We start from the raw sequence: 55,417 nt of genomic DNA on the forward strand, positions 1-55,417 counted from the left end.
CCCCGGCGACCCCGACCGCTCCCACGGCCCCGCCGGCCACCGGCGGTGTGTCGGACGGTCCGCTGTGGTCGGACGGCTCGGTCGACCGGCACAGCAACACGTTCTGGGCGCAGAGCAATGTGACGCTGAAGACGGAGGAGAGCCTGTCCGCCCTCACCGTCCGGCTGCGGATCGCGCAGACCGGCGGGGTCACCTCGGCCGGGGCGTGGCGGTCGCTGCCCGAGGAGGACTTCACGCTGACGGTCGCCGAGGACGACGGCTTCCTCGTCTACACGTGGGTGCTCAAGGAAGGCCGTACGGTCCCGGCGGGCACCTGGGTGTTCGCCGGGCAGTACGACCATGCGCGCGGCGGCCGGGACGCCGGGGACGACACCTACGCGGCGATGGCCGTCTCCGGCTCCCGGGAACTGTCGGTGGACGGTGACTTCGCGCCCCAGGACGACGACTGAGAAACATTCTTCGTGAGGGCGGCAACCTCACCTCCGGGTGGCGGCGACCAGGAAACGCAAGAACGTTCCCTCACGCAAGGAACCTTTCATGACCGCACGAACCGAGCAGCGCGTCCGTCACCGCCGCGGGGTCACCCGGCGCCGGGCGGTGATCGCCTCGGCCGCCGCGTTCGGCATCACCGGCGCGGCGATCGTCACCACGTCGATGCTGTCCACCGCGGGCGCCGCCTCGTCCTGGCCGACGGCCGCCGGCAAGAAGGCCGTCTCCTCGACGATCTCCGTCTCGGGCACCTACGACGGCGGGCTGAAGAACTTCTACGGCTCCGGCGACCTCGGCGGTGACGGCCAGGAGGAGGGTCAGGACCCGGTCTTCGAGCTGGCCGACGGCGCCGTCCTGAAGAACGTCATCATCGGCACCCCGGCCGCCGACGGCGTCCACTGCAAGGGCTCCTGCACCCTGCAGAACGTGTGGTGGACGGATGTCGGCGAGGACGCCGCCTCCTTCAAGGGCACCTCGTCCTCGGCGACGTACAAGGTGATCGGCGGCGGCGCGAAGAAGGCCGACGACAAGGTGCTCCAGTTCAACGGCGCCGGGAAGCTCACCGTGACCGGTTTCCAGGTCGAGGACTTCGGCAAGCTGGTCCGCTCCTGCGGCAACTGCTCCCAGCAGTACAAGCGCACCATCGTGCTGAGCGACATCGACGTCACCGCGCCCGGCAAGGCGCTCGCCGGCATCAACACCAACTACGGCGACACCGCCACGCTCTCGGACATCCGCATCCACGGCGACGACGACGAGGACATCGACCTCTGCGTCCGCTACACGGGCAACGACGACGGTGACGAGCCGACCAAGACCGGCTCCGGCGCGGACGGCACGTACTGCAAGTTCGACGACTCGGACATCACGTACGACTGATCCCCACCGGTCTCCCCCACCAGGCCGTCCGGACACCCCTCCGGGCGGCCTGCGAAATTTTCGGAAACTTCCGCGTCCGCCACGCCTGTTGACGCCCTGTTCGCCCCTGGTGACACTCCGAGGGCACCCCTCCCCTCACAACCCACCGGACCCCGACAGGAAACGTCATGCGTCGCCACACCGCCCGCGCGTTCCTGCCCGCCGTCCTCACCCTCCTCCTCTCCCTCCTGCTCACCCTGCTCGCCGCCCACCCAGGAGCGCCGTCCGTGAACCACCCCCGCTACGCCGGTTACCTCTTCGCCTACTTCACCGGCGAGGGCACCGCCGACGGTGAGCAGATCCGCTACGCCCTCAGCCGCGGCAACGACCCGCTGCACTGGCGGGAGCTGAACGGCGGCGAACCCGTCCTCACCTCCACCATCGGTGAGCGGGGCCTGCGCGACCCGTTCGTGATCCGCTCCCCCGAGGGCGACAGGTTCTACGCGATCGCCACCGACCTGCGGATGTACCGGAGCAGCAGCGGCAGCTGGGACGAGGTCCAGCGGCACGGCAGCACGTCGGTCATGGTCTGGGAGTCCACCGACCTGGTCCACTGGACCGATCAGCGGCTGGTGAGGGTCGCCCCGGACAACGCGGGCAATGCCTGGGCGCCGGAGGCGTACTGGGACGCGTCGCTGGACGCGTACGTCGTCTTCTGGGCGTCCAAGCTGTACGCCGACGACGACCCGGGGCACACCGGCTCGACGTACAACAAGATGATGTACGCGACCACGGTGGACTTCCGCACCTTCAGCGAGCCGAAGGTCTGGAGCGACCCCGGCCACTCGGTCATCGACTCCACGGTCGTCGCGCACGAGGGCACCTACTACCGCTACACCAAGGACGAGCGGAACCCGGCCTCCGACGCCCCCTGCTCGAAGTTCATCACCGCCGAGAAGTCGGCCGAACTGACCGGCGCCTCCTACGACTTCGTCTCCGACTGCATCGGCAGCGGCTCGATCGACCGCGGCGAGGGGCCGACGGTCTTCAAGTCGAACACCGAGGAGAAGTGGTACCTGTTCATCGACGAGTACGGCGGCCGGGGCTACGTCCCCTTCGAGACCACCGACCTCGGCTCGGGCGAGTGGACGGTGTCCGAGAACCACCAGCTCCCGGCCAGCCCCCGGCACGGCACGGTGCTGCCGGTCACGCAGGAGGAGTACGACCGCCTGCTGGCCGCCTACCCGGCCTCGCCCACGTCGCTGACGGACGTGACGGCGAAGGGGCAGAAGGGGTACGCGATCGTCACGGAGGCGTCCTCGAAGGTCGTGCTGCCCGTGGAGCCCGGCGCCGGCCTCAGACGTCTGGCGCCGAAGCTGTGGACGGCCGAGGGCGCGACGGTCAGCCCGCGCTCCGGGGCCCGCCGTGACTTCCGCGAGCCGCAGACGTACACGGTGACGGGGGCCGACGGCACCCGGCGGGTGTGGACGGTGGAGGCGGTGCCCACGCGCGGCCCGGTGCTGCCGGGGCTCACCGCCGACCCCGACGTGCACTACCTGGACGGCGAGTACTGGATCTACCCGACCACCGACGGCTTCCGGGGCTGGAGCGGCACCCGCTTCTCGGCGTACTCCTCGAAGGACCTGGTGCACTGGCGGGACCGGGGCGTGATCCTGGACCTCGGCCCGGACGTCTCCTGGGCCGACTCCTACGCCTGGGCGCCGGCGATCACCGAGCACGACGGGAAGTACTGGTTCTACTTCTGCGCCGAGCAGCAGATCGGCGTGGCGGTGGCGGACTCCCCCGCCGGGCCGTTCGAGGACGCCCTGGGCAAGCCGCTGATCGGCAGGACCGACTTCGCGGGCCAGATGATCGACCCGGCCGTCTTCACCGACACCGACGGACAGCCGTACCTGTACTGGGGCAACGGCCACGGCTATGTCGTGCCGCTCCATGACGACATGGTGTCCTTCGACCCGGAGGCGGTCCGGGACATCACCCCGGCCGGCTTCCGTGAGGGGTCGTTCGTGATCGAGCGGGACGGCACGTACTACTTCATGTGGTCCGAGGACGACACCCGCAGCGAGGACTACCACGTGGCCTACGCGACGGGACCGTCCCCGCTCGGTCCGTGGACGAAGCGGGGGACGATCCTGTCCAAGCGGCCCGAGTACGGCATCCTCGGCACCGGTCACCACTCGGTGGTGAACACCCCCGGCACCGACGACTGGTACATCGTCTACCACCGGTTCGCCCTGAACGGCCCCGGCCGCCCCGGTGGCGACGGCACCCACCGGGAGACCACCGTCGACCGGCTGGAGTTCGCCGCCGACGGTTCGATCGTCCCGGTGGTGCCGACGCTGGGGTCGGTCCGGGGCCGCTGACGTCAGTTCATCGTCGCCCCGATGGTCGTGCTGCCCGTCGTCAGGAACGTCGTGGCGGGCAGCCTGCCGCCGGCGGAGCGGGCGTTGTAGGCGGTGGTCGCGTCCGTCGACACGAAGGCCGGGGTGGTGATGCCGGAGTCCCAGTTGTTGCCGGCCGAGACGACCGACGAGCCCTTGCTGACCGGGCCGCTGCCGTTGCTCACGGCGAGGTTCTTGCCGAGCCGGGCGGCGGAGGTGGCGAAGTAGTAGCCCCACTTGGCGTTGGCGTAGGCCGTGGTGCGGTTGATGACGACGGCGCCGGTGTTGGAGTTCTCGGTGAAGCCGTTGCCCTGGTTGTCCCAGGCGGCGGAGTTGTTGACGACGTGCGCGACGACCTCCCCGTCCCCGCCCAGTTTGTAGCCGTTGCCGTCACCCGCGAACGCCGGGTCGGACCAGCGGTTCTTGCCGTTGCCGAAGGCCCAGGTGTGCTCGACGGTGACCGGGGAGGAGAACGACCAGTAGTCCAGGCCGTCGTCGGAGTTGTTGAACAGCCGCGCCCCGGTGATCAGGTTGCCGGTGCCGGAGCCGTACTTCACGGCGATGCCGTCGGCGTTCTCGCCGTGGTTGGCGGCGTCGTAGTGGCCGTAGGAGTCGAGGTTGCGGACGGTGTTGTTCACGGTGCCGTCGCCGGTCAGGGTGAAGCCGGAGTCGCCGCCGTTGATGGTCTTGATGTTGTTCCAGTCGGTGCCGGTGCAGGAGGTGCAGACGACGGCGGAGTCCGGGGAGTTCTGGAAGGTCAGGTGGGAGACGTTCCAGTGGTCGGCGGTCAGTTTGAAGATCCAGTCGCCGTCGGGGAGGTTCGAGCCGTCGATCTTCACGGTCTCCGAGCCGTACGCGGTGAGCGTGACCGGCGCCGAGGAGGTGCCGTCGGCGGTCGACTGGAGGGTGGCGGTCGGGTAGTAGGTGCCGCCGCGGACCTGGATGACGGTGCCGGCGGTGGCGTTCTTGACGGCGTTGGACAGGTCGGTCACGTTGCTGACGACCACGGTGGCGGCCTGCGCCGGGGTGGGGAGGGCGGCGACGCCGGTGCCGGCGGCGAGCGCGGCGGCGGTCAGGAGAGCGGTACGACGAGACATGACGTGCGGGTCCCTTCTCCTACGGGTGGGGTCACAGGACGGAGTCCAGCCAGGCGAAGACCTCGTCCTGCATGGGAGCGGTGAAGACGTGGCCGACGCCCGGCCAGAGGTCGGTGCGCAGCCGGTGCCCGGCGCGGCGGGAGTCCCAGACGGCGCGCAGCTTCGCGTAGGCCGCCGCCACGCCGTCGGGGGTGAACAGGGTGTCCTGCTCGCCGTCGACGAAGAACATCGGCCGGGGCGCGGCGATGCTCGCCACGTCGGGGATGTCCAGGTGCCGAGCGAGTCCGGGGTGCAGCATGTAGTACGCCGACTGCCCGCGCAGCGTGTTGTTGCCGGGGACCATCATCTCCTTCAGGCCGGTCATCCAGCAGACGCTGACGGCGGCGGCGACGTCGTCGCTGAGCGCGGCGGTCTGCCAGGCCCGGTAGGCGCCCATCGAGAAGCCGAGGGCGGCGACCCGCCGGGCGTCGACGCGGTCCAGGCCGGCCAGGAAGCCGGCGGCGCGGGCGTCCTCGCGGGCCATGAGCCCGGCGAGCGAGGAGCCGAGGTTGTAGAGGTTGGCGGCCAGGGCCTGCTGCTGTTCGTAGGTGACGGGGCCGCGGTCGCCCCAGCCGAGGGCGTCCAGGCAGAGCACCACGTAGCCGCGCCGGGCCAGTTCGTCGCCGACGAACCGGCCGCCGAGGAGCTTGTCCGCCCACGCCTGGGCGGAGGCGAGCCGGGTGCCGTCGTCCCAGGGGGCCCAGGGCCGGACGCACTTCTCCTTGCCGATGTCGAACTTGGCGCCGTGGTCGTGCAGCAGCAGTACGGCGGGGAAGGGTCCGGTGCCGTGCGGGGTGAGCAGGCTGCCGCGCACCCGGGTGTGGCGGGTGAGGGAGAGGGTCACCGACTGGCGCCGGTAGCCGTCGCCCTCGGGTCCGTCGGTGAACTCCGGGTCGTACGGGGTGCCTCGCTGGTCGTCGACGAGGAGGTGGTCCTCGACGGTCCTGCGGGCGGTGCGCCGCCACGTCCGGAAGTCGCGGAGGGGCGAGGTGCCCCAGGCGAGCGGGAAGCGCAGCTCGTCCTTGAGGGCCTGGTGGAAGTCGGGAAGGTTGCCGCCCACCAGGTCCTCCGCCCGTGCGGTGCCCGCGCCGGTCCCGGTGAACAGCGCGGCGGTGGCCGCCCCCGCCACGAAGGTGCGGCGGCCCAGGGGTTCACGGGCGGTCATGGGACCTCCCGGTGCCGGCGTGCCGCAGGACGTACCGCTCGACGGCGCGGGCGGAGGTGAGGGCCCGGTGGTCGTAGACGTCGGCCGGGTCCCAGCCCACGTCGTCGGCGAGGCCGAGGCCGCGCGCCACGGCGTTCAGGTGCGCGGGGCGTCCGTTGAACCAGGACCCGGTGTCGTGGAACACGGTGGCCCCGTAGCCGGCGACGGCGAGCGCGGGGGTGCCGTGCGGGTAGGTGAAGACGTTGCGTTCGGAGAAGACCGCCGACTCGACGCCGGCGCCGAGCGCGTACAGCGTGTCGTCCGCCCGGCCCCGGTAGACGTTGTTGACGACGTGCACCCGCCCGAAGCGGACGCGCGGGGCGCGCTGGGTGATGCCGGTGAAGAGGTTGCGGGCGAAGGTCACCTTCAGACGGCCGCGGTCCCGGTCGCCGCGGCTGTCGCCGGAGCCGATGAGCAGCGCCTTGTCGTGGTCCTCGAAGCGGCTGTCGGAGACGGTGATGAAGTCGGAGCCGTCCTCGATGTCCAGCAGCCCGTCGTGCCGCTGGACGTGTTCCCCGTGGAAGCCGGTGGGGGCCGCGCGGTCGGGGAAGCGTCCGTCGGTGAAGACACAGTGGTCGATCCAGATGTGCGTACCGGTGATGACGGTCATCGCGTCGAACCGGGCGTTCCAGTTGCCGCCGGCGCCGTCGTCCGGGGACCAGCTGGTGAAGTGGTCGACGGGCGCTTCGAGGCGGAGGTCGCGGACGACGATGTTCGTGCCGGTGTTGACGGTCAGGAAGACGCCGAGCAGCGAGGCGCCGTCCCCGGTGCCGACCAGGGTGGTGTTGCTCTCCACGGTGAGCTGGATCTGCGCCTTCTCGTTGTCCGACCCGGTCTGCCGCAGCTGCCGCTGCCGCTTGCAGTAGTCGTAGCGGGTGTCGGACCAGGCGGTGCCGTCCGCGCCGAAGCAGGACATGTACTTCGTGAGGTCGTAGCCGGGGGCGTAGTCCTGCTCGCCGAGCGAGGAGCCGTCGTCGGCCTCGTGGCCGTCGATGGTGCCGGCCACCCGGATCACCTTGGGGGCGGTCGGGTCGCCGTCGTTCGCGAGGGCTTCCTTCAGCTCGGCCCGGTCGTGCACCGTCCAGGTCCGGCCGCCCGCCCCGCCGGTGGTGCCGGGGCCGGTGGCGGCCCAGCCGGCGGGTCCGGGTACGGCGGCCGATGCGGGGGCCGAGGGCAGCAGCAGGGCCGCGCAGGCGAGCAGCGCGGCTGTCGCGGCCCTACGCACGGGGCCGCCAGTCGCCCAGGTAGGCCGCCTTGGTGTGGGCCGCGGCCTCGGCGCGGGTGAGCTGGGGCCGGTTCTCCGGGACGGTGACGGCGGCGCCGGGGCCGGTGTTGCGGTACTCCCGGAAGCGCTGGTCCTGCCAGGGGTGGGCGTCGCGCATGTCGGCGTACGGGGCGACCGCGTCGATGCCGGCGCCGAGGCGGGTCTCGCGGACGGTGAGCATCGGGCGGGCGGTGGTGTCGGAGCTGGGCACCCAGGGGCGGGCCAGCTTGTAGTAGCCGTCGGGGGCCTCGCTGCTGATGCGGCTGCCGGTCACCAGGTAGCCGCGCGGGTTGGCGCCCGCCGTGGAGGGCGCGAAGACGAAGCCGTACGGCGCCGCCGCCAGGTCGGTGCGGACCAGCGTGCGGAAGTGGCAGTGCTCGTACACCGCCGTCGCCCGGCCGAAGACGAAGTCGACGTCGCCCTCGACGTAGCAGTGGGCGTAGTACTGGCGGGCGAAGAGGGTCAGGTCACGGGTGTCGGCGTACAGGGTGTCCTGGTGTCCGAGGAAGCGGCAGTGGTGGAAGGCGGAGCGGTCGCCCTGCACCTTGATCGCGACGGCCTGGGTGCCGGTGAAGTCGGGGTTGTCGCTGCGCAGCCAGTCGTTGGCGAAGGTGATCCAGCGGGCGGTGAAGCCGTCGGCGGCGACCGTGGTGGTGGCGGAGCCGCTGGTGCCGTAGGTGCCGGAGCCGTCGGGCCTGGGGGTGCCGGCCGCGTTGTCGTAGACGATGACGGTGTCGCGGGGGTCCTCGGAGGCGCCGATCCAGGTGGCCTCGGTGCGGGTGGCGTCGACGGCGACGGTCTCACGGTAGGTGCCGGGGGCGAGGACCAGGGTCCGGCCGCTGCCGGTGGCGGCGGTGACGGCGGCCTGTACGGAGGTGAAGTCGCCGCGGCCGCGCGGGTCGACGTACAGGGTGTCCGGGGTGAGCCGGGCGGCCGGGGAGCCGTAGCGGCCGAAGGGGCGGTTGCCCGCGGTGGCGGGGGCGGCGGCGAGGCCGAGGGCGGCGCCGGCGCCGGCGGTCGCCAGGAGGAAACCTCTGCGGGACGGAAGGGATGGAAGAGACGGGCGGGACGGACGGGACGGACGGGAGGAGACGGGGCGGGACATGCGGGTGCTCCTTCAGAGGGGGATCTCCGGTGGGCCGGGGCCGCGCGAGGGTGCCCCGGCCCTGGTTCCGCGTGGGGTCAGCGCAGGCGGCCGGCGCCCGCGCCGCGGCCGACGAGGGCGGGGACGGCCTTCGCCGGGTCGACCTTGGTACGCAGCGTGGGCGTCCAGCCCGCGCCGGAGGTGAGGGTCTCGGCCGGGATCTCCGCGTTGTGCACGGCGATCAGGTCCACGGGCTTGCCGTTGACCCGGTTGTGGGCGGCGGTGACCGGCGCCTCGCTCCACTTCTTCAGCACCTTGGCGGCGCTGATCCCGTCCGGCAGTGTGAACGCGTTGTGCTCGGCGACCAGCGCGGACTCCTTGCCGACGCCGAAGCTGTAGGCGTAGTCCTCGTTCGCCACGAAGTGGTTGTCGTAGACGTCGACCTGGCCGAAGCGGACCCGGGGCGCGCGCTCGACGAGGTCCTCGAACAGGTTGTGGTGGAAGGTCGCCCTCAGGTGCCCCCGGTCGCCGGCGGCCGTGGACTCGCTGTCGCTGTTGCCGATCAGGATCGTCTTGTCGTGGTCGGTGAAGACGTTCCAGGAGGCCGTGACGTAGTCGGCGCCGCGCACGATGTCGAGCTGCCCGTCGTGCTGCTGGTACAGCATCCCGAAGTAGGCCGGGGCCGCGCTGTCGGGGTGCTCGCCGTCGGTGAACGTGTTGTGGTCCAGCCAGACGTGGGTGGAGCCGTACACCACCGTGCTGTCGTACTCGCTGTTCCAGTTGCCGGTGTCGCCGTCCGTCGGGTCCCACTGCGGGAAGCAGTCGACGGGGCTCTCGAAGGTCAGGTTGCGGACGATGACGTTGTCCACGCCCTTGATCTGGAGGCTGGCGCCCTTGATGGCGGCGTCGCGGCCGACGCCGATGATGGTGGTGTTGGCCGGGACGCTCGCCTTGACGGCCTGGCTCTGCTGGGCCGCGGAGGCCCGCCGCAGCCCTTCGGGGCTGTCGTCGGGTTCGGCGCTCAGGTCGGTGTCGTGGCCCCAGGTCGCCGGGTCGTACGCGGCCAGGTAGGCGCCGAAGTCGTACCCGGGCACGGCGAACGCGTCGCAGCCCTCGGCGACGGCGTCGATGGTGCCCTTGACCTTGACGATGCGGGGCGCGGTGCCGTCCGCCGCCAGGGCCGCCTTGAACTCGGCCCAGGTCGTCACGGTGTACACGTGCTCCGCGTCGGCGGCGGCGCCCCCGGTCGTCCCGGTGCCGTACGCGGCCCAGCCGTCGTCGGCGGGCAGCGTCTGGCGGGCGGGGTCCCGGTGCTGGGGGCGGGCCTCGGCGCCGGCGGCGGTCAGGCCCACCACCAAGGCGGTGCAGCCGGCCAGCGCGGCACCCTTGCCCATGACGTGCCCATGCCATCTCTGTGTCTGCATGTGTGCGGATCTCCTTGAGGTACGTCGGTGTCAGGCGGCAGGCCACGTGATCCAGGACGCGGGGATCTCCGCGTCCAGCCGGCGCGCGTCACGGTGTCCCAGCACCCGGGTGCGCAGCAGTTCCCGCACCACGAGCCGGGCCACCTCGATCGCGCCGGGCGGGTTGAAGTGGGTGTTGTCCTGCTCGGCGGCGGTCCAGTCGAAGTACGCCTTGGTCCCCTCCACGCCGAGCCGCTGCCACAGCTCCAGCGACAGCGCCTGGACGTCCAGCAGCGCCACGCCCTCCTCGGCGGCGAGCGCCCGCATGGCCGCCGGGTACTCCCCGTGGCTCGGCAGCGCGGTCCCCGCCGCGTCGAACCGGCGCCGCTCGACGGGGGTGGCGAGCACCGGCCGGGCACCCCGCGCCCGGGCCCCGTCGACGTACGAGCGCAGGTACTCCTGGTACGTCGTCCAGGGCTCGGTGTGACGGGTGGGGTCCTCGCTCTTCTCGTCGTTGTGCGCGAACTGGATCAGCAGGAAGTCGCCGGGCCGGATCTCCTTCAGGACCACCTCCAGCCGCCCCTCGTCGACGAAGCTCTTGGAACTGCGCCCGTTGACGGCGTGGTTGGCGACGGCGAGGCCCGCGCGCAGGAAGAAGGGGGCCGCCATCCCCCACCCGGTCTCGGGCGCGGCGTCGGCGTGCTTCTGGGCGGCGGTGGAGTCGCCGGCGATGTAGAGGGTGCGGTGACGGACGCCGGCCTGTGCGGCACCGGTGGCGGCGAAGGCCAGAGGTACGGAAGCGACGGCAGCGGCGGCGACTTGTCTGCGGCTGAGAGACACGCCGGTCAACCTTTCAGGAGGGGAAGGATATGTCCCTGGGGGCGCGGGGCTGTTCCGATATGCGGCTCCGCAGCGTGGGCGCGACCAGCCCGGGACGGCCCGCGCCCTGCGGGCGACGGACCGCCCCACGACGGGCTTCAGCCCTTCTGCTCGTTCCACTCGGCCTGCGCCTCATTGAGCTGGTCGGCCATCGTGTCCAGGAAATCCCGCGCCGACATCTTCCCCAGCAGCACCTTCTGGAAGTTCGGCTCGTTGTCGGCCTTGGAGATCGTGTTCCAGTCCGGCAGGTAGTACGGCAGCTGCACGATCGTCGTCGAACCGTCCGACAGCGCCTCGGCCGCCAGCTTCGTCGGCTCCGACTCCGAGACCCACGCGTCCTTCGCCGCGTCGGTGTTGGCCGGCACCTGCCCCGCCGACTCGTTGAACTTCGAGTTCGCCTCGTGCGAGACGGCGTACTCGATGAACTTCCAGGCCGCCTCCTTGTTCTTGCTGCTCTTGAACACGCCGAGCCCGTCGACCGGGTTGGAGACCTGCACCCGCTTGCCGCCGGGTCCGACCGGCTGCGGGATGCCGCGGAACCTGTCCTCGCCGAACGCCTTCACATGGTCCTGGTAGGAGCCCAGGTTGTGGTTGAGCATGCCGATCGTGCCCGAGTCCCACTGGGCGACCATCTTGGTGAAGTCGTTGTTGAGGTCGGCGGCCGGGGTGACCTTCTTGTAGAGCGCGGCGTACTTCTCCAGCGCCGCCACGTTCTTCGGGTCGTTGACGGTGGTCTTCTCCCCGGCGGCGTCCCAGAAGGAGGTGATTCCGGACTGCCCGTACATCGCGTCGAGGGCCTGGGCGATGGAACCGGCGCCGCCGCGGATGGTGTACCCGAACTCGTTGTCGCCGGCGTCGGTGAGCTTGTCGGCGGCCTCGAAGAAGGCGTCCCAGGAGGAGGGCTCCTCCAGCCCCGCCTTCCCGAACAGGTCGGTGCGGTAGTACAGGACACCGTTGTTGGCGGAGGTCGGCACCGAGTACAGCGAGCCGTCGCCGCCGCCGGCCGCCTTCAGCGACTCGACCATGTCCTCGTTGAGCTTGCCGTCCAGGGAGGAGTCCGCGAGCCGGTCGTCCAGCGGCTCCAGCGCGTTCTGCGCGGCGAACCCGGCGAGCATGGCCGCGCCGACCCCGCCGACGTCGGGCAGCCCGCCGCCCTGGATGGACGTGTCGACCTTCGACTGGTACTCGGTGGAGGCGATGCCGACGTACTCGACGTCGATGTCCGGGTTGGCCTTCTCGAAGTCGGCGATGACCTCCTTCCAGATGTCGGTGCGGACACCGCCGTTGTTGTCCCAGAAGACGATCTCTCCCTTGCCGCTGCCCTCGGCCCCCTCGCTGCCGCTCGTGCCGCTGCCGTCGTCCCCGCAGGCGGTGGCGGTCAGCGCGAGTACGGCCCCCAGGGCGACGACGGCCGGTGTCCGGCGCCTGCCGGTGCTGCTGCGCATGCTGATCTTCATAAGTCGGCTCTCTTCTTCTGGATCAGGCTGGATCAGGCTGGATGAAGCGGGGTGGAGCGGTGTGGAACGGTGTGGAGCGGAGCGCTGGACGTACGGACGTGCTGGTCACGTGGGGGGAGTCAGTGGGCCCCGATCCGCCGCTGCGGACCGGAGAAGCGCTCGACCAGCGCCGGGACGGCCGCCGCCGGATCGAGCCGGTAGGGGTAGAAGCCGCCCGGCTCGAAGGCGTCGCCCCGGGTGTCGTGCCGGCCGGTGGTGTTCTCGGTCACCGAGCCGCGCTGTACCAGTTCGGCGGTGGCGTCCGCCTGGTAAGGGTGCTGGACACCGTCGTAGTAGCTGTTCTCGATGACCATCCGGGTGGCGCCCCGCGCCCAGTTCCCGTAGGTCCAGACGGGGTCGCCGTCGGCCACCTGTGCCGACAGGTAGTTGTTGTAGAGGTGCGCGTAGGCGCAGTTGTCGGCGGACGGATTGCGCTGTTTGGTGCCGGCGAACCAGTTGTGGTCGATGGTGATCTCGGTCCGGACGTTCTCCGTCCAGCCGATGCCCATCGCCTTGTTGTGGTCGGTGAAGCGGTTGTAGGAGACGGTGACGTACCGGCTGTCCTCGCGGATGTCGAGCAGTCCGTCGCCCATGTGCGTGAAGTGGTTGTGGTCGATCCAGACGTGGTGGACGGAGTCCATCTGGATCGCGTCGAAGTCGCTGGTCTTGCCGTCCCAGTCGCCCTCGACGTAGGAGTCCCGGATCGTCAGGTTGCGGATCACGACGTTGTGGGTGCCGGGGTTCAGGTGCAGCTCGCCGTGGACGATCTCGCCGCTCGTGCCGACGCCGACGATCGTCTTGTCGGAGGCGACCGTGATGTCCGAACCGAACGGCTCCACGGCGATCGAGCCCGCCACCCGGATGACGTACGGCTCCTCGGCCGCCGCGTACTTCGCCAGCGCGGCCTGGTCGGTGACGGTGACGACCTCGCCGCCCGCCCCGCCCGTGGTGCCGCCGGCCAGGGAGGCGAAGCCGTGCGGCCGGTCGGAGAAGCGGTCCGTCCCCGGCGGGGCGGCCGCGGCGGCCCGGGCCTCCCCGAGCGCGCCGAGGGTCAGGGCGGCCACCAGGCCGAGGACGGCGGCCAGGGTCCCGCCCCTGCCGGGCAAGCGCTTGCTACGGAAGTGCGTCATTGCGGCTCCCCACAGGCGTACGGAGGTAGGAGTTGCGGAGTTGCGGAGTTACAGGGCGGTGATCCGGAACCCGGTGAAGTCGGCCGTGCCCGCGGCCGGCTCTCCGGTGGGGGCGACGGCGAACAGGCCGAGCAGGGCGCCGACCCAGCGCCAGGGGGTGGCGGCGAAGACCTGCCCCGAGGGGCGGAAGCCGTCCCCGGTGTCGGAGTGGAAGCGGCAGCGCGCGTGCGGGCCGGTCTCGATCCGCAGCCGGGCCCGGCCCTCGGGGGCGGGCCGCGCGTGCGCCGCGTCCCGTTCCGCCTCCGCGACCGTCTCGCCGAACCGGTGCACCAGGTGCACCGCCCCGTCCGCGCCCCGCTGGAGCCCGATCCAGCTGAACGCGTCCCCGAGCACCACCAGCCCGGCCCGCGCGCCCGGTTCGGCGCTGTCGAGGCGCAGTTCCACCTCGACCGCGCACGGGGTGCCGGGCAGCCGCTGGGTGAGCACGTTCGGCAGCCTGCGCGGGTCGTGCGCGTCGGCCGACCGGACGCAGGCCAGCCGCAGCCCGTCCCCGGTGTGCGGGACGGTCCAGCCGCCCTGGGGGTTGGCGGTCCAGGACCACTGGGGGCCGAACCGTCCGCCGGGGAAGTCGTCGTCGGTGGCCGGAGCAGCCGCCGAGGGCGGCAGCGCGGGCCGCCGGTGCTCGGTGACGGGCGCGCCGTCGTCGCCCAGCACCGGCCAGCCGTCCGGGTCCCAGCGCATCGGCTGGAGGTGCACCACCCTGCCGTACGCCCCCCGCTGCTGGAAGTGCAGGAACCAGTCCTCCCCGGCCGCCGTGCGCACCCAGCCGCCCTGGTGGGGGCCGTTGACGTCGGTGTCCTTCTGCTCCAGGACGACCCGCTCCTCGTACGGTCCGAAGAAGTCGCGGGAGCGGAAGGCGCCCTGCCAGCCGGTCTCCACCGACCCGGCGGGCGCGAGGATCCAGAACCAGCCGTCGTGCCGGTAGAGCTTGGGGCCCTCCAGGGTGAACCAGCCGGGGAGGCGGTCGGCGTCGACGATCACCTTGCCGTCGTCGAGCAGGCCGGTGCCGTCGGGGCGCATGCGGTGGCCGGTGAGGCGGTTCTTGATACCGGAGCGGGACCGGGCCCAGGCGTGCACGAGGTACGCCTCGCCGGTCTCCGCGTCCCACAGCGGGCAGGGGTCGATCAGGCCCTTGCCCTCCTTGACCAGGTGCGGGCGCGTCCACGGGCCCTGGACGTCGGGGGCGTTGACCTGGAAGATCCCCTGGTCGGGGTCGCCCCAGAAGATCCAGAAGCGGTCGTCGTGGTGCCGGAGGGACGGGGCCCAGACGCCGCAGTCGTGCCGGGGCGCGGCGAAGGTCTCCGCCGGTTCCAGCCGGTCGAGCGCGTGGCCGAGCAGGGTCCAGTCGACCAGGTTCCGGGAGTGCAGCAGCGGCAGGCCTGGGGCGCGGCCGAAGCTGGAGGCGGTCAGGTAGAAGTCGTCGCCGACACGCACGACGTCCGGGTCGGACCAGTCGGCGTTCAGGACGGGGTTGCGGTACGTACTGCTGCTGGTCACGGGCTGACCGCCTTCCGTACGAGGGCTGCGGCGCCGTCGGCGTCGAGGCGGCCGTCGGCGACGACGGTGATGATCCGGCGGACGGCCGTGTCGCCCGGGGCCACCGCCAGCCGGGTGTCGTGGGCGAGCGAGGAGCCGACGCCCGGGTACTCCTCGGTGCGGACGAACCAGGGGTCCTCGCGGGTCCGTCCGGTGGCCCCGGCGAACACCAGCGACCAGCCGGCGCCGACCAGGGCGAGCCAGTCGGCGCGGCGGCCGTGCGCGGCGGCCTCGCCCTCGGCGTCCGGGGTGAGGACGTCCGGCGCCGCGTCCTCCTTGCGGGCCCGCCAGAAGAAGCCGCCGTAGGCCGCGCCGGGGCGGCCGTTGGTGGCGGGGCTGCCGAGGGTGAGCGGGGCGGAGGTGATGTTGGTGAGCGAGAAGGTGAGGTCCAGGGCCCAGGCCCGGTCGGTGAGCGCGGTGGCGGCCACCGTACGGCGCTCGCGCAGCAGCTCGGTGCCGGCGGCGACCCAGGACAGCTCCTGCACGAACCCGTCGGAGTCGCACAGCGGGAAGCCGGTGTGCCGCTGGGCGCCGTGGTTGTCCAGCTCGGTCGGGCCCCGGCCGCGGACGAAGGTGCGCCCGCCCCAGAAGTTGTGCCCCTCGACGTCGGGAACGGCGACACCGACGCCGAGGTGGTGGGCGTGGTCGGCGGGCGCGGACTCGGTGACCGGCGTGCCGGCCAGGGTGGTGACGGGGTGCAGGTAGGGGCGTGGGGAGAGGCGGGCGGGCAGCTCGGGCCGGGTGACGTACCGGGCGACGGGGCGGCCGGCGACGCGCAGGACCGGGGCGTCGGTGCCGGTCATCGGGCGGTCACCTCCTTGGCGGCCCAGGGGGCGCCGAGTTCGGAGTAGAGGGAGAGGGTGCCGGCGGCGGACTCGACCAGGGCGTCGACGCCGGGGACCACCCGGCGGGCCTCGGCGGCGATCCGGTGCCAGGCCGTCTCGGGCAGCGGTCGGGGGTCGGGGGCCCGGCGGATCGCCTCGACGACCCGCATGAAGGCGCCGGTGCCGTCGGGGGTGACCAGCAGGCCGGTGCCGCCTTCCAGGTGGTCGAGGAGGTTCTCCAGCAGGTCGGTGCGGCCGTGCTCGTACTCCTCGGGGCCGTGGCCGGCGCGCTGGAGCAGGACGCGGTCCTGCTTGTACCAGAAGGTGATCCGGCCACGGGTGCCGTGCACCAGGACGTACGGTTCGGCGGCGCGTTCGGCGCACAGGGTGGCGGCGACGGTGACGCGCAGGCCCGTCGGGGCGGTGACGCGGACGCAGGAGGTGTCGTCGGCCTCGATGTCGTTGGCGCGGTGCAGTTCGGTCTCGACGGCGGCGACGTCCTGGTCGCGGGTGGCGCCGCCGAGGGCCAGGGCGGTGGCGACGGCGTGCGCGAGGGGGTTGGTCAGCGCCCCGTCGACCACGTCGGTGCCGTCGTCCATGCGGCGCCGTCCGGCCCAGGGCGAGCGCCGGAAGTACGCCTCGTCGCGCACCCAGGCACCGGCCCCGCCGATGCCGGTGACCTCGCCGATCGCACCGTCGGCGAGCAGTTCCCGGATGGCGGGCACCGCGTGCGAGCCCAGCGACTGGAACCCGATCTGGCAGGCGACGCCCGCCTCGGCGACCCCGTCGGCCATCCGGCGGAACTCCGCGAACGACGGTGCCGGGGGCTTCTCCAGGAGCAGGTGCACGCCCCGGCGGGCGGCGGTCAGCGCGAGGTCGGTGTGGGTGGGGATCGGCGTGCAGACGACGGCCACCCGGGCGCCGGTGGTGTCGAGCAGGGCACCGAGGTCGGCGGACTGGGCGGGGAGTTCACCGCCGTACTCCTCCTCCGTCAGCGGGGTCGGCTCGCAGAGGCCGGCCAGCCGGGCGCGGCCCGCCCGCTCCAGGCGGCGGAGGTTGGCGAGGTGCCAGCGGCCGTGTCCGCGGGCGCCGGCGAGGACGACGGGCAGGGGTGTGCTCATGAGACCCTCCCCGCGGTGCCGGCGGTCAGATCGCGCTCGCGGCCCACGCCGTAGGTGTGGTGGAGCGTGCGCAGGTCGGCCTGTCCCCGTCTCATCAGCCTTTCACCGCCCCGGCGCTGAAGCCCGTGATCAGCCACTTCTGGATGAAGGCGAAGACGATGACGACCGGGACGGCCGCGATGATGCCGCCGGCGGCGAGCGCGCCGAGGTCGACGCTGTCCGCGCTCATCAGGGAGTTGAGGCCGACCGGGATGGTCTGCTTGTCCTGGTTGTTGAGGAACATCAGGGCGAACAGGAAGTGGTTCCAGGAGTGCACGAAGGCGAAGGAACCCACCGCGATCAGACCGGGCCGCAGCAGCGGCAGGACGACGATCCGGAAGGCCCGCATCCGCCCGCAGCCGTCGACCCAGGCCGCCTCCTCCAGGGAGTACGGCACGTTCTTGATGAAGTTGCTGATGAGGATCATCGACAGCGGCAGTTGGAAGACCGTCTCGGCGATGATGACGCTGCCGAGGGAGTTGATCATCTGGAGTTCGGCGAAAATCTCGAAGAGCGGCACCAGGAGCAGCGCGCCGGGCACGAACTGGGAGCAGAGCAGGGCGAGCATGAAGCCCCGCTTGACCCTGAAGTCGAACCGGGCGAGGGCGTAGCCGCCGGCCAGGGCGACGAGCGTGGTCATCACCAGGGTGGCGACGCCGACCAGGACGCTGTTGCCGAAGTAGGTGCCGAAGTTGCGTTCCGTCCAGACCTTCTCGAAGTGGTCGAAGGTCATCGGCCAGGGCACCAGTGAGGTGGAGCCGGCCGGGCGCAGGGAGAAGAGCAGGATCCAGTAGAACGGGATGAGGGTGAAGACGAGGTAGATCCCGAGCGGGAGGTAGATCTGCCAGCGGGGGATCTGGTCCCAGGCGGGGCCCTCCTTCTTCGCCGGGCGCGGCGGGGCGGGGGCGGCCCGCTCGGCGGCGGGGGCGGCCGTGGTGGCCTCCTTGGTGATCATTTGTTCTCGCCTCCGAACTTGCTCAGCCGCAGGTAGACGATCGAGCAGAAGAGCAGGATCACGAACGCGACCGTGGTCAGCGCCGACGCGTAGCCGAAGTCATGGGCGTCGACGGAGGTGTTGGCGATGTAGAGCGGGAGGGTCGTGGTCTCGCCGGCCGGGCCGCCGCCGGTCAGGGTGTAGAGCAGGTCGACGTTGTTGAACTCCCACACCGCGCGCAGCAGCGTGGACAGGATGATCGCGTCCTTCAGGTGCGGCAGGGTGATGTGCCAGAACTGCTTGATCCGGCCGGCCCCGTCGACCTCGGCGGCCTCGTACAGGTCCTTCGAGACGGACTGGAGGTCGGCGAGGATGAGGATCGCGAAGAAGGGCACCCCGCGCCACAGGTCGGCGACGACCGCCGCCGGGAACACGGTGGAGGTGTCCGACAGCCAGCTCGTGCCGTAGGAGCCGATGCCCATGTCGGCGAGGTAACGGGTGATGCCGGTCTGGGAGTTGTAGAGCAGCACCCAGATCGCGGAGGTCAGCACGCCGGAGACGGCCCACGGGGAGAAGACCAGGGCACGGCCCAGGCCCCGGCCCACGAAGGTCTGGTTGACGATCAGGGCGAGCGCGAGTCCGAAGAGCAGTTGCAGGCCGACCTCGACGAAGACCCACTTGGCGCTGAAGACGAGGGTGTCCCAGAAGACCGGGTCGTCGGTGAAGATCGTGACGAAGTTCTCGAAGCCCGCGTAGCCGTTCCGCCACGGCTTGGTGGGGTTGTACTCCTGCAGGCTGTAGTAGAAGACGCTGATGACCGGATAGGCGATGAAGCCCAGCATCAGCAGACCCGCCGGGGCGATCAGCAGGTACGGGAGCCTGCGCGGCGTGGCGGAGGCACGGCGCCGCCTCGGTGGCGCGGGCGGTTTCGCCACGGCTGCGGCTTGGGCCATGACTGTTCTCCGTTCTGGTACGTCGTGCGTGGGGCGTGCTTGCCTGGGTCGTGCACGTGCGGGGCCGTTCACTTGCGTAGCCGGATGTGCGTGGTGCGTACAGGAAGCGCTTTCTGTCCGTACAGGGGTGTGCGGAGGTTTTTCTGTCGTCCGGGGGTCAGCCCGCGTACGGGTCCCGCACCTTGCCGGGGCGAGCCAGGAACTCGAAGTCGCAGCCGGTGTCGGCCTGGGTGATCTGTTCGTTGTAGAGCGCGCCGTAGCCGCGCTCGTACCGTGCCGGGGGCGGCGTCCACGCGGCGCGGCGCCGCTCCAGCTCCTCGTCGTCCACGTTGAGCCTCAGCGTGCGGGCGGCGACGTCCAGGGTGATCGTGTCGCCGGTGCGGACCAGGGCGAGGGGTCCGCCGATGTACGACTCGGGCGCGACGTGCAGCACGCAGGCGCCGTAGCTCGTGCCGCTCATCCGGGCGTCGGAGATCCGCACCATGTCGCGTACGCCCTGCTTGAGGAGGTGGTCGGGGATCGGCAGCATGCCGTACTCGGGCATGCCGGGGCCGCCCTTGGGGCCGGCGTTGCGCAGCACCAGCACGTCGTCGGCGGTGATGTCCAGGGCGGGGTCGTTGATGGTGCGCTGCATCGTGCGGTAGTCGTCGAAGACGACCGCGCGGCCGGTGTGCTTGAGCAGGTGCGGTTCGGCGGCGATGTGCTTGATGACCGCGCCGTCCGGACAGAGGTTGCCGCGCAGCACGGCGACGCCTCCCTCGGCCGCGACCGGGTTGTCGCGCGGGCGGATCACGTCGTCGTTGTGGACGAGGGCGCCCGCGAGCTGCTCCCGCAGGGTGTCGTGGCAGACCGTGGGCCGGTCCAGGTGGAGCAGGTCGGGGATGCGGGAGAGGAAGCCGGGCAGGCCGCCGGCGAAGTGGAAGTCCTCCATCAGGTACGTCTGTCCGCCGGGGCGGACGTTGGCCAGCACCGGGACGGTGCGGGCGACGCGGTCGAAGTCGTCGAGGGTGAGGGTGACGCCCGCGCGGCCCGCCATCGCGATCAGATGGATCACGGCGTTGGTGGAGCCGCCGAGGCCGAGCACGGTGGTGACGGCGTCCTCGAAGGCGTCCGCGGTGAGGATGTCGCTCAGCTTGCGGCCCCGGTGGACCAGTTCGACGACGCGCAGTCCGGCCGCGGCGGCCATCCGGTCGTGTCCGGAGTCGACGGCCGGGATGCTGGAGGCGCCCGGCACGGTGACGCCGAGGGCCTCGGCGGCGGCGGTCAGGGTGGACGCCGTACCCATCGTCATGCAGTGACCGGGCGAACGGGCCAGCCCGCTCTCCAGTTCCTGCATCTCGCAGTCGCCGATGAGCCCGGCCCGCTTGTCGTCCCAGTACTTCCACATGTCGGTGCCGCTGCCGAGGGTCTCGCCCCGCCAGTGCCCGGGGAGCATCGGCCCGGCCGGCACGAACACGGCCGGCAGGTCGGCGGAGGCGGCGCCCATCAGCAGCGCGGGCGTGGACTTGTCACAGCCGCCCATGAGGACGGCCCCGTCCACCGGGTAGGACCGCAGCAGCTCCTCCGTCTCCATGGCGAGCAGGTTGCGGTAGAGCATCGGGGTCGGCTTCTGGAAGGTCTCGCTGAGCGTGGAGACCGGGAATTCGAGGGGGAAGCCGCCCGCCTGCCACACGCCCCGCTTCACGGCCTGGGCGCGGTCGCGCAGGTGGACGTGGCAGGGGTTGATGTCGGACCAGGTGTTGAGGATGGCGATGACGGGCTTGCCGAGGTGCTCCTCGGGCAGGTAGCCGAGCTGGCGGGTGCGGGCGCGGTGGCTGAAGGTGCGCAGGCCCTCGGTGCCGTACCACTGGTGGCTGCGCAGCTCCTCCGGGCGCTTGCGGCCGGTCATATCGACCACCCCGCGGCGATCTCGGCGACCTCGGCGCGCTCGCTCTCGGGGAGCGGGCGGCTCGGCGGGCGGACGTCGCGGCGGCACAGGCCGAGCGAGGCGAGGGCCTCCTTGACGACGGTGACGTTGTTGGCGGAACCGTTGGCGGCGCGCAGTTCCTCGAAGCGGCGGATCTGCTCCCAGACCTTCATGGCGGCCGGGTAGTCGCCCGCCCGCAGCGCCTCGATCATGTTGCGGGAGACGGCCGGGGCGACGTTGACCAGCCCGGAGGTGAAGCCGGTGGCGCCGGCCGAGAAGTAGGAGGGGGCGTACGGTTCGGCCAGCCCCGCCACCCACACGAACCGGTCGAGCCCGGCGTCGCGGGCGAAGGCGGCGAACTTGGCCGCGTCCGGCACCGCGTACTTCACGCCGATGACGTTGGGGCAGGTGTCCGCCAGCTCGGCCAGCCGCGCCCCGGCCAGCTGCGGATTGCGGATGTAGGGCACGACGCCCAGCTCGGGGACGGCCTCGGCGACGGCGCGGTGGTAGTCGACCCAGCCGGCCTGGGAGACGTAGGGGTGGACGGGCTGGTGCACCATCACCATGGTGACGCCCAGGTCGCGGGCGTGCCGGGCGGAGGCGATGGCGGTCGGCACGTCGTGGCCGACGCCGGCCAGGATGTCCGCCCGGCCGCCGGCCTCCTCGGCGGTCAGCTCGGTGACCTGGCGGCGCTCGGCCGGGGTGAGGGCGTAGAACTCGCCGGTGTTGCCGTTGGGGGTGAGGGTGGTGATGCCGGCGTCCAGCAGGCGACGCAGCAGGGCCCGGTACGTGGCGGGGTCGACGGCGCCGTCCGCGGCGAACGGGGTCACCGGGATCGCCACCACGTCGGCCAGGGCCGCCCGCTGGGTCTCGAACGTCGTTGTCATGCCTGACCGTCCTCTTCCTGGGCCCGCCCGGCCTCGTGGTCCGCTGCCGGGAAGGCCCGCTCGACGAAGAACGCGATGTGCGCGTGGAGGGCGCGTGCGGCACCGTCCGCGTCCCCGGCCAGGGCGAGCCGCAGGATCTCCTGGTGCTCGCCCGCCTCCCGCTCCCAGGAGGGGTCGGCGGCCCAGGCGACGGCGGAGACCAGGGCCGCCTGGTCGCGGACCTCGTCGAGCATCCGGCCGAGCAGCGGGTTGCCGCAGGGCAGATACAGGGCGCGGTGGAACTCCCGGTTGGCCAGCGACCGTTCGGCGGTGTCGGTGGCCCGGTCGGCGCGGGCCAGCGCGTCCCGGGCGGCGTCCAGGGAGGCGCCGCGCCGCACGGCGCGCTTGAGCGCCTCCGGCTCCAGGAGCAGTCGCACGTCGTAGACCTCGCGTGCCATGTCCGCGTCCACCATGCGCACCGTGGCGCCCTTGTACTGGCTCATCACGACCAGTCCGGTGCCGGCCAGGGTCTTGAGCGCCTCGCGCACCGGGGTCTTGGAGACCCCGAACTGCGCGGCCAGCTCGGTCTCGACCAGGGCCTGGCCGGGGGTCAGCCGGCCGGTGAGGATGCGGCGTTTGATCTCCTGGAGCACGTACTGCGTGCGGGAGGGGATCGGCGTGGGCACAGAGGTCATGTGCGCCTCTCGGATCTCGCATATCGCGTCTCATATATGACGTACGGAGTACGACGCGTTGAAACTAGGAGGGGGACAATGTTTCGTCAATGCTTCTGACAGAAGAAGCGCGGATCGGTCCTCGGACGCTGGTGGTGCCGCCCTCACGGGCGGTCCCGGTCGGTCCGCCGAACGCCGCGGCGGCCCGCGCGGGCGGTGTTCCCGGCGCCCTCGGGCGTCAGGTGCATCTGTTCGCTTTCGCGATGCCCATCGGTGTGGTCGATGTCGGCCCGGCAGAGGAACAGGTCGGCGTCGCGGGCCGGCCCGGTGAGCGCGGCGCACGGTCCGCTGTCCCCGGAGCAGGCCAGGACCCGGCCCTCGCACTCGGCCCGCAGCCCGTACGCCTCGATGTCGTGCCGCACGGCGCGGGAGGTGAGGACCAGGCCGCCGTGGCGGACGGTGTGCCCGTCCTCAAGCGGGCGGAAGGCGAAGACGCCGTCGAGGAAACCGGTGTCGGCCCGCGGAAGAAGCCCGCGAGGCGCCCGGGCGCAGCCGGCGGGCGCGTAGACCGGGACGGGCGCCCCGGGGGCGAGCCCGCCGTACGCGAAGCCGTACACCGCGGCGAGCAGGTCGGCGCAGTGGTCCGCGTGCAGAGGGGAGACCCAGATCGCGCTGAGCCGCGTCGGGTCCGTGTGCCGTTGCAACTCGGCGAAGGTGCCGGGCCCGGCGTCCACCCACACCTCGGCCCCGCCGCCGCGCACCAGGCGACCGGAGCAGGGGCGGCCGGGCACGGGGTGGGGGGAGGCGGTGCCGAGGACGTGAGGGTGAGGGGCATGGCGTCATGCGTACGGCCGGACCGTCGGTGTACGGCCGGACCGTCGGTGTACGGCCGGACCGTCGGCCTAGGTCCCCCGGCCGTCAGCGTACGGCCGGACCGTCGGCCCACGGCCCCCCGGCCGTCAGCGTACGGCCCCAGGGCCGTCGGTGCCCGGCCCTGCGGTCAGCCTCGCCGAGAGCGCCCGCCCAACCCCCGCCGCACCGCCGCCAGATCCCCGTCGGACGCCAGCCCGGCGTGGTACAGCCGCAGTTCCGTGGCCCCCAGGCCGGCGGCGCGGGCCGCGTCGGCGGCGAGGGTGCCGGGGCTGCCGCCCATGCCGGAGACGACGGTGAGGTTGGCGGCGAGGACCGTGCCGTCGTGGGCCTGCTCGGCGAAGGGGGTGAGCAGGCCCGCACCGCCCGTGCAGGGCACGACCACCCCGTCCGCGACGGACAGGATGTGCGCGGGGTCGACCCCGGCGTTGGCGCCGCAGTGGTAGGAGACCGGGTCGGCGTGCAGCAGGACCTGGAAGCCCGAGGGAGCGGCGGCGCGGACCGCCGCGACGGCCGCCTCCTGGAGGGAACGGGCGGTGGTGTCCCGCCACGCGCGCGTGGCGCCCGCCCGCGTCTCGCCGAGCAGCTTCTCCACGCCCGCCCAGCCCCCGTCCGAGGGCGCCGTCCCCCGCCACACCGGCTCCAGCGCGTCGCGGACGGCGGCGGCCAGCTCGTCCGGGTCCAGGCCCTGGCCGCCGTACCCCGCCCGGCAGTCGGGGCAGAAGCAGAGCGACATCAGGTACTGCCCGGCGTCGCCGAGGCCGACGCCGGCGGTCTTGTCGTGGGCGTGCAGATGGGCCAGGCCGTACCAGCCGAGGGACTCCAGTTCGGTGCCGCGCGCCCCCGGCCGCACCGCCGCCTCGGCGGCCAGGTCGACGAGGTACGCGCGCGTGGCGGGCTGCGCGATGCAGGGCGCCCAGGGGTAGCGGTCGCCGTAGGCGTTGACGACGGAGGTGTGCGGATGCTCGGCGCCGAGACGGGAGTTGTGGGCCAGCACGACCCAGGTGTGCACCTCCAGTCCGGCGTCCGCGAGCGCGTCGGCGGCCTCGCCGTAGGCGTCCCCGGGCGCCCAGTCACCGGCCGGGTACGGGGTCAGCTCCCGTCCGGCCCAGCGTCCGTCGTCCGGCGGGTAGAGGACGGCGGCGTGCTCGGCGGTGACGATCCGGTGGCGCGGGTGCCGGGGGGTCAGGGCGCGGGTGGAGTGGTAGGCGGCGGCGAGCGTCACCTGTTCCACGCCGAGTCCCGCGATCGTCTCCGGCGCGCGGGGGTCGCCGTCGACGTCCCAGGGGTAGACGAATGCCGATGCCTTCACCGTGCCTCCTCCAGGAGCGCGTGGCCGCGCTCGATCACCTCGGCGAGCCGCTTGACATGGTCCCCGGCCGGCTCGTGCAGCGGGGGCCGCACCTCGCCCACGTCCAGGCCGCGCAACCGTACCCCGGCCTTCACCAGCGCGACGGCGTACCCGCGCCCCTGGGCGCGCAGTTCGGTGAAGGGCCGGTAGAAGCCGTCCAGCAGGCGGTGCGCCGTGGCGTCGTCGCCGGTGCGCAGCGCCCGGTGGAAGGCGAGGGCGATCTCGGGGACGAAGCAGAACACGGCGGAGGAGTACAGCGTGACGCCGAGGCCGCGGTAGGCGAGCTGGGTCTGCTCGGCGGTCGGCAGCCCGTTGAAGTAGAGGAAGTCACCGGGCACCTCGGTGCGCACGGCGCTGACGGTCCGCTGCATCAGGTCGAGGTCGCCGAGGCCGTCCTTGAGGCCGACGATCCCCTCCGTGCGGGCCAGTTCGACGACCGTGCGGGGGGTGAACACGGCGTTGTCGCGCTGGTAGACGATCACGGGCAGGGACGTGGCGGCGGCCACCTCCCGGTAGTGCCGCAGCAGCCCCTCCTGACCGGCGAGCACCAGGTACGGCGGCATGGCGAGCAGCCCGTCGGCGCCGGCCTCCTCGGCGAGGCGCGCGTAGCGGACGGCGAGGGCGGTGCCGTAGCCGGCGCCCGCCAGGACCGGGACGCGGCCCGCCGTCTCCTCGACGGCCGCCCGGACGCAGTCCTGGAACTCCTCGGGCGTGAGCGCGTGGAACTCCCCGGTGCCGCAGCAGGCGAACACGGCGGCGGCGCCCGCCTCCACGCCCTGGCGCACATGGGCGCGGTAGACGGCGAGGTCGACCTCGCCGCCGGGGCCGTACGCCGTGACCGGAAAGAACAACGGGCCCCGGGGGGCGGTGAGCCGAGCGGCGAGCGGGGCTGACGTCACAGGTTCTCCCGTTTGCATGCGTGTCCGGTGTTTATATTTCTGAACATGCTCACGCTAAGACGCCCCTGGAGGGCGGTCAAGCTTCCGCGCTCTTGACGCGCGACGACGCACATCCCTAGCGTGTCCACGTTTGTGAATGACGTACTCAGATGTGCACCACGACATGTCCACACCCGGACATGTGCACTCAGACATGTGCACTCAGACATGTGCACTCAGACATGTGCACCCAGACATGTGCACCCAGACGCGTACTCGTGCAGTCAAGGAGACCCGAGGATGCCCGCTCCCCGCACCGTTCTGCTCACCGGCGCCGCCGGCGGCCTCGGCACCCTGATGCGGGAACTGCTCCCCGCCCACGGCTACGACCTGCGCCTGTTCGACCTGCGTCCGATCGAGGGCGCGCCGGAGGCCATCGTCGCCGACCTCGCCGACAAGGACGCCGTGCGCGAGGCGGTCCGCGGCGTCGACGCGATCGTCCACCTGGCCGGCATCTCCCTGGAAGCGTCCTTCGACAAGATTCTGAAGGCCAACATCGAGGGCACGTACAACGTCTACGAGGCCGCCCGCGAGGAGGGCGTCGGCCGCGTCGTCTTCGCCTCCTCCAACCACGCCGTCGGCTGGACCCCGCGCCCCCGGGGCGACGACCCCCTCATCCCCATCGACGTCCGGCGCCGCCCCGACACCTTCTACGGCCTGTCCAAGTCCTTCGGCGAGGACCTCGCCCAGCTCTACTGGGACAAGCACGGCATCGAGACCGTCTCCGTCCGCATCGGCTCCTGCTTCCCCGAGCCGACCAGCGTCCGGATGCTCTCGGTGTGGATGAGCCCCGCCGACGGCGCCCGGCTCTTCCACGCCGCGCTGACCGCCGAGGGCGTCGGCCACACGGTCGTCTACGGCTCCTCCGCCAACACCCGCCTGTGGTGGGACCTCACCACCGCGCGCGCCCTCGGCTACGAACCGCAGGACGACTCCGAGCCGTACGCGGCCAAGCTCATCGCCGAACAGGGCGAACTGGACCCGGACAACCCGGCCCACGCCCGCCTCGGCGGCCACTTCGTCACGGACCCGCCGATCTGGCCGTACTGACCGAAACACACAGCGGCACCGAGGAGGACGGGCACCGAACGGGCCCGTCCTCCTCCCCGTTCGGGCATCCGTGCTGCCCGAACAGACGTCCCGGCTCGCCGCATCCCTGGTCCACGACGCTCCCCCGTCCACCGAAACGGGCCCAAGCGGGCAGTATCGGCTCCGCAACAGACCTGGTCAGCGCCGCGCACCCGCTGTAGAACTCTTCACCAGGGCCTTACCGGGCCCGAACGGGCAACGGCGCGCGTGAGGCAGGTGTGACATGGGCACGAGATCGGCGGAAGAGCGCCAGCGGGAGATCGTGCGGGCCGCCCGTGCCTCCGGCTCGGTCGACGTCACCGTCCTCGCGGCCGAACTCGGCGTGGCCAAGGAGACCGTACGCCGGGATCTGCGCGCCCTGGAGGACCACGGCCTGGTCCGCCGCACCCACGGCGGCGCCTACCCCGTGGAGAGCGCCGGGTTCGAGACGACCCTCGCCGTGCGCGCCACCAGCCACGTCCCCGAGAAGCGCCGGGTCGCCGCAGCGGCGGCCGAACTGCTCGGGGACGCCGAGACGGTCTTCGTCGACGAGGGCTTCACCCCCCAGCTCATCGCCGAGGCGCTGCCCGCGGACCGGCCGCTGACCGTGGTCACCGCTTCCCTGCCGGTGGCCGGCGCGCTCGCCGGGCGCGGCGACACCTCCGTGCTGCTGCTCGGCGGCCGGGTCCGCCCGGGCACGCTGGCCACCGTCGACCACTGGACCACCAAGATGCTGGCCGGGTTCGTCCTCGACCTGGCTTTCATCGGGGCCAACGGCATCTCCCGCGAACACGGCCTGACCACGCCCGATCCGGCGGTCAGCGAGGTCAAGGCACAGGCCGTGCGGGCCGCGCGGCGCACGGTGTTCGCGGGGGTGCACACCAAGTTCGGGGCGGTCAGCTTCTGCCGGTTCGCCGAGGTCGGCGCCCTGGAGGCGATCGTCACCAGCACCCAGCTGCCCGCCTCCGAGGCCCACCGCTACTCGCTGCTGGGCCCCCAGGTCATCCGAGTCTGACCCCGTCCCCTTCCTCCCCCTCGCGGGACGGGGTCATCCCTTGCCGCCCCTTGCCTCTCCTTACCTCCCCCTATGTTCAGGAGCGATCCATGCGAACCCAGAGCCGACGGAGGCCGCGAGCCACGCTCGCCACGGCCGCCGCAGGGACGCTGCTCGCCCCGCTGCTCTCCGGCTGCTGGGTCGGGGCGGGCGGGGCGGGGTCCGGCGGCGACGCCATCAACGTCCTGATGGTCAACAACCACCAGATGGTCGAGCTGCAGAAGCTCACCGCCGACCACTTCACCGAGGAGACCGGCATCAAGGTGAACTTCACCGTGCTGCCGGAGAACGACGTCCGCGACAAGATCAGCCAGGACTTCGCCAACCAGGCGGGCCAGTACGACGTCGCCACCCTCTCCAACTACGAGATCCCCATCTACGCCAAGAACGAGTGGCTGCACGAGATGGACTCCTACGCCGCCAAGGACTCCGCCTACGACGAGCAGGACGTCCTCAAGCCGATGCGCGAGTCCCTCACCGGCGAGGACGGCAAGCTCTACGGCCAGCCCTTCTACGGCGAGTCCTCCTTCCTGATGTACCGCAAGGACGTCTTCGAGAAGGAGGGCCTGACCATGCCCGCGCACCCCACCTGGCAGCAGGTCGCCGACCTCGCCGCGAAGGTCGACGGAGCCCAGTCCGGCATGAAGGGCATCTGCCTGCGCGGCCTGCCCGGCTGGGGCGAGGTGATGGCACCGCTCACCACGGTCGTGAACACCTTCGGCGGCACCTGGTTCGACCAGGACTGGAAGGCCCGCCTCGACTCCCCCGAGTTCGAGAAGGCGGTGAAGTTCTACGTCGACCTGGTCCGCGAGCACGGCGAGTCCGGCGCCCCGCAGGCCGGTTTCGCCGAGTGCCTGAACAACATGACCCAGGGCAAGGTCGCCATGTGGTACGACGCCACCTCCGCCGCCGGTTCCCTGGAGGCGGCCGGCTCCCCCGTCAAGGGCAAGCTGGGCTACGCCCCCGCCCCGGTCGAGAAGACCGAGTCCTCCGGCTGGCTCTACACCTGGGCCTGGGGCATCCAGCAGGCCTCCCGCAACCCCGACAAGGCGTGGAAGTTCGTCTCCTGGGCGTCCAGCAAGGAGTACGAGCAGCTCGTCGGCGACGAGATCGGCTGGTCCAACGTCCCGGCCGGCAAGCGCGCCTCCACCTACGAGAACCCGGCCTACCGCGCGGAGGCCGGCGCCTTCCAGGAGATGACCCGGGAGGCGATCGAGGCGGCCCGGCCCAAGGACCCGGGGGTGCAGCCGCGTCCGGCGCCCGGCATCCAGTTCGTCGGCATCCCGGAGTTCACCGACCTCGGCACCAAGGTCTCCCAGGAGATCAGCGCGGCCATCGCCGGACGCCAGTCCGTCGAGGCGGCCCTGAAGAAGTCACAAGCGCTCGCCGAAGAGATCGCCGAGGAGTACGAGGGACGATGACCGCCACGACGACGGCCCCCGTGGCCGCACCCGACGTCAGCACCCGGCTGCGGCAGCCCTCCGCGCGGCTGCGCGCCTGGGCCACCCGGGCCCCGCTGCTCCCGGCCCTGATCTTCATGATCGCGGTCACCCAGCTGCCCTTCGTGGCGACGCTGGTGATCTCCTTCTTCGACTGGAACGCGCTCTACCCCGACGCCCGCCACTTCACCGGCTTCTCCAACTACGGCGACGTCCTCACCGACCCCGACCTGCGCAAGTCGGTCTGGACGACGATCCTGCTGACGGTCGCGGTGGTCCTGGCCAGTCTGGTCCTCGGCCTGGTCCTCGCACTGCTCCTGGACCGGAGGTTCAAGGGCCGCGGCGTGGTCCGCACCCTGCTGATCGCCCCGTTCCTGGTGGTCCCGGTCGCGGCGGCCCTGCTGTGGAAGCACGTCCTCTACAACCCCGAGTACGGCTTGCTGAACGGGCTGTTGCACTACGTCGGCGGCCCCCAGCCCGACTGGATCTCCAACACCCCGCTGCTCGCGGTGGAGCTGTCCCTGGTGTGGCAGTGGACGCCGTTCATGATGCTGATCCTGCTGGCCGGGCTGCAGAGCCGGGACCAGCAGCAGATCGAGGCGGCCCGGGTGGACGGCGCCGGCGACTGGCAGATCTTCGTCCACCTCACCCTGCCGCACCTGCGCCGCTACCTCGAACTCGGCGCCCTGCTCGGCTCGATCTACATCGTGCAGAACTTCGACGCGGTCTTCACGATCACCTCCGGCGGCCTGGGCACCGCCAACCTGCCGTACACCGTCTACCAGAGCTTCTACCAGGCCCACGAGAACGGCCTCGCCTCGGCCGCCGGCGTCCTGGTCGTCATCGGCTCGATCATCATCGCGACCTTCGCCCTGCGCGTGGTGTCGTCCCTGTTCCGCGAGGAGGTGGGCCGCGCATGAGCGCCGTGACCACGACTGCAGGAGCCAGCCGTCGCAAGCGCGGGGCCGGCCTGGGCCTGGTGGCCTGGCTGCTCGGCATCGTCTTCTTCCTCCCCATCGCGTGGATGGCGCTGACCTCCTTCCACTCGGAGGAGGACGCCGCCACCAACCCGCCGTCCTTCGCGGCCGCCCTGACGCTGGACGGCTACCGCGAGTTCTTCGGCGCGGGCGGCGGCGCCAGCCCCTGGCCGGCGCTGGCCAACTCGGCCGTCGCGTCGGTCGCCTCGACCCTGTTCGTCCTCGTCCTCGCCCTCCCGGCGGCGTACGCGCTGTCCATCCGCCCGGTGAAGAAGTGGACGGACGTCCTGTTCTTCTTCCTGTCGACGAAGATGCTGCCGGTGGTGGCCGGTCTCCTCCCGATCTACCTCTTCGCCAAGAACACCGGCATGCTGGACAACATCTGGCTGCTGGTCATCCTCTACACCTCGATGAACCTGCCGATCGCGGTGTGGATGATGCAGTCCTTCCTCGCCGAGGTCCCGGTCGCGATCATCGAGGCGGCCCGGGTGGACGGCGCGAAGCTGCCGACGATCCTGGCGCGGGTGGTCGCCCCGATCGCCCTGCCCGGCATCGCCGCGACCTCCCTCATCTGCTTCATCTTCAGCTGGAACGAACTGCTCTTCGCCCGGGTGCTGACGGGTGTGGTCGCCGAGACCGCCCCCGTCTTCCTGACCGGCTTCATCACCAGCCAGGGCCTGTTCCTGGCCAAGGTGTGCGCCGCGTCGCTCGTCATCTCCCTGCCGGTGCTCGCCGCGGGGTTCGCCGCCCAGGACAAGCTGGTCCAGGGCCTGTCGTTGGGAGCCGTGAAATGAAGGCCGCCGTCATCGAGTCCGTGGGCCGCGCCGTCGTCGCCGAGATCCCGGACCCGACGCCAGGACCGCGCGAGGTCGTCGTCCAGGTCGCCGCGTGCGGACTGTGCGGCACCGACCTGCACATCCTCCAGGGCGAGTTCGCGCCCAAGCTGCCGATCACACCGGGGCACGAGTTCGCCGGCGAGGTGGTCGGGGTGGGCACGCGGGTCACCGAGGTCTCGGTCGGCGACCGGGTCGCGGTGGACCCCTCCCTGTACTGCTACGAGTGCCGCTACTGCCGCAACGGCCACAACAACCTCTGCGAGCGCTGGGCGGCCATCGGCGTGACGACGGCGGGCGGCGCGGCCCAGTACGCCGTGGCCCCCGTGGCGAACTGCGTGAAGCTCCCCGAGCACGTCCGCACCCAGGACGCGGCCCTGATCGAGCCCCTGTCCTGCGCGGTCCGCGGCTACGACGTCCTCCAGTCCCGCCTCGGCGCCCACGTCCTGATCTACGGCTCCGGGACGATGGGCCTGATGATGCTGGAGCTGGCCAAGCGGACCGGCGCGGCCAGCGTCGACATGGTCGACCTCAACCCGGCCCGCCTGGAGACCGCCAAGGGCCTGGGCGTCTCGGGCGCCGCCGCCACCCCCGACGAACTGGACCGCCCCCAGGGCTGGGACCTGGTCATCGACGCGACCGGCAACGCGGCGGCGATCCAGGACGGCCTGGACCGGGTGGCGAAGGCCGGTACGTTCCTCCAGTTCGGGGTCGCCGACTACGCGACCCGTGTGCAGATCGACCCGTACCGCATCTACAACCAGGAGATCACCATCACCGGCTCGATGGCGGTCCTGCACAGCTACGAGCGGGCGGCGGAACTGTTCGCGAACGGCGTCCTGGACCCGGACGTCTTCATCAGCGACCGCATCCCGCTGGAGCGCTACCCCGAGGCGCTGGAGCAGTTCGCGGCGGGGGTGGGACGGAAGATCGTGGTGGTGCCGTAGCTCACCTCGTGAACGCCGGAGGGGCCTGGTTCCAGCCCTCCGGCGTGTGCGGACGAGACCGTTCAGGCCGAAGCGGGTATCCGGGGGCGGCAGCCCCCGGGGACGGGAAGGGCAGGGGCGGCGGGGGCGAAAATCCATGGTCGGCCGATCAGCCCACGGTAAGGGAACGGCAAAACGTCCCCGCTCGTTCACCCGGCATGACAGCTATGACCCCCGGCTCGAACATCCCCCTGTCCGCCGCCCGCGTGACGGTGGACGTCGCCGCGCCCGTGCGCCTCGACGTATCGGGCCTGCTGCTCACCGCCGACGGCAAGGTGCGCTCCGACGACGACTTCATCTTCTACAACCAGCCCACCGGGCCGGGCGTGACCTACCGCTCCGGCGGCGGCACCGCCCCGGACGCGATCACGATCGACACCACCGCCATCCCCCCGGGCATCGAGAAGATCGTCGTCACCGCCAGCCCGGACGCCGCGGGCCAGACCTTCCAGGGCATCGAGCCCACGGCCACCATCCGCAGCGCCGATGACAGCGCCGTCCTGGCCACCTTCACGCCCCCGCGGCTCGGCAGCGAGACGGCCCTGGTGATCGTCGAGGTCTACCTGCGGGGCGGCGCCTGGAAGGCCCGCGCGGTCGGCCAGGGCTACGCCAACGGCCTGGCCGGCATCGCCACCGACTTCGGCGTCTCGGTGGAGGAGCCGGCCGCGCCCGCCGCCCAGCCGGTCACGCCGCCCCCGGCCCCGGCCGCCGTACAGCCCCCGCCGGCCGCCACCCCCGCCGCCCCGCCGGCGCCGCCCGCCGCGCCCGCGGCCCCCGCTCCCGGGGCCGGGAAGATCAACCTGGACAAGGGCCGCGTCAGCCTCCAGAAGAACCAGACCGTCTCCCTGGTCAAGGGCGGCCGCCCGGTCCTCTCCCAGGTCAAGATGGGCCTCGGCTGGGAGCCGGCGTACCGCGGCAAGGACATCGACCTGGACGCCTCGGTCATCGCCTACGGCCCGCAGCGCAACCACATCGACAGCTGCTACTTCGGCAAGCTGTCCATCGTGGGCGGCGCCATCAAGCACTCCGGTGACAACCTCACCGGCGAGGGCGGCGGCGACGACGAGGTGATCGTCGTCGACCTCGGCCGGCTCCCGCAGGAGGTCACCGGCCTGGTCTTCACGGTCAACTCCTTCTCCGGGCAGAAGTTCACCGAGGTCGCCAAGGCGTACTGCCGCCTGCTGGACGCCGCGACCGGCGAGGAGCTGGTCCGCTTCGACCTCACCACCGCCGAGCCGCAGACCGGCGTGATGATGGCCAAGCTGATCCGGCAGTTCTCCGGGGAGTGGGACATGACGGCGATGGGCGAGTTCGTCAAGTCCCGCACGGTCCGCGGGATGGTCAAGCCCGCCGCCAAGGCGCTGTGACCGCGGACGGCCCGGGCCCGGCAGGGGACCCGGGCCGTCCCGCTCAGCGCCGCTTCTGCCGCTTCCAGGGCCCGGTGATCGCGAGCATGACGCCGGGTGTCTGGATGTTCGCGTAGAGGGTGCGTCCGTCGGGCGAGAAGGTGACACCGGTCATCTCGCTGTACTCGGGCTCCTCCGCGGTCCCGATGTTCAGCTCGTTGCGGGCGATGGGGTACGTCCGTCCGCTGTCGGTGGCGCCGAACAGGTGCTGCACGCCGTCGCCGTCCTCGGCGATGACCAGACCGCCGTACGGGGAGACGGTGATGTTGTCCGGGCCGTCGAAGGCGCCCTCCGCCTCCGGGTCGGGGTTGACGCCGAGCAGCACCTTCAGAGTGAGGGTGCGGCGCTTGGGATCGTAGAACCAGACCTGGCCGTCGTGCGGCTTGCCGGGGCTCTCGTCGCGGGCGAAGGACGAGACGACGTAGGCGCCGCCGTCCGCCCACCACATGCCCTCCAGCTTGCGGGCGCGGGTGACCTGGCCGTCGGTGAACTGCTTGCGCACGGAGACGGTCGTCGCGTCACGGTCGGGGACCTCGACCCAGTCGACGCCGTACACGGTGCCGGTCCTCGTCGCGCGGGAGAGGTCGTCGACGAACTTGCCGCCGGAGTCGAAGCACTTGAACGCCTCCAGCCGCCCGGCGTCGTCGGCGAGGGTGCGGAGCTTGCCCCGCCCGTGCCGGAAGCCCTCCGGCGGGGTCCAGCGGTAGAACAGGCCGTTGGGACCGGAGGCGTCCTCGGTGAGGTAGGCGTGGCCGCGCTTGGGGTCGATGACGACGGCCTCGTGGGCGTACCGGCCCAGCGCCTTGACCGGCTTCGGGTCGCGGTTGGCGCGGCGGTCGGCGGGGTCGACCTCGAAGACGTAGCCGTGGTCCTTGGTCATGCCGTTGGACCCGGCCTTGTCCTCGGTCTCCTCGCAGGTCAGCCAGGTGTTCCAGGAGGTGGCGCCGCCCGCGCAGTTGGTGGCGGTGCCGGCGATGCCGACCCACTCGGCGACCTCGCCGCCGGGGCGGACCTCGACGACGGTGCAGCCGCCGGAGGCCGCCGGGTCGTAGACGAGGCCCTCGGTGAGCGGGACGGGGTGCGGCCAGTTGGCGCGGGGGCCGCCCAGTTCGTGGTTGTTGACCAGCAGGGTGGTGCCGCGCGGACCGTCGAAGGTGGCGGTGCCGTCGTGGTTGGAGGGGGTGTACTCGCCCGACTCCAGCTTGGTCCGGCCGCTGTAGGTGATGACCCGGTAGGAGAAGCCGGCGGGCAGCGCGAGGATGCCGTCCGGGTCGGGGAGCAGCGGCCCGTAGCCGACCCCGCCGTGCCCGTGCTCGTCGTCCGTGCCCTCGGTCTCCGTGGACGCCAGGGCGTTCGGGGCGGTGGCGAGGGCGCCGACGCTGCCCGCCAGCGCGACCCCGGCGCCGGTGAGCGCGGAGCGGGTGGCGAAGTCCCTGCGGGTGAGCGACATGGTGTGTCTCCTGTGACGGTGGGCGTGCCAGGAAGGGGGGTGGCGCTGCGCGGTGCGGCGCCACCGTCCCGCTCACCCCTTAACGGAGGCTGAACTCCGTACGACACCCCGTTCCCCGCTTGTGTGAATCCGCCCGGCGGCGCGTCACGAGGCCACCGCCGGCCGTCATCCCCGGACGGTCGCGCGGCGCCGGCCCCGTCCTCCCCCGGGCGGTCGCCGGCCGTCCTCCCCCGAGCGGTCACCGGCCGTCCTCCCCCGGGCGGTCACCGGCCGTCGTCAGCCGAGCGGTCGCCGGCCGTCGTCAGCCGTGCTGCGACCGTGCCTTGAACGCCGCCTTGCGGGCCTCCTTGGCGATCTTCTTGTCGGGGTGCAGCCGTCCCATCGCCTCCAGCACGTCGGCGGTGGCGGGGTGGTCGACCCGCCAGGCGGTGGCGAAGAAGCCGCTGTGCTGCGCGGCCAGCCCCTCCACCAGGGCGCGCAGTTCCTCGGAGTTGCCCTCGGCGGCGAGCTGCGCGGCCACCGTGTCGACGGTCAGCCAGAAGACCATGGACTCCGGCGGCGGCGGAACGTCGCGGGCCCCGTGCTCGGCCAGCCACACCCGGGCCAGCCCGCCCAGCTCCGCGTCGTCGAGGACCTCGCGCAGCGCGGGCTCGGCGTCGGCGCCGACCAGGGCCAGCGCCTGCTGGCAGCGCAGCCGGCGCAGCGGCGCCCCGGCGTCCGCGCCGCGCGCCGCCGCCAGCAGTTCCCGGGCGGCGGGCAGCGGCTCGCGGCGGGCCAGCCAGCCCTCGGTCTCGGCGTGCGCGGCGGCCGGCGGGAAGGCGGCCGTGCCGTCGAGCAGGGTGTCGGCGCCCTTGTCGGCGAGTTCACCGACGGCCGGGGCGGTGAACCCGGCCTCCAGCAGCCGGGCGCGCAGCCCGTACAGGCCGAGCGGGGTCAGCCGCACCATGCCGTAGCGGGAGACGTCGGTGTCGTCGACGGGCGCGGCGGGCTCCTCGTCGCCCTCGGCCATCAGCGCCTCGTCGACCGGCTGGTAGGTGACCAGCCCGATCGGCTCCAGCAGCCGGAACTGGTCGTCCAGCCGCATCATCGCGTCGGAGACCTGCTGCAGCACGTCGTTGGTGGGCTCGCCCATGCCGCTGGGGACGAGGACGGAGGCGGCGAGCGCGGGCAGCGGCACCGGGGTGTCGCCGGGCGCGTCCTCACCGACGGTGAGCAGGTACAGGTTGCCGAGCACCCCGTCGAGGAACTCCGCCTCGGCCTCGGGGTCCCAGTCCAGGGAGGAGAGGTCCAGCTCGCCCTCGCCCTCGGCCATCGCGTCGACCAGGGCACCGAGGTCGGGCGCGCTCGCGTCGGCGAGGACGGTCTCCAGGGCGGCGAGCCACACGCCGAGCACGTCCTGCGGGGAGCCGCCGGTGAGCAGCGCCAGTTCCTCGCCCGCCGTGACGGTGCCCTCGTCCTCGTCGACGATCTCGACCAGCCCGGCGTCCAGGGCGACCCGCCACGCCTCGCTCGCGTCCGCCGCCGCGTCGCCGCCGCTGAGCCCGAGCGCCTCGGCCGCCGCCCCGAGCTGCTCCTCGGCCAGCTCTCCCCCGGCCTCCACCCGGGTGTCCGGCCCGGCCCAGCGGGCGAGCCGGACGGCCCGGGAGAGCAGCGGGGCGGAGAGCGCGTCGCGGGCCAGCTCCGCTTCGGGGTGGAGCCGCGCGGGCGGCAGGGTGGAGCTGTCTGACATGGGCTGTTTCTCCTCGCGCGCCTCGACGGCCGTACGGCCACCTGGACGCCGTACGGCTCAGCCGCTCAGCCTAGACGGGTTTGGACCCATGCCGCCCGGTTCATCTCCCCGCCGGCTGCCGTACATGGCCGAAACCTTGACAAGGACCTTGGCCGCACAGGAGATTGACGCGCGTAGAAACAGGGGGGCACGCGTGTTCACGCGGGCAGGCACGCTCCCCTCCCGATGCTTCACGCCCCACGATTCCCACGCTTCCCACGTTTCCCGGCGTTCGATGTCACGCCCCCGGAGGGACCCCATGCCGAGCAAGTCGTCCGCGCGCCTCGCCGCGCTCACCGTCGCCGCCGTCTGCTCAGCGGCGTCCACCGTCGTCCTCGTCCCGTCCGCGCACGCGGCCCCGGTGCGCGTCCACGACGTCCAGGGCACGACGAGGCTCTCCCCGTACGCCGGCCGGCAGGTCACCGACGTGGCCGGAATCGTCACCGGCACCCGCGCCTACGGCTCCTCCAAGGGCTTCTGGATCCAGGACCCGTCCCCGGACGCCGACCCGGCCACCAGCGAAGGCATATTCGTCTTCACCAGCTCCGCCCCGAAGGTCGCCGTCGGCGACGCGGTCACCGTCTCCGGCACGGTCTCCGAGTACGTCCCCGGCGGCACCTCCTCCGGCAACCAGTCGCTGACCGAGATCACCCGTCCCACGGTCACCGTCGTCTCGTCCGGCAACACGGTCCCGGCCGCGACCCGGATCACCGCCCGCTCGGTGCCGCGCGCCTACACCCCCGAGGCCGACGGCGGCTCGGTCAACACCCTGCCGCTGCGCCCCTCCCGCTACGCCCTGGACTACTACGAGTCCCTGGAGGGCATGAACGTCCAGGTCTCCGACGCCCGCGTCACCGGTGCCACCGACCCGTACACCGAGCTGTGGGTGACGGTGAAGCCCAAGGAGAACCCGAGCGCGGGCGGCGGCACGGTCTACGGTTCCTACGACTCCCAGAACACCGGCCGGCTGCAGATCCAGTCCCTGGGCGCGGTCGCCGACTTCCCCGACGCGACCGTGGGCGACACCCTCGCGGGCACCACGGCGGGCCCGCTGGACTACAACCAGTACGGCGGCTACACCCTCGTGGCCAACCGGCTCGGGACCCTGCGCGACGGCGGCACGGAGCGCGAGACCACCCGCGCCCAGCAGCGCGACGAGCTGGCGGTGGCGACGTACAACGTCGAGAACCTCGACCCGTCCGACGACACCTTCGCCGCGCACGCGGAGGCGATCACGCACAACCTCGCCTCGCCCGACATCGTGTCCCTGGAGGAGATCCAGGACAACAACGGCGCCGTGAACGACGGCACGGTCGCCGCCGACCTGACGATGGCGAAGCTGATCGACGCGATCGTGGCGGCGGGCGGCCCGCGCTACGACTGGCGCTCGGTCGACCCGGCCGACGGTGCGGACGGCGGCGAGCCCGGCGGCAACATCCGCCAGGCGTTCCTGTTCAACCCCGAGCGGGTCTCCTTCACCGACCGCGCGGGCGGCGACGCGACGACGGCCACGGAGGTGACGAAGGTCCGCGGGAAGGCGGCGCTCACCCTCTCCCCCGGCCGCGTCGACCCGTCCGACGCCGCCTGGGAGAACAGCCGCAAGCCCCTCGCGGGCGAGTTCGTCTTCCGCGGCAGGACGGTCTTCGTCATCGCCAACCACTTCGCCTCCAAGGGCGGCGACCAGGGGCTGACCAGCCAGTACCAGCCCCCGACGCGCGGCTCCGAGACGCAGCGCCACCTCCAGGCCACGGCCGTCAACGCCTTCGTCAAGGACATCCTCGCCACCCAGAAGAACGCCGACGTCGTCACCCTCGGCGACATCAACGACTTCGAGTTCTCCACCACCACCCGGCTCCTGGAGGACGGCGGGGCCCTGTGGTCGGCGGTCAGGTCGCTGCCGCGCGACGAGCGCTACTCGTACGTCTACCAGGGCAACAGCCAGGTCCTGGACCAGATCCTGATCAGCCCGTCGATCCGGCGCGGCGGGCACTTCCGTTACGACAGCGTGCACGTCAACGCCGAGTTCCACGACCAGATCAGCGACCACGACCCGCAGGTGCTGCGGTTCCGTCCGTAGCGGTCAGCCGGGCACGAGGCCGAGGGCGTGGTCGTAGCGCCGGACCGTGCTGCTCTTCAGGCCGGGCCAGTTCTGGACCCGCTCCCACAAGGGTGTCGCCGAGCCGATGCCGTCGCCCGGTGCGGCGAGGGCATCGGCGTGTGCCTCGGCACTGGTCCACTCGGCGTAGTTGAGGACCCGGGTGCCGTCGGTGCTGAGGTGGAAGTGGGCGGAGATGCCCCCGGGGTGGGGCTCCGGCTCGCTCGCCAGCGCCTCGAAGACGGCGTCGACCCAGGCGCGCTGCCGCCGTGGGTCGGGCCCCTCGAACTCCACCTCGACGATCACGACGCAGCCCGGGACGGTCCCCGGGCCCTCCGCACGGGCGCCGCTGCGGTAGTGGCGGTACCGCCCGAGCCCCAGCCGCTCGATCCCCGGCACGGCGGTGTCGATCTCGTCGACCCGCTCCTGCCGGTGCGTCTTGACGAACGCCTCGTACGCCTGCTCGCTCGCCCACTGCGCATGGTGCAGCAGGGTCTCACCGTCATGTCCGGTGTAGACGTGGTAACTCCGCAGGCCGTCGGCGGGCCACGGGCGCCGCTCCCAGGTCCGGGCGATCGCCTCCACCGCCTGCCGCTGCCGCTCGGGCGTGCCCACCCGCCAGGTGCTGAAGAAGGGTGCCCCGGCGTCCGGACGGGTGAGATCGGGGTGGCTGTCGGTACGGCGGGTCATGCCGGCCTCCGTCGAGTGGGTGAGCGTCGCGTGCGGTCACCACTCTCCGACCTGAACCTGACTTGAGGTCAAGGAAGGCCGTCGGGGCCGCGTCAGCGGCGTACGCCGCCCCGCCGCCACAGCACCCCGACGGCGACGACCGCCCCCACCACCGCGCCGGCGATCAGTACCGCACGCGGCTGCCGCAGCCCCGTCCGCACCGGTTCCGGCACACCGTGGCCGGCCCGGCCGGCCCGGTCCCGCGCGATGTCCCCGGCCCGTGCGGCGCTGCTGCGCAGTTGCACGGTCAGCGCACCGGCCCTGTCCCGCAGATCGGCGGCGCGTGCCGTCGCCCGCCCCTTCACGTCCGCCCGGCCCGCCAGCTCCCCGACGGTGTCACCGAGCCGCTCGCGGACCTCCTCGATCTGACGCCGCAACTCGTCGGGCCCCTTGGCCCCGGCCATCGCCGTACCGCTGCCGCCCCTCGACCTCGTCATCCGTACGCCCTCCCTGAGCATGCTCCGTTCCTGACGGCCCCGGGTACCCGGCTCCGCCGCCCGCTACGCACGCGCGGGCGGCCGTGCGCGACGTTTCAATGCTGCTTACCGGAATTCGACAGGGATATTAAGTGGAGCTGCACACTCCACCGGCCGACACTTCCCTCCATGACGACCACCACCCCTCCCTTCGGCCGCGCCCTGTGCGCCATGGTCACGCCCTTCACCGACTCCGGCGCCCTCGACCTCGACGGCGCCCGCCGCCTCGCCGGCCACCTGGTCGCACGAGGCTGCGACGGCCTGGTCCTGTCGGGAACGACGGGCGAGTCCCCCACCACCACGGACACCGAGAAGACCGAGCTGATCTCGGCGGTACGGGAGGCGGTGGGCGACCGGGCGACGATCGTGGCCGGGGTGGGCAGCGCCGACACCCGCCACACCGCGGCCCTGGCCCGCGCGGCCCAGCGCGCCGGCGCGGACGGCCTGCTGGTGGTCACGCCGTACTACAGCAGGCCGCCGCAGGACGCGCTGGAGGCCCACTTCCGCGAGGTCGCCGACGCGTCGGACCTCCCGGTCATGCTCTACGACATCCCGGCCCGCACCGGCACCCGCATCGCGCCCGGCACACTGCTCCGCCTCGCCGGCCACCCGCGGATCGTCGCCGTGAAGGACTGCGCGTACGACCTCCTCGCCACCCAACGGGTGCTGTCCCGCACCGACTTGGCGTACTACACCGGCTGCGACGAGTACGCCCTCGCGCTGTACGCGACAGGCGGCACCGGCTACGTCAGCACGGTGGCGAACGCGATCCCGGACCACATGCGCGCGATCCTGGACGCCCACGACGCGGGCCGCACGGCCGAGGCGGCCCGGCTCCAACTGCGGGCGAGCGAGCTGATCGAGACGATGATGGCCGCGGGCCTGCCCGGAACGGTCACCGCCAAGACGCTCCTCACCCACCTCGGCCTCCCCGCGGGCCCGGCCCGCCCACCCCTGCGCCCCGCCGGCCGGGAGGCGGCCGACGGGCTGCGGGCGGCGTACGAACGCCTGACCGCGGACGTCACCGGGTGACGAACACGGGCTCCCACTCCTGACGGTCGAAGTCGTCGTCCGGCACACGGGTACCGGACAGCTGGGTCACCTCGTCACTCCCGAGAGTGACCAGGACCAGCCGTGGCCGGTACTCCGCCACTCCCGGCGCCCGCTCCCAGGCGATGAGCCGGCGGTCGTCCACCCAGGCGAGCAGGGTGGCACCGCGCACCTTGGTGACCTCCTCACCGGTCCGCGGGTCCCGGATCGACGACCACGACGTGTCCTTCCGCTCCTTGGCCAACCCGAGCGCGGCGAGCCGTCCGTCCGGGGAGAGCCGGGCGGGTACGTCGGAGCGCAGATACCGCTCGTCGGCGGGGGCGGCGGTCTTCGCTCCGCTCAGGTCGTAGAACTGCTGGAGTCCGTCCCGCTCACCGACGACCCGCGAGTAGACCAGCTGTCCGGTGCGGGAGAAGGCGAAGTCCTCGCGCGCGTTGACGTCACGGCCGGCCGGTACGGCGCTCCAGGTGCTCTCGTCGGTGACGACGTCGAGGACGAGGAACCCGGTACGGCTCGTCCCGCCGAACTTGGACACCCACGCCTCGCCGCCGCCCTCGGCGGCCTGGACCCGTACCCGCAGGTCGGGGTTCTCGTCGTAGGTCGTCGCGACGATCCGGCCGCCGTCCCGGGAGTAGGCGAGGCCGCCGACCCCGTGGCCCGCCTTCACCCACCGGTCGATGTCTCCGGTGGTGAGGTCGAGGATGCCGATGCGGTCGGCCGGCAGGTCGCGTTCCAGGACGGCCGCCGTCCGCATCCCGGGCGCGACGGCGACGTACGACCACCGGTCGTCCTTCTCGTATCGTCCCGTGGCCGGGTCGAGCAGCCAGTAGGTGCGCCGGTTGACGCCCTCGCCGGCGGTCCGCTCGACGGTCTCGGCCGTGTAGTAGGCGGCCAGGGCCACGTCCCCGGCGGCGATCAGGTCGCGGGGCGGTGACTGGTCGGGGTGCGCGCTGATCCCGTTCCCGGCCGCCGGGGGCTCGTCCCGGCCGGAGTCCACCGAGGGCACCCCCACGGCGATCGCGGCCACGGTGGCGACGACGGCGGCCACGGACGCCAGCCCCCGCACCCTGCGCCGGCGCCGTCGGACCGCGAGCACCCGGTCGGCGAACCCGGGCTCCACCGCCCGCTGCCCGGCGGCCTGTTCCCGCAACGTGTCCCGCACCAGGCTCTCGACGTTCACGAACGCACCTCCAGGGGCGAGGGCTTGCGGACCGGTCGCGGCTCCGCCGGGCCCAGGGCGGCCAGTTCGGGAGCGACGGCCCGCAGCCGGGCCAGCGACCGATGGGTGGTGGACCGTACGGTCCCGACGGAACACCCCAGCAGCCGGGCGACGTCGGCCTCGGGAAGATCCTCGAAGTAGCGGAGCACCAGCACCGTGCGCTGCCGCGCGGTCAGCCGGGCGAGCGCCCCGCGTATGACGAGCCGCAGGTCGGCGGCGGCCACGGCGTCGGTGCCGTCCGCACGGGTCTCGGGCGGCAGGTCGACGCTCACCTCCCGCCTCGGCCACTTCAGCCGCCAGCGGCTCACCTGCTGCCGGTACAGGACCTGCCGGACGTACGCCTCGGGCTCCTCGACCCGGTGCCAGCGTCCCGCCACCTTGATCAGCGCGTTCTGCAGCAGGTCCTCGCCCGCGTGCCGGTCGCCGCCGCTCAGCAGGACGGCGGTCTTCAGCAGCGCGGCCGACCGGTTCGCCACGAACTCGCGGAAACTCTCCTCGGCCTGCGCATCCATCGTCACCTTCTCGTGCCCCCGGGCGGACCCGCTGTCCGGCCCCCGTGCCCCTGGTGACGCGTGCGCCCACCCGCCACTATGCCTGCGCGCCGGAACCCGTGTGACGGCCCCGGCGCGCAGCGGCAGACGTACGTCACTGCCAGCGGTAGCCGTCCCCGAACAGCAGCGTGTGCTCCAGCACGTCCTCCATCGGGTCGTCGACCTGCCCGACGTTCACCAGCCCGATCCGGGGCCCGTTGTGCGAGTCGGTGTTGGTCTCGTCGGCGTGCGCGGCGCCCGCCGGAAGCCAGCAGACCGCGGCCACGGCCCCCGCCCCGGTCACCCAACGCGCCACAGCCCTCGCCCGCTCGTTCCTCATACCAGGACCTCGTTTCGTCGGTTCGGCGTCTGATCGGACTGAGCGTCCACGTGTTCATCTGCCGAACCAGGGGCGAGGTCACGGTCGGAAAACCGGGCGCCACGCATCAGCCATGACAAAGGACACGACCGTCCCACCGAATCCACTGGGACCGGAACGCCAGGAATCGGCAAGGGAGTCGACCAGAAGAAGCCCCCGTCCGTGTACGTCGTCGGCGTCCGGCCGCCGGAGGCACACACTCGCCGGGACGCCCGGACTGTGCACATCCACACGCAGCGAGACCGCCTCCCGGAACCACTCGACCCGGACGACCCACTTGTCCTCCGACCGCCCGTGGAGAACCGCGTTGGTCACCAGTTCCGAGATCATCAGCACGCAGTCGTCGACCGAGCAGAGCGGACGACAGGGCGTGATGCATCTCCGGAACCAGCTCCGTGCTCGCGCCACGGACTCCGGCACCGGGGGCAAAGCCATCATCCCGAGTCGCGGCGACTCCTCACAGGGGTACCGGTCGATCACGAAGCCCATCCGCACTCACTCCTCAGCCACCCCGACACATCTCTAGACATGTCTAGCTTCCAGGAGATCTCTAGAGATGTCAATCAGGCGGCCTCGGGCCGTGGCAGCAGGAGCGCGCACGACTACACCCAGCAAGCGAGGCCCCGACCTATGGCCTAGGGTGTCTAGAGAAGCGAGGAGGGTTCCGGACATGGCCACTACCGACGAGGACCGTCGGCCCAAGTACCAGCGGATCGCGGACTCCCTGCGCGAGGCGATCCAGTCGGGCGACTACGGCCCCGGTGACCGGCTTCCGGGCGAGAACGACCTCATGGCCACGTACGGCGTGGCCCGCATGACGGCCCGCCAGGCACTGAGCGTCCTGCGGGACGAAGGCATCGCCGAGGCCCGCAAGGGCGCCGGCGTGTTCGTCCGCGCCTTCCGCCCGCTCCGTCGCCGGGGCATCGACCGACTGGCTTCCGGCCAGTGGGGCGACGGCCGTTCCGTCTGGTCGGCGGACATCGAGAACCGGGCGCTGGAGGTCGACCGGATCACCGTGTCCGAGGAGTCGGCGCCCGACCGCGTCAGCACGGTACTGGACCTGCCCAGCGACACGATGGTGTGCGTGAGGCGCCGACGTTACGTTCTGGACGGCAAGCCGGTCCTGCTGGCGACGAGCTACCTGCCTCTCCCCCTGGTCGCCGGCTCCGCCATCACCCAGCAGGACACCGGTCCGGGCGGGACCTACGCCAGGCTCGCCGAACTCGGCCACGAGCCGGTGCACTTCCGCGAGGAAGTCCGCTCCCGCATGCCGTCGCAGCACGAAGCCGCACAGCTCAGCATGGCCGCAGGCACCCCGGTCCTCCTCGTCTGCCGCACCGCCTTCACGGACGAGGGGCAAGCCGTAGAACTGAACGAAATGACGTTGGACGCGGCGTCCTACGTCCTGGAGTACGACTTCGACGCGAGCCCACAACGCCGGGATTCCTGACGCACGAGCGCCCTTCCGGGCCGCCCTCGGACCACGGAAGGGCGCTCATCAGGACGGCGAGCACAAGCCGCCGTCCCGCATCATCAGTTGTGGCTGTGCAGCACGTCGTTCAGTCCGCCCCACACCGCGTTGTTCGGCCGCGCCTCCACCGTGCCCGTCACCGAGTTGCGGCGGAAGAGGATGTTGGACGCGCCGGAGAGGTCGCGGGCCTTGACGACCTCGCCGTCGGGCATGGTGACGCGCGTGCCGGCGGTGACGTAGAGGCCGGCCTCGACCACGCACTCGTCGCCCAGGGCGATGCCGACGCCCGCCTCGGCGCCGATCAGGCAGCGCTCGCCGATGGAGATGATGACGTTGCCGCCGCCGGACAGCGTGCCCATCGTGGAGGCGCCGCCGCCGATGTCCGAGCCGTCGCCGATGACGACGCCGGCGGAGATGCGGCCCTCGACCATCGACGTGCCCAGCGTGCCCGCGTTGAAGTTGACGAAGCCCTCGTGCATGACCGTGGTGCCCTCGGCGAGGTGCGCGCCCAGGCGGACGCGGTCGGCGTCGGCGATGCGCACGCCCTTGGGGGCGACGTAGTCCGTCATGCGGGGGAACTTGTCGACCGAGGTGACCTGGAGGTGCAGGCCCTCCGCGCGGGCGTTCAGCCGGACCTTCTCCAGGTCGTCCACGGCGACCGGACCCAGCGAGGTCCAGGCGACGTTGGCGAGGTGGGCGAAGATGCCGTCCAGACTCTGGCCGTGCGGCTTGACCAGGCGGTGGGAGAGCAGGTGGAGGCGCAGGTAGACGTCGTGCGCGTCGATCGGCTTCTCGTCCAGGGAGGCGATGACCGTGCGGACCGCGACCACCTCGACGCCCCGGCGGGTGTCCGGTCCGACGGCGGCGGTGGCGCCGCCGCCGAGGAGTTCGGCGGCCTGTTCGGCGGTGAGGCGCTCGGTGCCGGACGGGCCGGGCCCGTCGACCAGTTCGGGGGCGGGGAACCAGGTGTCGAGAACGGTGCCGTCGGCGGCGACGGTGGCCAGGCCGGCGGCCACGGCACCGGTGGTGCGGGGAGCAGTCGTGTCGGTCATGGGGGAAACCTAACCGGCGGGGCCCGCCGAGGGCGAACCAGCCCGCTGGTACGTCTCACCTGCCGGTCGCCGCGGGGCGGGCACCCGGCCCGGCGCCCGCGGGTACCTCACCCGCCGGTCGCCGTCCGGCCCAGTACCCGTCCCAGCACCTCGCGCGCGTACCCCTCGTCGTACGCCGTCCCCGTCAGCAGCACCTGCAGGCAGATCCCGTCCATCAGCGCGACCACCGCCCGCGCGGTCACCGGGTCGACGCGGCGGGCGAGCACCTCCGCCACCCCGTCCGCCCACTCCGCCGCGACCGGCCGCAGGGCGGGCCGGCGCAGCGCGGCCAGATACAGCTCGTACTCCAGTTCCACGCCGGTACGGTCGCCGGCCAGCCACTCCCCCAGCACCCGGGCGAGTTCCCCGGCCAGGTCGGCGGCCGGGTCGGCGAGGGCCGGATGGGCCGCCATCACCTCGGCGAAGCCCTCGTTCGCCTGCCGCAACGCGGCCACCAGCAGTTCGTCGAGCGTCGCGAAGTGGTACGTCGTCGAACCCAGCGGTACGTCCGCCTCCGCGGCGACCGTGCGGTGGCTGAGCGCCGCGATGCCGCCCCGGCCCACGACCCGGATCGCCGCGTCGATGATCCGCTGCCGGCGGCCGGGGTCGTGGCGGCGGGGCATCAGTGCGCCCCGCCCAGGTTCAGCACCACCACTCCTACGATGATCAGCGCGATCCCGGCGGCCTTGGCGGCGGTCATGCCCTCGCCCATGAAGAGGACGCCGATCGTGGCGATGGCGGCCGTGCCGAGGCCGGACCAGATGGCGTACGCCGTGCCCACGGACAGCGTCTTCAGGGTCTGGGCCAGCAGGGTGAAGGAGATGACGTAACCGGCCACCGTGAGCAGGCTCGGCACCAGTCTGCTGAACCCCTCGCTGTACTTCATCGCGGTGGTGCCGGCGACCTCCGCGGCGATGGCGCCGACGAGCAGCAGGTATCCCATGCGGACGAGCGTACACAGGAGTCGTGTACGGGCGTACACATAACGGTTGATCAGCTGCCGGTGACCAGATGTCCGGGCGGCAGCTCCGCGACCGGGCCCCGCTCCCTCAGCCGTGTCCACCGGTCACGCAGCCGCCGCCTGGCGTGGGCCGCGCGGCGCAGTGCCGACACCCGGCGGTGGCGGAGCAGTTCGCCGGGGGCGGGGCGGGCCGCGCCGCTCGGCTCGTAGCCGGCCCGCGTCAGCCGGTCGCCGAGGGCGGCCTCGCACAGGCGGATCTGGTCGAGGGTGAGCCGCTGCCGCCAGGTGCCCGAGCGGGAGGCGTCCAGCGCGCCGTGGGTGTTGCGGTGCCAGGTCTTGCGGGCGGGCACGGCGACCTCCGCGAGCCGGTGCGGCTCGGTCATCGACGGGTCGTACTCCTCGCCCAGGTAGCCGCACAGTCCCCGCAGGGCCGGTTCGGGGTCGGTGAGGAGGTCCTCGTAGCGCAGTTCGTGCCAGCCGCCCGGGCCCAGGCGGCGGGCGTGGCGGCGGGTGGTGTCCATGACCTGGGCCCAGGTGGCGACCGCCTCGTGGAACCCGGCGTGCCACCACGGCATCCGCAGCAGCGAGGCCACGCAGTCCCGTCCGTCGCGCACCAGGTGGACGAACTGCGCGTCGGGGAAGAGCCGCAGGATCTCCGGGACGTGCAGGGCGTACGCCGGGCGCTTGTCGCCCCAGCGGGTCTTGCCGTGCTGCTCGGCGTAGGCCCGCAGCACGGTGCCCAGCGCCGAGCCGAGGGTCGGCGGTCCGTCGGTGATGCGGGACGCCACGGTCGCCGCGTCGAGCCCCAGCTCGTGGAAGCGGGTCTCCTCGCGCCCGGTGATCCACTGGGCCAGCCCGGCCCGGTTGCCGCGGTCGCGCAGGTCGCCGAAGGCCGGCCGGCGCTCGTAGGCCGGGAGCACGAAGCGGTTCTCCGGCGGCAGCGCGATCCTCGGGTGGGCGTGCAGCATCAGCTGGAGCAGGGTGGTGCCGGAGCGGGGGCAGCCGAGCAGGAAGACGGGGCGGGTGGAAGCGTTCACCGGCCCACGCTGCCGCGCGGGTCTGAGCGGAGGCTGAGAGCGGGGGGAGAAAGGGATGTGAAACGGCGACGGCCCCCGGCGGGTGGCGCCGGGGGCCGTCGTACGGCGAGGGGTGGCTCAGACGTTGAAGCCGAGCGCGCGCAGCTGCTCCCGGCCGTCGTCCGTGATCTTGTCCGGGCCCCACGGCGGCATCCAGACCCAGTTGATGCGCAGCTCGCTGACGAGGCCGTCCGTGGCGGACTTGGCCTGGTCCTCGATGACGTCGGTCAGCGGACAGGCCGCCGAGGTCAGGGTCATGTCGACGGTCGCGATGTTGGCGTCGTCGACGTGGATGCCGTAGATCAGGCCCAGGTTGACGACGTCGATGCCCAGCTCGGGGTCGACGACGTCCATCAGGGCCTCGCGCAGCTCCTCCTCGGAAGCCGGCTTCATCTCAACGGTCTCGGTCATGCCGTCTTCCTTTCGGCGTCGGTGCCGGCGCCGTCCAGCGCCTGGGCCGTCGCGTCCTTCCACGCCATCCAGCTCAGGAGGGCGCACTTGACCCGGGCCGGGTACTTCGACACCCCGGCGAACGCGACGGCGTCCTCCAGGACGTCCTCCATCGCGTCGTCGGGCTCGATCTTGCCCTTGGACTGCATCAGCTCCAGGAAGGTCTCCTGGATCTTCTGCGCCTGGCCGAGGTCCTTGCCGACGAGCAGGTCGTTCAGTACGGACGCCGACGCCTGGCTGATGGAACAGCCCTGCCCCTCGTACGAGACGTCCTCGATCGTCGTGCCGTCGTACTTCACTCGGAGGGTGATCTCGTCGCCGCACGTCGGGTTCACGTGGTGAACCTCGGCGTCGCCATCGCGCAGACCACGCCCGTGCGGGTTCTTGTAGTGGTCCAGGATGACTTCCTGGTACATGGAGTCCAGCTTCACGCCTCAGCCCCTCATCCGAAGAAGTTCCGTACGTGCTCCAAGCCGTCGACCAGGGCGTCGATCTCGGCCGGCGAGGAGTACAGATAGAACGACGCTCGCGTGGTCGCAGGAATTCCGTAGCGGAGGCAGACGGGCCGGGCGCAGTGGTGGCCGACCCGGACCGCGATGCCCTGCTCGTCGAGGACCTGTCCCACGTCGTGCGGGTGGATGTCACCCAGCGTGAAGGAGATCGCGGCGCCGCGCTCCTCCGACGACGTCGGGCCGATTATGCGGAGGTCCGGGACCTCCATCAGCCGCTTGACCGCGTAGTCGGTCAGGGCGTGCTCATGGGCGAGGATCTTGTCCATGCCGATCGCCGACAGGTAGTCGATCGCCGCGCCGAGGCCGACCGCCTGGGCGACCGGGGGCGTGCCCGCCTCGAACTTGTGCGGGGCGGGCGCGTAGGTCGACGAGTGCATCGACACCGTCTCGATCATCTCGCCGCCGCCGAGGAACGGGGGCAGGTCCTCCAGGAGTTCCTGGCGGCCCCACAGGACGCCGATGCCGGTCGGGGCGCACATCTTGTGGCCGGTGAAGGCCACGAAGTCGGCCTGGAGGGCCTGGACGTCCAGCGGCATGTGCGGCGCGGCCTGGGAGGCGTCGATGCACACCAGCGCGCCGACCTCCTGGGCGCGGCGGACGATCGCCTCGACCGGGTTCTGGGTGCCCAGGATGTTGGAGACCAGCACGAAGGAGACGATCTTCGTCTTCTCGGTGATGATCTCCTCGATGTTCGACAGGTCGAGGCGGCCGTCGTCGGTCAGGCCGAACCAGCGGAGCTTCGCGCCGGTGCGCTGCGCGAGCAGCTGCCACGGCACGATGTTGGAGTGGTGCTCCATCTCCGTGATGACGATCTCGGTGTCGGAGTCCACGCGGTAGGGCTCGTCGGCCCAGCCCAGCATGTTCGCCACGAGGTTGAGCGACTCCGAGGCGTTCTTGGTGAAGACCACCTCGTCGCGGGAGGGCGCGTTGATGAACTCCGCGACCTTGTCGCGCGCGCCCTCGTACAGCGCCGTGGCCTCCTCGGCGAGGACGTGCACGCCACGGTGGACGTTGGCGTTGTAGCTCTCGTAGTACTCGCTGAGAGCGTCGAGCACCTGACGCGGCTTCTGCGAGGTGGCCGCGTTGTCCAGGTAGACGAGCTTGCGTCCGTCGTGGACCCGGCGGTCCAGGATCGGGAAGTCCTTGCGGATCGCCTCGGTGTCGAGGAGGCCCGGCAGCTGTGTCACGCGGATACGCCACCCTTCGTGTATGCCTCGTAGCCCTCTTCCTCCAGCTTGTCGGCGAGTTCGGCGCCGCCGGACTCCACGATGCGGCCGTTGGAGAAGACATGGACGAAGTCGGGCTTGATGTAGCGCAGGATGCGCGTGTAGTGCGTGATCAGCAGGGTGCCGACCTCGCCGGACTCGCGGACGCGGTTGACGCCCTCGGACACGATGCGCAGCGCGTCGACGTCGAGGCCGGAGTCGGTCTCGTCGAGGATCGCGACCTTCGGCTTGAGCAGCTCCAGCTGGAGGATCTCGTGGCGCTTCTTCTCACCGCCGGAGAAGCCCTCGTTGACGTTGCGCTCGGCGAAGGCGGGGTCCATGTTGAGGCGCTCCATGGCCTCCTTGACCTCCTTCACCCAGGTGCGCAGCTTGGGGGCCTCGCCGCGGATGGCGGTGGCGGAGGTGCGCAGGAAGTTGGAGACGGAGACGCCGGGGACCTCGACCGGGTACTGCATGGCGAGGAAGAGGCCGGCGCGGGCGCGCTCGTCGACGGACATCTCGATGACGTCCTCGCCGTCGAGGGTGACGGTGCCGCCGGTGATCGTGTACTTGGGGTGACCCGCGAGGGAGTAGGCGAGGGTCGACTTGCCGGAGCCGTTGGGGCCCATGATGGCGTGCGTCTCGCCCTGCTTCACGGTCAGGTCGACACCCTTGAGGATCTCCTTCGTGGCGTTGTCGGCCTCGACGGTGACGTGCAGGTCTCGGATTTCAAGCGTTGCCATGGGTGCCTCAGGACTCCTGGGTGAGGGAGACGAGCACGTCGTCCCCTTCGATCTTTACGGGGTAAACGGGGACGGGGCGCGTCGCCGGAAGACTGTCGGGCTTGCCGGAGCGCAGGTCGAAGCGCGAGCCGTGCAGCCAGCACTCGATGTGGCAGTCGTCGACCTCGCCCTCGGCCAGGGAGACGTTCGCGTGCGAGCAGATGTCGTTGACCGCGAACACCTCGCCCTCCGTGCGGACGACGGCGACCGGCGTGCCGTCGAGTTCCACCCTTTTCGGGGTGTCCTCCTCCAGCTCGCCCAGCCCACAAGCGCGTACGTAGGTCATGCGACCGACGCCTCCAGCTCCTGCTCGATCTTGCCGATCAGGCGCTCCTCGATGTCCGGGACACCGATCTGCTGGACCAGTTCGGCGAAGAAGCCGCGGACCACCAGACGGCGGGCGTCCAGCTCGGGGATGCCGCGGGCCATCAGGTAGAAGAGCTGCTCGTCGTCGAAGCGGCCGGTGGCGCTGGCGTGGCCGGCGCCGACGATCTCGCCGGTCTCGATCTCCAGGTTGGGGACCGAGTCCACGCGGGCGCCGTCGGTGAGGACGAGGTTGCGGTTCATCTCGTAGGTGTCGGTGCCCTCGGCCTTGGCCTCGATGAGCACGTCGCCGATCCAGACCGCGTGCGCGTCGTCGCCCTGGAGCGCGCCCTTGTAGACGACGTTGGACTTGCAGTGCGGCACGTTGTGGTCGACCAGGAGGCGGTGCTCCTGGTGCTGGCCCTGGTCGGTGAAGTAGAGGCCGAACAGCTCGGCCTCGCCGCCGGGGCCGGCGTAGGCGACGCGCGGGTGCAGGCGGACGACGTCGCCGCCGAAGGTGACGACGACCGACTTGAAGGAGGCGTCACGGCCGACCAGCGCGTTGTGCTGGGCGACGTGGACGGCCTTGTCGTCCCAGTCCTGGACGGAGACGACGGTCAGCTTGGCGCCGTCGCCGAGGACGTAGTCGACGTTGGCGGCGAGCACCGCGTCACCCGTGTGGTCGATGACGACCACGGCTTCGGCGAACGCGCCCAGCTCGATCACCTGGTGGGCGTAGGCGACCCCGCCCTGGCCGTGCACGGCGATGCGGACCGGCTCGGTGAGCACCGTCTCCTTGGGGACGGTGATGACCGAGGCCTGCTCGAACGCCGAGTACGCCTGGGCCGCGATCCGGTCCACCGGGGTGCCGGCCTTGCCGAGCCGCGCGTCGTCCCGGCCGACGGTCTCGACGACGACGCCCTCCGGGGCGTCGATGTCGGCCTTGACACCGTCGCCGGAGGCGGTCGCGGTGCCGTCGTGCAGGCCGCGCAGCCGCTCCAGCGGGGTGAACCGCCACTCCTCCTCCCGGCCGTGCGGGACCGGGAAGTCGGCCACGTCGAAGGACGGGGGCGCGCTCATGCGGGTGGCGACGGTCGAGTCGGCCTCGGCGGCCACCGCGATCGCACCGGCGGTCGTGGAACCGACCGATGGGGGTCCCCCCGCTCGAGCGGAGCCGAGAGTGGGGGAGTTCTGAGCCTCAGCCATGGCTGTCGTAGTGCTCGCTTTCCGTTGCGTAAGGGTTTGACGGTACGGCGCGATGGTCAGCCGACCGCGCCTTCCATCTGCAGCTCGATCAGCCGGTTGAGTTCGAGGGCGTACTCCATCGGCAGTTCCTTGGCGATCGGCTCGACGAAGCCGCGCACGATCATCGCCATCGCCTCGAACTCGGTCATACCGCGGCTCATCAGGTAGAAGAGCTGGTCCTCGGAGACCTTGGAGACGGTCGCCTCGTGGCCCATGGACACGTCGTCCTCGCGGACGTCCACGTAGGGGTAGGTGTCGGAGCGGGAGATGGTGTCCACCAGCAGCGCGTCGCACAGCACGTTGGACTTGGCGCCCGGGGCGCCCTCGCCGATCTCGATCAGGCCGCGGTAGGAGGTACGGCCGCCACCGCGCGCCACCGACTTGGAGACGATGTTGGAGGACGTGTTCGGGGCCATGTGGACCATCTTGGCGCCGGCGTCCTGGTGCTGGCCCTCGCCCGCGAAGGCGATGGACAGGGTCTCGCCCTTGGCGTGCTCGCCCATCAGGTAGACGGCCGGGTACTTCATCGTCACCTTGGAGCCGATGTTGCCGTCGATCCACTCCATGGTCGCGCCCTCGTACGCCACGGCGCGCTTGGTGACCAGGTTGTAGACGTTGTTCGACCAGTTCTGGATGGTCGTGTAGCGGCAGCGGGCGTTCTTCTTGACGATGATCTCGACCACGGCGCTGTGCAGCGAGTCCGACTTGTAGATCGGCGCCGTGCAGCCCTCGACGTAGTGCACGTAGGCGCCCTCGTCGACGATGATCAGGGTCCGCTCGAACTGGCCCATGTTCTCGGTGTTGATCCGGAAGTAGGCCTGGAGCGGGATCTCCACGTGCACGCCCGGCGGGACGTAGATGAAGGAGCCGCCCGACCACACGGCGGTGTTCAGCGCGGCGAACTTGTTGTCACCGGCCGGGATGACCGTGCCGAAGTACTCCTTGAACAGCTCCGGGTGCTCCTTGAGCGCCGTGTCGGTGTCCAGGAAGATGACGCCCTGCTCCTCCAGGTCCTCGCGGATCTGGTGGTAGACGACCTCGGACTCGTACTGGGCGGCGACACCGGCGACGAGGCGCTGCTTCTCCGCCTCGGGGATGCCGAGCTTGTCGTAGGTGTTCTTGATGTCCTCGGGCAGGTCCTCCCAGGACTCCGCCTGCTTCTCCGTGGAGCGCACGAAGTACTTGATGTTGTCGAAGTCGATGCCGGAGAGGTCCGAGCCCCAGTTCGGCATGGGCTTCTTCTCGAACAGCTTCAGGCCCTTGAGGCGGAGCTTGGTCATCCACTCCGGCTCGGACTTCTTGGCGGAGATGTCCCGGACGACGTCCTCGTCGACACCACGCTTGGCAGAGGCGCCGGCCGTGTCGGAGTCGGCCCAGCCGTATTCGTACGTGCCCAGACCCTCGAGTTCGGGGTGGGCAGTCTCCGTGGGGAGAGTCATGCGGGGTTCCTCCCGGCCGTGCTTGCGGATGCGTTGTCTGTGGTCTTGGAAGTCTTCGGAATGAACGTCGTGCAGACGCCGTCGCCGTGCGCGATGGTCGCCAGCCGCTGTACGTGAGTACCGAGCAGCTCGGCGAAAAATTCCGTCTCGGCCTCGCACAGCTGCGGAAACTTTTCGGCGGCGTGAGCGACCGGGCAGTGGTGCTGGCAGAGCTGCTCACCCTGCTGGGGGTGGGGAGCGCTGCGCGCGGTGGCAGCGTACCCGTCCGCGCTCAGGGCCTTGGCCAGCGCTTCCGCCCGCCGCTCGGGGGGCGCCGCCTCGACGGCCTTGCGGTACGCGCCGCTCTGGGCGGCGATCCGGGCACGGGCGAAGGCGGCGACCGCCTGCTCCCCGCCCTCGCGCTCGGCGATCCAGCGCAGCGCGTCCACGGCGAGCTTGTCGTAGGACTGGTCGAAGGCGTCCCGGCCGCAGTCGGTCAGCGCGAACGCCTTCGCGGGCCGCCCGCGCGTGCGCGTGCCGTAGACGCGGCGGTCGCGGGGCTCCACGACGTTGTCCGCGGTCAGCGCGTCGAGGTGGCGGCGGACGGCGGCCTGGGTGAGGCCGAGGCGGCCGGCCAGCTCGGCGACGGTCGACGGTCCGTGGTCCAGGATGGACCGCGCGACGCGGTTGCGCGTGGAGCGCTCACCGGTCGCGAGCTCCTCGTGGGGCACCTCGCCGACGTATTTCACAACGCCATTGTTGCGTAATTCTTCCGACCCCGGCAAGCCGCGCCAGGACACCCCGACGGTGCCGTGCGTCACTTAGGTATACCTAATCTGACCTGCGGAAACGATCACTGATCGATCAAAACGGTAGCGTCTCCCGGCCCCCTCGGGGACACTCGCCAGCATGCCCGCACCCCCTCCCACCGGCCCACTCGTCACCCGCGGCACCCTCGCCGGCGAGCTGCGCGCCCTCGGCGTACGCTCCGGCGAGATCCTGCTGGCCCACTCCTCGCTGCGCTCCCTCGGCTGGGTGTGCGGCGGTGCCGTGGCCGTGGTCCAGGGACTTCTGGACACCCTCGGCCCGGACGGCACCCTGGTCGTGCCGACCCAGACCGCCGACCTCTCCGACCCGGCCCTGTGGGAGAACCCGCCGGTGCCCGCCGAGTGGTGGCCCGCCATCCGCACCGCCATGCCCCCGTACGACCCGCGCACCACCCCCGCCCGCGGCGTCGGCGTGGTCCCGGAGACCGTACGGACCTGGCCGGGCGCCCTGCGCAGCGCGCATCCGCAGACGTCGTTCGCGGCCGTCGGCCCGCGCGCCGCCGAGGTCGTCGCGGACCACGCCACCGACTGCCGGCTCGGCGAGCGCAGCCCCCTCGCCACCCTGGAGCGGCTCGGCGCCCGGGTCCTCCTCCTGGGCGCCGGTTACATCTCCTGCACCGCCTTCCACCTGGCCGAGTACCGCATACCCGCCCCGCTCGTCGAGGTGGGCCGCCCCGGTCCGTACGGCTGGGAGCGGGTGACGGAGGTGTCGATCACCTCGGACCGGTTCGACGAACTGGGGCACGACTTCGAACGGGACCGGCCCGTCGTACGGGGCACGGTCGGCGCGGCCGACGCGCGCCTGTTCCCGGTGGCGGACGCGGTGGCCTACGCCGAGCGGTGGCTGGCACTGCACCGTCCCCGCGAGGAGGAGACCGCGCACCACCGCGCCTGACCCCCTCCGGTCGCATCGCGGCCCCCCGCCGCCGGCCCCGCGCCCTCCCCGTGCGGAGGACATCGCGCACCCCCGCGCCCGGGCCCCCGCGCGCCTCCCTAGACTCGTGACCCATGCGAAGCGAGCCCGTGGTCCAGGTCCAGGCCCTGGTGAAGCGGTACGGCACGAAGACCGCGGTGGACGGCCTCGACCTGGTGGCCCGGGCGGGCGTGACCGCCGTCCTCGGCCCCAACGGGGCGGGCAAGACGACCACGGTCGAGACGTGCGAGGGGTACCGCGGGCCGGATTCCGGCACGGTGCGCGTC

Annotated in this window: 53 protein-coding genes and 1 pseudogene (2 of these 54 running past the window's edge); 15 read left to right on the forward strand and 39 right to left on the reverse strand. The window is 71.9% G+C overall.

The genetic code is table 11. The features are described from left to right. From ACZ3IG_RS28740 to ACZ3IG_RS28750, 3 genes are all read left to right on the forward strand, one after another. Window positions 1-449, forward strand: the 3' portion of a protein-coding gene (locus tag ACZ3IG_RS28740) for a hypothetical protein (RefSeq protein WP_467435749.1). Its footprint begins 409 nt before the window's first position; the window shows 449 of its 858 coding nt (coding positions 410-858); its start codon lies off the left edge, out of view; it ends in the stop codon at window positions 447-449. Between the two features lie 88 nt (window positions 450-537). After that, on the forward strand, window positions 538-1,368 hold the full coding sequence (locus ACZ3IG_RS28745; RefSeq protein WP_467435671.1) for a pectate lyase: 831 nt from the start codon (window positions 538-540) through the stop codon (window positions 1,366-1,368). Between the two features lie 167 nt (window positions 1,369-1,535). Then, window positions 1,536-3,731 (forward strand): glycoside hydrolase family 43 protein, encoded by a 2,196-nt coding sequence (locus ACZ3IG_RS28750; protein ID WP_467435673.1) that lies wholly within the window; start codon window positions 1,536-1,538, stop codon window positions 3,729-3,731. A gap of 2 nt (window positions 3,732-3,733) precedes the next feature. Here ACZ3IG_RS28750 and ACZ3IG_RS28755 read toward each other — a convergent pair whose 3' ends face one another. From ACZ3IG_RS28755 to ACZ3IG_RS28845, 19 genes and pseudogenes are all read right to left on the reverse strand, one after another. After that, window positions 3,734-4,846, reverse strand: a complete 1,113-nt coding sequence (locus ACZ3IG_RS28755) for a right-handed parallel beta-helix repeat-containing protein (RefSeq protein WP_467435674.1) — start codon at window positions 4,844-4,846, stop codon at window positions 3,734-3,736. A 31-nt stretch (window positions 4,847-4,877) separates the two neighbouring features. After that, window positions 4,878-6,050 carry a dienelactone hydrolase family protein gene (locus tag ACZ3IG_RS28760; protein ID WP_467435675.1) on the reverse strand — a complete coding sequence of 391 codons (1,173 nt, stop codon included), beginning with the start codon at window positions 6,048-6,050 and terminating at the stop codon, window positions 4,878-4,880. Then, window positions 6,037-7,314: a pectate lyase family protein gene (locus ACZ3IG_RS28765; protein WP_467435677.1), complete on the reverse strand. Its 1,278-nt coding sequence runs from the start codon at window positions 7,312-7,314 to the stop codon at window positions 6,037-6,039. The genes ACZ3IG_RS28760 and ACZ3IG_RS28765 overlap by 14 nt, the downstream gene beginning before the upstream one ends. Then, window positions 7,307-8,458: a pectinesterase family protein gene (locus ACZ3IG_RS28770; protein WP_467435678.1), complete on the reverse strand. Its 1,152-nt coding sequence runs from the start codon at window positions 8,456-8,458 to the stop codon at window positions 7,307-7,309. Before ACZ3IG_RS28770 ends, ACZ3IG_RS28765 begins: the two co-directional genes overlap by 8 nt. A gap of 77 nt (window positions 8,459-8,535) precedes the next feature. Continuing rightward, entirely contained in the window at window positions 8,536-9,861 is a 1,326-nt protein-coding gene (locus ACZ3IG_RS28775; protein WP_467435679.1) for a pectate lyase family protein, read from the reverse strand. A 30-nt stretch (window positions 9,862-9,891) separates the two neighbouring features. Next, window positions 9,892-10,680, reverse strand: coding sequence for a rhamnogalacturonan acetylesterase (locus ACZ3IG_RS28780; RefSeq protein WP_467435681.1), 789 nt, complete (start codon window positions 10,678-10,680; stop codon window positions 9,892-9,894). A gap of 137 nt (window positions 10,681-10,817) precedes the next feature. Further along, window positions 10,818-12,176, reverse strand: coding sequence for an ABC transporter substrate-binding protein (locus tag ACZ3IG_RS28785; RefSeq protein WP_467435682.1), 1,359 nt, complete (start codon window positions 12,174-12,176; stop codon window positions 10,818-10,820). 128 nt (window positions 12,177-12,304) lie between these two features. After that, window positions 12,305-13,345: pseudogene (locus ACZ3IG_RS28790) on the reverse strand (pectate lyase family protein); the annotation flags it as partial. 48 nt (window positions 13,346-13,393) lie between these two features. Then, window positions 13,394-14,902 (reverse strand): glycoside hydrolase family 43 protein, encoded by a 1,509-nt coding sequence (locus tag ACZ3IG_RS28795; protein WP_467435684.1) that lies wholly within the window; start codon window positions 14,900-14,902, stop codon window positions 13,394-13,396. Further along, window positions 14,899-15,744: a DUF6807 domain-containing protein gene (locus ACZ3IG_RS28800; RefSeq protein ID WP_467435685.1), complete on the reverse strand. Its 846-nt coding sequence runs from the start codon at window positions 15,742-15,744 to the stop codon at window positions 14,899-14,901. The genes ACZ3IG_RS28795 and ACZ3IG_RS28800 overlap by 4 nt, the downstream gene beginning before the upstream one ends. Then, window positions 15,741-16,886 carry a Gfo/Idh/MocA family protein gene (locus tag ACZ3IG_RS28805; RefSeq protein WP_467435686.1) on the reverse strand — a complete coding sequence of 382 codons (1,146 nt, stop codon included), beginning with the start codon at window positions 16,884-16,886 and terminating at the stop codon, window positions 15,741-15,743. Before ACZ3IG_RS28805 ends, ACZ3IG_RS28800 begins: the two co-directional genes overlap by 4 nt. Before the next feature lie 94 nt (window positions 16,887-16,980). Then, entirely contained in the window at window positions 16,981-17,880 is a 900-nt protein-coding gene (locus ACZ3IG_RS28810) for a carbohydrate ABC transporter permease (protein ID WP_467435688.1), read from the reverse strand. Further along, window positions 17,877-18,812, reverse strand: coding sequence for a carbohydrate ABC transporter permease (locus ACZ3IG_RS28815; protein ID WP_467435689.1), 936 nt, complete (start codon window positions 18,810-18,812; stop codon window positions 17,877-17,879). The genes ACZ3IG_RS28810 and ACZ3IG_RS28815 overlap by 4 nt, the downstream gene beginning before the upstream one ends. Window positions 18,813-18,969: 157 nt before the next feature. After that, window positions 18,970-20,700: an L-arabinonate dehydratase gene (gene araD, locus ACZ3IG_RS28820; protein ID WP_467435691.1), complete on the reverse strand. Its 1,731-nt coding sequence runs from the start codon at window positions 20,698-20,700 to the stop codon at window positions 18,970-18,972. Next, window positions 20,697-21,605, reverse strand: coding sequence for a dihydrodipicolinate synthase family protein (locus ACZ3IG_RS28825; protein ID WP_467435692.1), 909 nt, complete (start codon window positions 21,603-21,605; stop codon window positions 20,697-20,699). Before ACZ3IG_RS28825 ends, araD begins: the two co-directional genes overlap by 4 nt. Then, complete coding sequence (locus tag ACZ3IG_RS28830) at window positions 21,602-22,279, reverse strand: GntR family transcriptional regulator (RefSeq protein ID WP_403536463.1); 678 nt, start codon at window positions 22,277-22,279, stop codon at window positions 21,602-21,604. Before ACZ3IG_RS28830 ends, ACZ3IG_RS28825 begins: the two co-directional genes overlap by 4 nt. Window positions 22,280-22,422: 143 nt before the next feature. Then, on the reverse strand, window positions 22,423-23,019 hold the full coding sequence (locus tag ACZ3IG_RS28835; protein ID WP_467435694.1) for an MBL fold metallo-hydrolase: 597 nt from the start codon (window positions 23,017-23,019) through the stop codon (window positions 22,423-22,425). Window positions 23,020-23,258: 239 nt separating this feature from the next. Further along, entirely contained in the window at window positions 23,259-24,440 is a 1,182-nt protein-coding gene (locus tag ACZ3IG_RS28840; RefSeq protein WP_467435695.1) for a hypothetical protein, read from the reverse strand. Beyond that, on the reverse strand, window positions 24,437-25,396 hold the full coding sequence (locus ACZ3IG_RS28845) for a 5-dehydro-4-deoxyglucarate dehydratase (RefSeq protein WP_467435696.1): 960 nt from the start codon (window positions 25,394-25,396) through the stop codon (window positions 24,437-24,439). The genes ACZ3IG_RS28840 and ACZ3IG_RS28845 overlap by 4 nt, the downstream gene beginning before the upstream one ends. A 261-nt stretch (window positions 25,397-25,657) precedes the next feature. On the opposite strand from ACZ3IG_RS28845, the gene ACZ3IG_RS28850 reads away from it, so the two are divergent. The 7 genes from ACZ3IG_RS28850 (at window position 25,658) to ACZ3IG_RS28880 (ending at window position 33,141) form a co-directional block, all read left to right on the forward strand. After that, window positions 25,658-26,467, forward strand: coding sequence for an NAD-dependent epimerase/dehydratase family protein (locus ACZ3IG_RS28850; RefSeq protein ID WP_467435698.1), 810 nt, complete (start codon window positions 25,658-25,660; stop codon window positions 26,465-26,467). 262 nt (window positions 26,468-26,729) lie between these two features. Then, complete coding sequence (locus ACZ3IG_RS28855; RefSeq protein WP_467435699.1) at window positions 26,730-27,500, forward strand: DeoR/GlpR family DNA-binding transcription regulator; 771 nt, start codon at window positions 26,730-26,732, stop codon at window positions 27,498-27,500. Between the two features lie 89 nt (window positions 27,501-27,589). Then, on the forward strand, window positions 27,590-28,960 hold the full coding sequence (locus tag ACZ3IG_RS28860; RefSeq protein ID WP_467435701.1) for an ABC transporter substrate-binding protein: 1,371 nt from the start codon (window positions 27,590-27,592) through the stop codon (window positions 28,958-28,960). Next, a complete protein-coding gene (locus ACZ3IG_RS28865; protein ID WP_467435702.1) occupies window positions 28,957-29,898 on the forward strand; it encodes a carbohydrate ABC transporter permease in 942 nt (313 codons plus the stop codon). Before ACZ3IG_RS28860 ends, ACZ3IG_RS28865 begins: the two co-directional genes overlap by 4 nt. Next, on the forward strand, window positions 29,895-30,749 hold the full coding sequence (locus tag ACZ3IG_RS28870; protein ID WP_467435703.1) for a carbohydrate ABC transporter permease: 855 nt from the start codon (window positions 29,895-29,897) through the stop codon (window positions 30,747-30,749). Before ACZ3IG_RS28865 ends, ACZ3IG_RS28870 begins: the two co-directional genes overlap by 4 nt. Next, window positions 30,746-31,735 (forward strand): zinc-dependent alcohol dehydrogenase family protein, encoded by a 990-nt coding sequence (locus ACZ3IG_RS28875; protein WP_467435705.1) that lies wholly within the window; start codon window positions 30,746-30,748, stop codon window positions 31,733-31,735. The genes ACZ3IG_RS28870 and ACZ3IG_RS28875 overlap by 4 nt, the downstream gene beginning before the upstream one ends. A 206-nt stretch (window positions 31,736-31,941) precedes the next feature. Further along, window positions 31,942-33,141 (forward strand): TerD family protein, encoded by a 1,200-nt coding sequence (locus tag ACZ3IG_RS28880; protein WP_467435750.1) that lies wholly within the window; start codon window positions 31,942-31,944, stop codon window positions 33,139-33,141. Between the two features lie 43 nt (window positions 33,142-33,184). Here ACZ3IG_RS28880 and ACZ3IG_RS28885 read toward each other — a convergent pair whose 3' ends face one another. Then, window positions 33,185-34,630 (reverse strand): alkaline phosphatase PhoX, encoded by a 1,446-nt coding sequence (locus ACZ3IG_RS28885; RefSeq protein WP_467435706.1) that lies wholly within the window; start codon window positions 34,628-34,630, stop codon window positions 33,185-33,187. Window positions 34,631-34,931: 301 nt separating this feature from the next. Further along, the gene (locus tag ACZ3IG_RS28890; RefSeq protein WP_467435707.1) at window positions 34,932-36,359 is read right to left on the reverse strand and encodes a hypothetical protein; all 1,428 of its coding nucleotides are present in this window, start codon (window positions 36,357-36,359) and stop codon (window positions 34,932-34,934) included. A 298-nt stretch (window positions 36,360-36,657) separates the two neighbouring features. On the opposite strand from ACZ3IG_RS28890, the gene ACZ3IG_RS28895 reads away from it, so the two are divergent. Continuing rightward, complete coding sequence (locus ACZ3IG_RS28895) at window positions 36,658-38,475, forward strand: endonuclease/exonuclease/phosphatase family protein (RefSeq protein WP_467435709.1); 1,818 nt, start codon at window positions 36,658-36,660, stop codon at window positions 38,473-38,475. 3 nt (window positions 38,476-38,478) lie between these two features. Here ACZ3IG_RS28895 and ACZ3IG_RS28900 read toward each other — a convergent pair whose 3' ends face one another. Together ACZ3IG_RS28900 and ACZ3IG_RS28905 are read right to left on the reverse strand one after the other, a co-directional pair. Further along, window positions 38,479-39,183 carry an antibiotic biosynthesis monooxygenase gene (locus ACZ3IG_RS28900; protein ID WP_467435710.1) on the reverse strand — a complete coding sequence of 235 codons (705 nt, stop codon included), beginning with the start codon at window positions 39,181-39,183 and terminating at the stop codon, window positions 38,479-38,481. Between the two features lie 92 nt (window positions 39,184-39,275). Beyond that, window positions 39,276-39,659 carry a DUF3618 domain-containing protein gene (locus ACZ3IG_RS28905; RefSeq protein ID WP_467435712.1) on the reverse strand — a complete coding sequence of 128 codons (384 nt, stop codon included), beginning with the start codon at window positions 39,657-39,659 and terminating at the stop codon, window positions 39,276-39,278. A gap of 168 nt (window positions 39,660-39,827) precedes the next feature. Here ACZ3IG_RS28905 and dapA point away from each other — a divergent pair, with 168 nt between their 5' ends. Beyond that, window positions 39,828-40,730, forward strand: coding sequence for a 4-hydroxy-tetrahydrodipicolinate synthase (gene dapA, locus ACZ3IG_RS28910; protein ID WP_467435713.1), 903 nt, complete (start codon window positions 39,828-39,830; stop codon window positions 40,728-40,730). Here the strand turns inward: dapA and ACZ3IG_RS28915 are convergent. From ACZ3IG_RS28915 to ACZ3IG_RS28930, 4 genes are all read right to left on the reverse strand, one after another. Next, on the reverse strand, window positions 40,720-41,928 hold the full coding sequence (locus ACZ3IG_RS28915) for a WD40 repeat domain-containing protein (RefSeq protein ID WP_467435714.1): 1,209 nt from the start codon (window positions 41,926-41,928) through the stop codon (window positions 40,720-40,722). The genes dapA and ACZ3IG_RS28915 overlap by 11 nt on opposite strands. After that, a complete protein-coding gene (locus ACZ3IG_RS28920; RefSeq protein WP_467435716.1) occupies window positions 41,925-42,479 on the reverse strand; it encodes a SigE family RNA polymerase sigma factor in 555 nt (184 codons plus the stop codon). The genes ACZ3IG_RS28915 and ACZ3IG_RS28920 overlap by 4 nt, the downstream gene beginning before the upstream one ends. A gap of 133 nt (window positions 42,480-42,612) precedes the next feature. Further along, complete coding sequence (locus ACZ3IG_RS28925) at window positions 42,613-42,837, reverse strand: hypothetical protein (protein ID WP_467435717.1); 225 nt, start codon at window positions 42,835-42,837, stop codon at window positions 42,613-42,615. A 78-nt stretch (window positions 42,838-42,915) separates the two neighbouring features. Beyond that, window positions 42,916-43,365 (reverse strand): ATP-binding protein, encoded by a 450-nt coding sequence (locus ACZ3IG_RS28930; RefSeq protein ID WP_467435718.1) that lies wholly within the window; start codon window positions 43,363-43,365, stop codon window positions 42,916-42,918. A 181-nt stretch (window positions 43,366-43,546) separates the two neighbouring features. On the opposite strand from ACZ3IG_RS28930, the gene ACZ3IG_RS28935 reads away from it, so the two are divergent. Further along, complete coding sequence (locus tag ACZ3IG_RS28935) at window positions 43,547-44,326, forward strand: GntR family transcriptional regulator (protein WP_467435720.1); 780 nt, start codon at window positions 43,547-43,549, stop codon at window positions 44,324-44,326. Window positions 44,327-44,409: 83 nt separating this feature from the next. Here the strand turns inward: ACZ3IG_RS28935 and dapD are convergent, their stop codons facing one another. From dapD to ACZ3IG_RS28995, 12 genes are all read right to left on the reverse strand, one after another. After that, a complete protein-coding gene (gene dapD / locus ACZ3IG_RS28940) occupies window positions 44,410-45,399 on the reverse strand; it encodes a 2,3,4,5-tetrahydropyridine-2,6-dicarboxylate N-succinyltransferase (RefSeq protein WP_467435721.1) in 990 nt (329 codons plus the stop codon). Window positions 45,400-45,506: 107 nt separating this feature from the next. Further along, the gene (locus ACZ3IG_RS28945) at window positions 45,507-46,061 is read right to left on the reverse strand and encodes a TetR/AcrR family transcriptional regulator (protein ID WP_467435722.1); all 555 of its coding nucleotides are present in this window, start codon (window positions 46,059-46,061) and stop codon (window positions 45,507-45,509) included. Next, the gene (locus ACZ3IG_RS28950; RefSeq protein ID WP_467435723.1) at window positions 46,061-46,381 is read right to left on the reverse strand and encodes a DMT family transporter; all 321 of its coding nucleotides are present in this window, start codon (window positions 46,379-46,381) and stop codon (window positions 46,061-46,063) included. Before ACZ3IG_RS28950 ends, ACZ3IG_RS28945 begins: the two co-directional genes overlap by 1 nt. A 50-nt stretch (window positions 46,382-46,431) precedes the next feature. After that, entirely contained in the window at window positions 46,432-47,436 is a 1,005-nt protein-coding gene (locus ACZ3IG_RS28955) for a sulfotransferase family protein (protein WP_467435724.1), read from the reverse strand. A 117-nt stretch (window positions 47,437-47,553) separates the two neighbouring features. Then, a complete protein-coding gene (locus ACZ3IG_RS28960) occupies window positions 47,554-47,886 on the reverse strand; it encodes a metal-sulfur cluster assembly factor (RefSeq protein ID WP_215165559.1) in 333 nt (110 codons plus the stop codon). Then, window positions 47,883-48,356 carry a Fe-S cluster assembly sulfur transfer protein SufU gene (gene sufU, locus ACZ3IG_RS28965; RefSeq protein WP_467435726.1) on the reverse strand — a complete coding sequence of 158 codons (474 nt, stop codon included), beginning with the start codon at window positions 48,354-48,356 and terminating at the stop codon, window positions 47,883-47,885. Before sufU ends, ACZ3IG_RS28960 begins: the two co-directional genes overlap by 4 nt. Window positions 48,357-48,367: 11 nt before the next feature. Next, window positions 48,368-49,624, reverse strand: coding sequence for a cysteine desulfurase (locus ACZ3IG_RS28970; protein WP_467435727.1), 1,257 nt, complete (start codon window positions 49,622-49,624; stop codon window positions 48,368-48,370). Next, window positions 49,621-50,385: a Fe-S cluster assembly ATPase SufC gene (sufC, locus tag ACZ3IG_RS28975; RefSeq protein WP_467435728.1), complete on the reverse strand. Its 765-nt coding sequence runs from the start codon at window positions 50,383-50,385 to the stop codon at window positions 49,621-49,623. The genes ACZ3IG_RS28970 and sufC overlap by 4 nt, the downstream gene beginning before the upstream one ends. 7 nt (window positions 50,386-50,392) lie before the next feature. Then, window positions 50,393-50,710, reverse strand: a complete 318-nt coding sequence (locus tag ACZ3IG_RS28980; protein WP_467435730.1) for a non-heme iron oxygenase ferredoxin subunit — start codon at window positions 50,708-50,710, stop codon at window positions 50,393-50,395. Continuing rightward, complete coding sequence (sufD, locus tag ACZ3IG_RS28985; RefSeq protein ID WP_467435731.1) at window positions 50,707-51,933, reverse strand: Fe-S cluster assembly protein SufD; 1,227 nt, start codon at window positions 51,931-51,933, stop codon at window positions 50,707-50,709. The genes ACZ3IG_RS28980 and sufD overlap by 4 nt, the downstream gene beginning before the upstream one ends. Window positions 51,934-51,989: 56 nt before the next feature. After that, window positions 51,990-53,411: a Fe-S cluster assembly protein SufB gene (gene sufB, locus ACZ3IG_RS28990; RefSeq protein ID WP_467435732.1), complete on the reverse strand. Its 1,422-nt coding sequence runs from the start codon at window positions 53,409-53,411 to the stop codon at window positions 51,990-51,992. Next, window positions 53,408-54,139 (reverse strand): helix-turn-helix transcriptional regulator, encoded by a 732-nt coding sequence (locus ACZ3IG_RS28995; RefSeq protein WP_467435734.1) that lies wholly within the window; start codon window positions 54,137-54,139, stop codon window positions 53,408-53,410. Before ACZ3IG_RS28995 ends, sufB begins: the two co-directional genes overlap by 4 nt. A 160-nt stretch (window positions 54,140-54,299) precedes the next feature. Here ACZ3IG_RS28995 and ACZ3IG_RS29000 point away from each other — a divergent pair, with 160 nt between their 5' ends. Beyond that, window positions 54,300-55,112 carry an AAC(3) family N-acetyltransferase gene (locus ACZ3IG_RS29000; protein WP_467435735.1) on the forward strand — a complete coding sequence of 271 codons (813 nt, stop codon included), beginning with the start codon at window positions 54,300-54,302 and terminating at the stop codon, window positions 55,110-55,112. Between the two features lie 113 nt (window positions 55,113-55,225). Further along, a protein-coding gene (locus tag ACZ3IG_RS29005) for an ABC transporter ATP-binding protein (RefSeq protein WP_467435736.1) crosses the window boundary here: on the forward strand, window positions 55,226-55,417 show its 5' portion. It continues 732 nt past the right edge of the window; only the first 192 of its 924 coding nucleotides appear in the window; it begins with the start codon at window positions 55,226-55,228; its stop codon lies beyond the right edge, outside the window.

The organism is Streptomyces sp. NPDC016677 (genome assembly GCF_055562815.1).

Bases quoted from the DNA above. Each gene is read 5' to 3' on its own strand.
- ACZ3IG_RS28980 (WP_467435730.1), bottom strand. From the start codon at position 50,710: ATGACCTACGTACGCGCTTGTGGGCTGGGCGAGCTGGAGGAGGACACC.
- ACZ3IG_RS28810 (WP_467435688.1), bottom strand. From the start codon at position 17,880: ATGATCACCAAGGAGGCCACCACGGCCGCCCCCGCCGCCGAGCGGGCC.
- araD (WP_467435691.1), bottom strand. From the start codon at position 20,700: ATGACCGGCCGCAAGCGCCCGGAGGAGCTGCGCAGCCACCAGTGGTAC.
- ACZ3IG_RS28805 (WP_467435686.1), bottom strand. From the start codon at position 16,886: ATGAGCACACCCCTGCCCGTCGTCCTCGCCGGCGCCCGCGGACACGGC.
- ACZ3IG_RS28880 (WP_467435750.1), top strand. From the start codon at position 31,942: ATGACCCCCGGCTCGAACATCCCCCTGTCCGCCGCCCGCGTGACGGTG.
- sufB (WP_467435732.1), bottom strand. From the start codon at position 53,411: ATGACTCTCCCCACGGAGACTGCCCACCCCGAACTCGAGGGTCTGGGC.
- ACZ3IG_RS28755 (WP_467435674.1), bottom strand. From the start codon at position 4,846: ATGTCTCGTCGTACCGCTCTCCTGACCGCCGCCGCGCTCGCCGCCGGC.
- ACZ3IG_RS28785 (WP_467435682.1), bottom strand. From the start codon at position 12,176: ATGAAGATCAGCATGCGCAGCAGCACCGGCAGGCGCCGGACACCGGCC.
- ACZ3IG_RS28760 (WP_467435675.1), bottom strand. From the start codon at position 6,050: ATGACCGCCCGTGAACCCCTGGGCCGCCGCACCTTCGTGGCGGGGGCG.
- ACZ3IG_RS28925 (WP_467435717.1), bottom strand. From the start codon at position 42,837: ATGAGGAACGAGCGGGCGAGGGCTGTGGCGCGTTGGGTGACCGGGGCG.
- dapA (WP_467435713.1), top strand. From the start codon at position 39,828: ATGACGACCACCACCCCTCCCTTCGGCCGCGCCCTGTGCGCCATGGTC.
- ACZ3IG_RS28905 (WP_467435712.1), bottom strand. From the start codon at position 39,659: ATGACGAGGTCGAGGGGCGGCAGCGGTACGGCGATGGCCGGGGCCAAG.
- ACZ3IG_RS28930 (WP_467435718.1), bottom strand. From the start codon at position 43,365: ATGGGCTTCGTGATCGACCGGTACCCCTGTGAGGAGTCGCCGCGACTC.
- ACZ3IG_RS28890 (WP_467435707.1), bottom strand. From the start codon at position 36,359: ATGTCAGACAGCTCCACCCTGCCGCCCGCGCGGCTCCACCCCGAAGCG.
- ACZ3IG_RS28935 (WP_467435720.1), top strand. From the start codon at position 43,547: ATGGCCACTACCGACGAGGACCGTCGGCCCAAGTACCAGCGGATCGCG.
- ACZ3IG_RS28875 (WP_467435705.1), top strand. From the start codon at position 30,746: ATGAAGGCCGCCGTCATCGAGTCCGTGGGCCGCGCCGTCGTCGCCGAG.
- ACZ3IG_RS28850 (WP_467435698.1), top strand. From the start codon at position 25,658: ATGCCCGCTCCCCGCACCGTTCTGCTCACCGGCGCCGCCGGCGGCCTC.
- ACZ3IG_RS28825 (WP_467435692.1), bottom strand. From the start codon at position 21,605: ATGACAACGACGTTCGAGACCCAGCGGGCGGCCCTGGCCGACGTGGTG.
- ACZ3IG_RS28745 (WP_467435671.1), top strand. From the start codon at position 538: ATGACCGCACGAACCGAGCAGCGCGTCCGTCACCGCCGCGGGGTCACC.
- ACZ3IG_RS28960 (WP_215165559.1), bottom strand. From the start codon at position 47,886: ATGACCGAGACCGTTGAGATGAAGCCGGCTTCCGAGGAGGAGCTGCGC.
- ACZ3IG_RS28855 (WP_467435699.1), top strand. From the start codon at position 26,730: ATGGGCACGAGATCGGCGGAAGAGCGCCAGCGGGAGATCGTGCGGGCC.
- ACZ3IG_RS28770 (WP_467435678.1), bottom strand. From the start codon at position 8,458: ATGTCCCGCCCCGTCTCCTCCCGTCCGTCCCGTCCGTCCCGCCCGTCT.
- ACZ3IG_RS28895 (WP_467435709.1), top strand. From the start codon at position 36,658: ATGCCGAGCAAGTCGTCCGCGCGCCTCGCCGCGCTCACCGTCGCCGCC.
- ACZ3IG_RS28845 (WP_467435696.1), bottom strand. From the start codon at position 25,396: ATGCAAACGGGAGAACCTGTGACGTCAGCCCCGCTCGCCGCTCGGCTC.
- ACZ3IG_RS28815 (WP_467435689.1), bottom strand. From the start codon at position 18,812: ATGGCCCAAGCCGCAGCCGTGGCGAAACCGCCCGCGCCACCGAGGCGG.
- ACZ3IG_RS28750 (WP_467435673.1), top strand. From the start codon at position 1,536: ATGCGTCGCCACACCGCCCGCGCGTTCCTGCCCGCCGTCCTCACCCTC.
- dapD (WP_467435721.1), bottom strand. From the start codon at position 45,399: ATGACCGACACGACTGCTCCCCGCACCACCGGTGCCGTGGCCGCCGGC.
- ACZ3IG_RS28900 (WP_467435710.1), bottom strand. From the start codon at position 39,183: ATGACCCGCCGTACCGACAGCCACCCCGATCTCACCCGTCCGGACGCC.
- sufC (WP_467435728.1), bottom strand. From the start codon at position 50,385: ATGGCAACGCTTGAAATCCGAGACCTGCACGTCACCGTCGAGGCCGAC.
- ACZ3IG_RS28860 (WP_467435701.1), top strand. From the start codon at position 27,590: ATGCGAACCCAGAGCCGACGGAGGCCGCGAGCCACGCTCGCCACGGCC.
- ACZ3IG_RS28830 (WP_403536463.1), bottom strand. From the start codon at position 22,279: ATGACCTCTGTGCCCACGCCGATCCCCTCCCGCACGCAGTACGTGCTC.
- ACZ3IG_RS28800 (WP_467435685.1), bottom strand. From the start codon at position 15,744: ATGACCGGCACCGACGCCCCGGTCCTGCGCGTCGCCGGCCGCCCCGTC.
- ACZ3IG_RS28920 (WP_467435716.1), bottom strand. From the start codon at position 42,479: ATGGATGCGCAGGCCGAGGAGAGTTTCCGCGAGTTCGTGGCGAACCGG.
- ACZ3IG_RS28865 (WP_467435702.1), top strand. From the start codon at position 28,957: ATGACCGCCACGACGACGGCCCCCGTGGCCGCACCCGACGTCAGCACC.
- sufD (WP_467435731.1), bottom strand. From the start codon at position 51,933: ATGGCTGAGGCTCAGAACTCCCCCACTCTCGGCTCCGCTCGAGCGGGG.
- ACZ3IG_RS28945 (WP_467435722.1), bottom strand. From the start codon at position 46,061: ATGCCCCGCCGCCACGACCCCGGCCGCCGGCAGCGGATCATCGACGCG.
- ACZ3IG_RS28870 (WP_467435703.1), top strand. From the start codon at position 29,895: ATGAGCGCCGTGACCACGACTGCAGGAGCCAGCCGTCGCAAGCGCGGG.
- ACZ3IG_RS29000 (WP_467435735.1), top strand. From the start codon at position 54,300: ATGCCCGCACCCCCTCCCACCGGCCCACTCGTCACCCGCGGCACCCTC.
- ACZ3IG_RS28885 (WP_467435706.1), bottom strand. From the start codon at position 34,630: ATGTCGCTCACCCGCAGGGACTTCGCCACCCGCTCCGCGCTCACCGGC.
- ACZ3IG_RS28775 (WP_467435679.1), bottom strand. From the start codon at position 9,861: ATGCAGACACAGAGATGGCATGGGCACGTCATGGGCAAGGGTGCCGCG.
- ACZ3IG_RS28950 (WP_467435723.1), bottom strand. From the start codon at position 46,381: ATGGGATACCTGCTGCTCGTCGGCGCCATCGCCGCGGAGGTCGCCGGC.